The following is a 54863-nucleotide window of genomic DNA, read 5'->3' as shown; positions in this document are numbered from 1 at the left end:
GCTGCGGCTCGTGCTGGAGGTCATCCTGGTCATCGCGTTCGGCATCAAGGCGGCGGTGTTCCCGCTGTCGGCGTGGCTGCCCGACTCCTACCCGACCGCGCCCGTGCCGGTCACGGCGGTGTTCGCGGGCCTGCTGACCAAGGTGGGCGTGTACGCGATCATCCGCTCGGAGACCCTGATGTTCCCGGGGACGCGGATCGACACGTTCCTGCTGTGGGTCGCCCTGGCCACGATGATCATGGGCGCGCTGGGCGCGGTCGCCCAGAACGACATCAAGCGCCTGTTGTCCTTCACCCTGGTCAGCCATATCGGGTTCATGCTGTTCGGGGTGGCGCTCGGCAGCGAGCTGGGACTGTCCGGCGCGGTGTTCTACGTGGCCCACCACATCACCGTGCAGACCACGCTGTTCCTCATCACGGGGCTGATCGAACGCCGGGGCGGGTCCACGTCGCTGGACGACCTGGGCGGTCTGGGGCGGATCGCCCCGGTGCTGGCGGTGCTGTTCTTCATCCCGGCGATGAACCTGGGCGGCATCCCGCCGCTGTCGGGCTTCCTCGGCAAGCTCGGCCTGCTCCAGGCGGGTGTGGAGGCAGGGACGCCGATGGCCTACGCACTGGTCGTGGCGTCGGTCGTCACCAGCCTGCTCACGCTCTACGTCATGGCGCGGGTGTGGAACTACGCGTTCTGGCGCACGCCCGCCGAGGGGATGGTCGCCGAGCCGGGCACCGTCCTGGAGGAGAGCGAGGACGGCGAGGAGACGACCACCGCCGCCCTGGGGCCGGAGGAGGCGGTGGGGCCCACGTCCCGGCTGGAGGACACCGCGACCCGCGCCGCGACGCGGGTGGTCACCTCGGTGGTCCTGCCCAGGAGCATGGTCGGCGCCACCATGGCGCTGGTCGCGATGGGGCTGGCCCTGACCGTGCTCGCGGGGCCGCTCATCGCCTACTCGTCGGACGCCGGCGCCGAACTGCTCCAACGCACGCCGTACGTCACCGCGGTGCTGGGAGGCGACCGATGACCGTGAACGATGCCCGTGGCCGAGGGGGACGGCGCCTGCGGGCGGTGCGCCGCCGTCTGGGCAAGGTGCAGCTGCCCGTCGCGCTCGGGATGACCCTGGTGTGGATGCTGCTGTTCAACGGCTTCCAGTGGCGCGAGGAGTCGCTGGGCCTGGCCGTGCTGGGGTTCGGGGTGTCGGTGCTGGTCACGGTGGTGTTCCCGCTGCCGCCGATCGGCCCGGGGCTGCGGCTGCGCCCGCTGGCCACGCTGCGGCTGCTGGGGTTCGTCGCCAGCGAGATGGTCGTGTCGAGCCTCCAGGTCACCCGGCAGGTGTTCGCTCCCGGGCCGCCCGTGCGCAGCTCGGTGATCGCGGTGCCGCTGCGCACCGACTCGGACCTGATGCTCGTGTGCACGGCGATCGCCCTGTCCGCGATCCCGGGAAGCATGGTCGTGGAGGTCGGGCAGCCGGACCGCGTGCTGTACGTGCACGTCCTCGGCGCGGTCGACGAGACGGGGACCGCCCGCGCGCGGGCGGGGTCGCTGCTGCTGGAGGAGCGCATCGTGCGCGCCGTCGGCACCCGTCAGGACATCGCCGATCTGGAGGCCGCCCAGGCGGCCGGGAGGGAGGGCGCGTGACCGCGCTGTGGATCGCCATCTCCGTGCTGCTGGGGCTGGCCGCCCTGCTCAGCACGGCCCGCCTGATGCTCGGGCCCAGCATCCTGGACCGGGCGCTGTCCGTCGACGTGCTGGTGGCCTCCGCGCTCACCGGGATCGGCGCCTACGCGGCGTTCAACCGCGACCCGACCGTGCTGCCGATCCTCCTGGTGCTGTCGCTGATCGGGTTCGTGAGCTCGGTCAGCGTCTCCAAGTTCGTGGTCCGCCGCCACCTGGACGAGGCGGACAGCGCCGAGGGGAAGGGGTGGAACACGTGAGCGAGCCCCTGGTCACGGTCCTGGACTGGCTGGCGGCGGTGTGCCTGCTGGTGGGCGCGGCGCTGTCCCTCGTCGCGGGGGTGGGGCTGGTCCGGTTCCCCGACCTGCTGTCCCGGATGCACACCGCGGCCAAGCCCCAGGTGCTGGGGCTGCTGCTCGTGCTGGTGGGGATCGGTCTGCGCATCGCCCCGCAGGACACGGGCGTGTTCAACGTGGGGACGCTGATCCTGGTGGGGCTGTTCCAGGTCCTGACGGTGCCGGTGGCCGGGCACATCGCCGCGCGCGTGGCCTACCGGACCGGGCGGATCCGCGAGGACCTGCTGGCCACCGACGAGCTGGCCGACCGGATCGCCGAGCGCCGGGGAGGCGGGGCGGAGGGCCGGAGGGGGGACCGGGAGGGCTGAGGGCGGGGCGGCCCGGGCCCGCGTCCGGTGCGGTCCGCGTCCGCGACGGCCGAGCGTCCGGTGCGTACCCGTGCCGGGCCGGTCCACGGGTACGCGCTCGGGACGGTCGGGGTCGGGGCCCGCCGGTTCGGGGCCCCGTCCCCGGAACCGTGTCGGCCCGGTCAGGCCAGCCGTTCGGCCTCGTCGTCGGTCATGAGCCTCGACCGGACGAGGAAGCGCCGTCCCGTCGGCGCCTCCAGCGAGAACCCGGCGCCGCGCCCCGGAACGACGTCGATCGTCAGGTGGGTGTGCCGCCACAGCTCGAACTGGGCGCGGGACATCCACACCGGCACCGGCTCGGGCCCGCCCACGTCCAGGTCGCCCAGGTGGACGTCGGCCGCGCCGGTGCGGAACTCCCCCGCCGGATAGCACATCGGGGAGCTGCCGTCGCAGCACCCGCCGGACTGGTGGAACATGAGCGGCCCGTGCTCGGCGCGCAGGTCGCGGAGGAGGGCGGCGGCCGCGTCGGTGACCGCCACCCGCTCCGCCCCCGCGCCGCCCGCGGGGGCGGGCATCAGAACAGCCCCAGCGCCGAGTCGGAGTAGCTCACCAGCAGGTTCTTCGTCTGCTGGTAGTGGTCGAGCATCATGCGGTGGTTCTCCCGGCCGATCCCCGACTGCTTGTAACCGCCGAACGCCGCGTGGGCGGGGTAGGCGTGGTAGTTGTTCACCCACACGCGCCCGGCCTGGATGTCGCGGCCCGCCCGGTAGGCGGTGTTGCCGTCGCGGGACCACACGCCCGCGCCGAGGCCGTACAGCGTGTCGTTGGCGATCTTGACGGCGTCGGCGTAGTCGTCGAACCGGGTCACCGACACCACCGGGCCGAAGATCTCCTCCTGGAAGATCCGCATGTCGTTGCTGCCCTCGAAGACCGTCGGGGTGACGTAGTAGCCGCCGGACAGGTCGCCCCCGAGGTCGGCGCGCCCGCCCCCGGCGAGCACCTTCGCGCCCTCGCGGACCCCGATGTCGATGTAGGACAGGATCTTCTCCAGTTGGTCGTTGCTGGCCTGGGCGCCGACCATGGTCGCGGTGTCCAGCGGGTCCCCCTGGACGATGGCGCCGACCCGCTCCAGCGCGTCGCCGAGGAAGCGGTCGTAGACGGAGTCCTGCACGAGGGCCCGGGACGGGCAGGTGCAGACCTCGCCCTGGTTGAGCGCGAACAGCGTGAAGCCCTCCAGCGCCTTGTCGTAGAAGGCGTCCGCGCGGTCGGCGACGTCGGCGAAGAAGAGGTTCGGGCTCTTGCCGCCCAGCTCCAGGGTGACCGGGATGAGGTTCTCGGACGCGTACTGCATGATCAGGCGGCCGGTGGTGGTCTCGCCGGTGAAGGCGACCTTGCGTACGCGCGGGCTGGAGGCGAGCGGCTTGCCCGCCTCCACGCCGAAGCCGTTGACGACGTTGACGACGCCGGGCGGCAGGAGGTCGGCGATCAGCTCGACCAGGAGGAGGATCGACGCGGGGGTCTGCTCGGCGGGCTTGAGGACGACCGCGTTCCCGGCGGCCAGGGCGGGGGCCAGCTTCCAGGTGGCCATGAGCAGGGGGAAGTTCCAGGGGATGATCTGGGCGACCACGCCCAGCGGTTCCTGGAAGTGGTAGGCGACGGTGTCCTCGTCGATCTGGGAGGTGTGCCCCTCCTGGGCGCGGATCGCGCCCGCGAAGTAGCGGAAGTGGTCCACCGCCAGCGGCAGGTCGGCGGCCAGCGTCTCGCGGACGGGTTTGCCGTTCTCCCAGGCCTCGGCGACGGCGAGCCGCTCCAGGTTGGCCTCGATCCGGTCCGCGATCCGGTTGAGCACGAGCGCGCGCCCGGCGGCGGACGTGCGGCCCCAGGCGGACGCGGCGCCGTGGGCGGCGTCGAGGGCGAGTTCGACGTCCTCGGCGCCGCTGCGGGCGACCTCGGTGAAGGTCTGGCCGGTGACGGGGGTGGGGTTCTCGAAGTAGCGGCCCCTGACGGGCTTGACCCACTCGCCGCCGATCCAGTTCTCGTAGCGCGGGGCGTACTCCACGACGCTTCCGGGCTCGCCGGGGCGCGTGTAGACGGTCATGGCTGCCTCCTGGTGTCCGTCGGCGCCGAGGTTCCGGCGTCGCGGGCGTGACGCTAGTCACCGGGACGTTGCGAGCACGTTGCGGCGGTGCGGCGGGGCCGCGGGGCCGCGCGGTTCAGCCGCCGAGCCAGTGGAGCCGGCCGCGCAGGGCGGCGTGCCGGGGCGAGCCGGGGTCGACCGCGCCGAGCGCCGCCGCCACGGCTCGGGGATCCTCGCGCCACTCGGGGTGCTCCGCCCAGGCGAGCAGCACCTCGGGGGACGCGTGGTCGGCGAGGACGGCGCAGACCTCGGCCTGGAGGGAGTCGCGGACCTCCACCACACCCGGGGCCTCGGAGCGCGGCAGGACCGGGCCGGGGTAGGCGTCCAGGGCGCGGAGGTGGTCCCCGGCGGCGAGGTGGCGGCGGACGTCGTCCACGTCGGAGTCCACCGGACGGCACAGCCGGTAGGGACGGGAGGCGAGCGGCCCCGGCCCCAGGAGGCGGCGCAGGCGGGCCATCTCGGCGCGGACGGTGACCGGGGAGGCGTCGCGTTCGTGGAGGAGGGCCCCGAGGGCCGCGCCGGTCAGGCCGCGCGGGAAGCGCGACAGCAGCAGGAGGATCTCGGCGTGGCGCAGGCTCAGCGCCGTGGCCCCTCCGTCGTGGGAGAGTTCGGCCCCGTCCCGGCCGAGGACGCGCAGGCGGAGGCGGTCGTCCTCGCCGGGCGGACGCTGCGGGGGCACACGGCCGCCGAGCCGCAGGGCGCGCAGCTCCGCCTCGGCGGCGGCCGCGGCGGCACGGACGAGGGCGAGGGCGTGCGGTGAGGCGACGTGGTCCTCGCCGGTGAGGTCGAGGACGCCGAGCAGCGCGCCGGTGTCGGGGTCGTGCAGGGGCGCCGCCGAGCAGCTCCAGCGGTGGACGCTCCGGGCGAAGTGCTCGCTGGCGAAGACCTGGACCTCGTGGTCGAGGGTGAGCGCGACGCCGGGCGCGTTGGTGCCCGCCGAGCGCTCGTCCCAGTTGGCGCCCTCGACGAAGGCCATGGCCTCGGCGCGGTCGCGCAGGCGGTGGTCGCCCTCCACCCACAGGAGGCGGCCGGAGGCGTCGCCGACCGCGACGAGCTGGGGCCCGGGAGCGGTGTCGACGAGGAGGCGGCGCAGCAGCGGCATCACGGGGGCGAGCGGGTGGGCGGCGCGGTGGTCGCGCAGGACGTGACCGGAGAGTTCGACGCGCGGGGTGGTGCCGTCGGGGTCGACGCCGTGCCGGGCGCTGCGCCGCCAGGAGGCGCCGACGACGGCGCGGACGCGGTCGCTGATCTGCCCGGAGTCGGTGAAGCGCGCGTGCGCCACGGCGACGTCGCGCCGCACGGCGTCGGGGTCGGCGCCCCGCGGCCAGGCGATCCACCCGTCGGCCATCCGCAGACTCCCTTCGCCGGACCAGCGCCGGGCCACCGTGGCGGCCTGCCCCGTGACCACGAGTGAAGCCCCGCACGAGCCGCTTGGCAAGGGGGTGTACGCACGCGTGTCCCGGCGCGGCCGGACCGGCGCCGGTTCCGCCACGTCACCTTCGGTAACCGTGCCATGACAAGATGTCCGACATGTCCACACCACCCCCTCCGATCGCTCCCGCGGCGCCGCCCGCGGACGTCCGGCCGCGCAAGCTCTGGTACTGGGTGAGCGTCCTGGTGTTCGCGCTCTGCCTGGGGGCGGGGACCTGCATCCTCGTCTTCGGCACCAGCCCCGAGCGGCCCAACCCGAGCCCCGGCTTCCAGGCGGAGTTCGACGGTGACTCGTCCGCGACCTTCGAGATCGGGGAAGGCGAGTCCGGCGACTGGGCGCTCTACTCGGCGCGGGCGACCGACCTGGTTCCGTGCGAGCACCGGTCCCCCTCGGGCGAGAGCCTCCCGATCCGGCGGGAGCGGTACTCGTACGTGTCCGACGACGGGGAGTGGGCGTACGTCGCCACGCTCGACACGAGTGAACCGGGCACCCACCGCATCACCTGCGCGGAGAGCATGCTCTGGGGCGCCCTCCACACGCCCTACGCGGTGGGCGGGACCGACGTGGTCCGCGACGCCGACACCCGGCTCGCCCTGGGGGTCGTCTCCGGCATCCTCATCCCCATGGGCGGCTTCTTCGTCGGCCTGGCGGTCTTCCTCGTCACCCTGTTCGTACGTCTGTCGCGCAAGGCCGACCTCAGGCGGCGCGAACGGCGGGCGTGGGCGTACCCCGCCGCCCCGCCCCACCAGGGGTAGCCGGAGCCGCGCCCCGGCTCAGGTCGCGGCGGCCCTCCCGGGAGGCGTGCGGCCACAGCGCGGACCGGAGTCACGCGTGCGGGGGCTCGCCGGTGACCACGTGGTCCGCGTGGTTGAGCGCCTCCAGGACGAGTCTCCGCAGGTGGCCGTCGCGCATGCGGTAGATCGAGTGGCGCGACTCGCGCCGCGCCTCCACCAGGCCCGCCAGCCGGAGTTTGGCCAGGTGCTGGGAGACGGCCGTCCGCGAGGCGCCGCACGCCTCGGTGAGCTGACCGACGTCGGCCTCGCCCTGGGCCAGCGTCCACAGCAGGCACAGGCGCGTGGGGTCGGAGAGCAGCCGGAAGACGTCCGCGGCCACGGCGAGCCGCTCGGCGCCCGGGGGCTCCCCGTGGAACAGGCTCGGGGCGGACGGCGGCTCACGTTCGGGCATGGGCGCAGTCTAGGTGTTCCGCCCGGCGGGGTCGGCGCCACGGCCGCCGGACGGAACGCGCGGGCGAGCCGCCCCGCACATGACATGTGCACAGTTGCGCACATATACTGCTCGGGTCTGCCGCCGACCCCCGGGAGCCCGCCCATGCTCCGCGTCCTCGCCCACCCGACGTACCGCCGGCTGTTCACCGCGCAGGTCCTCGCCCTGCTCGGCACCGGGCTGGCGACCGTCGCCCTCGGCCTGCTCGCCTACGACCTCGCGGGCGCCGACGCCGGAAGCGTCCTGGGCACCGCCCTGACCATCAAGATGCTGGCCTACGTCGGTGTGTCACCGCTGGTCGGCGCGGTGGCCGCCAGGCTCCCCCGGCGCGCCTTCCTCGCGTCCGCCAGCGCACTGCGGGCGATCTGCGCCCTGGGACTGCCCCTGGTCGACGAGCTGTGGCAGGTCTACCTGCTGATCCTGCTGCTCCAGACGGCCTCGGCGGCGTTCACCCCCGTCTTCCAGGCCACGATCCCCGACGTCCTCACCGACGAGCGGGACTACACCCGGGCGCTGTCGCTGTCCCGGCTCGCCTACGACCTGGAGAGCCTTGCCAGCCCGCTCGTCGCGGCGGCCCTGCTCGCCGTGGTCGGCTACGGCACCCTGTTCCTCGGCACCGGAGCCGGGTTCCTCGCCGCGTCCGTACTCGTCCTCCTGACACGGCTGCCCGGATCGCGGGCGGACGCGGAGGCCGACCGGGCGGGCGCCGCGCTCGGGATCGCCCCCTTCCTGGCGGTGCCCCGGCTGCGCGCCCTCCTGGCCATGAACCTCGCGGTGGCGGCGGCGACCGCCGTCGCGCTCGTCGACACCGTCGTCATCGTCAGGGACCTGCTGGGGCGGGACCAGTCGGCGGTGGCGCTGGCCCTGGGAGCCTTCGGTGCCGGGTCGATGGCCGTGGCCCTGTCGCTGCCCAAGGCCCTGGACAGGATCCCCGACCGCGCGGTGATGCTGCCCGCGGGGTTCGTGCTCGCCCTCGGCCTGGCGGTCGCCGGGGCCACGCTGTCCGTGACGACGGGAGCCGTGGCGTGGGCGGGCGTCCTCGCATGCTGGTTCGTCCTGGGATCGGGCACGTCGCTCGTCCTCACCCCGACCGGCCGACTGCTGCGCAGGTCCGCCGCCTCCTCCCTCCCGTCGCTGTTCGCCGCCCAGTTCGCGCTCTCCCACGCCTGCTTCCTGGTCACCTACCCTCTGGCGGGTTGGCTGGGGGCACGGGCGGGGCACCCCTTCTCACTCGGGGTGTTCGCGCTCCTGGCACTGGCCGCGGCCGGGGCCGCCACCGTGCTGTGGCGGCGCCGCGCACCCGCCCGCGCGGAGGGATCGGGTCAGCGCTCCGGTGCGGACACCGGGTAGGGCGAGACGGTGCTGGAGTTCTCGTTGACCAGCAGCGACCGACCCGCCGGGGGGAAGGCGCGCTGGGGGCACGCGGGACGCTCGCACACCTTGCACCCCAGCCCGATCGGGGTCGCCGCGCGCGGGTCCCCGAGGTCGAATCCCGCCGAGTAGACGAGGCGCCGCGCGTTCCTCAGCTCGCAGCCCAGACCGACCGCGAAGGTCTTGCGGGCCGCCCCGTAGCCGCCGTAGCCGCGCCCGACGGTCCGCGCCACCCAGAAGTAGGCGCGGCCGTCGGGCATCTGCGCGATCTGGGTCTGGATGACGCCCGGCGCGGAGAAGGCGGCGTAGACGTTCCACAGGGGGCAGGTGCCGCCGGAGCGGGAGAAGTGGAATCCGGTCGCGGACTGGCGCTTGGACATGTTCCCCGCCCGGTCCACGCGCACGAACGAGAACGGGACTCCGCGCAGGCCGCGCCGCTGGAGCGTCGACAGGCGGTGGCAGACGGTCTCGAAGCCCACCCCGAACCGGTCGGCCAGCAGTTCGATGTCGTACCGCTCGGCCTCGGCGGCCGTGTGGAAGGCCCGGTAGGGCAGGACGAACGCCCCCGCGTAGTAGTTGGCCAGGCCGATCCGGGCGAGGCGCACGGCCTGCTCGGTGGCCAGCTCCTCCCCCCGGGCCAGCTCCTCCAGCAGGTCGCCGTGTTCGAGGAAGGCGAGCTGTGTGGCGAGCTGGAAGGCCCGCTGACCGGGGCGCAGGTGGGCGGCGAGGGTGAGGACGCGGCGGTCGGGGTCGAAGGCGCGGTGCCGGGATCCGGGATCGCCGCCCGGGGCCTCGGTCTCCACGCGCACGCCGTGGCGTTCGCCCAGGACGCGGGTCAGAACGGTGTGCGCCTGGCCCGGGGCCACGTCCTCGCGCCCGGCCAGCTCCTCGGCGCGTTCGTCGAGTTCACCGATGTAGTTCTGGCGGGCGTAGAAGAAGTCGCGGACCTGCTCGTAGGCCATGGGCGCGGGGGCCGGGCCGTCGCCGCGCCCCTCGGCCAGGGCGGCGGCCTGGGCGGAGGCGTCGCGGTAGCGGCGGTGGAGGTCGACCAGGGCGCGTGCGACCGAGGGGAGCGAGGTGGCGAGCTCGTCGAGTTCGTCGGGGCCGACGCGGTCGCCCGAGGGAGCGTCGACGAGCGCCTCACGGAGTTCGGCGATGAGGCGGGTGGTGTCGCCGGTGGCGAAGAAGCCGGGGTCGACGCCGAACACCTCGGTGACCCGCAGGAGCACGGGCACGCTGAGCGGTCGCTGGTTGTGTTCCATCTGGTTGAGATAGCCCGCCGAGATGCCCAGCTCCCGGGCGAGTTCGACCTGCGACAGCGAACGCTCGCGCCGCAGCCCGCGCAGTCGGGGCCCCGCGTAGACCTTGCGCACCGTGTCCCCCTCCGTCGGTGCTCAGGGTAGTCGCCGGGTTCGGGCGGGGCGGTCGCGGCGGGCAGGCGGGTCGTGGGCGGAAGACGGCCGGCGGTCACGTCCAGCGCAGCGCGAGCTCGTCGCCCTCCGGCACGACCCGGCAGCCGAGGTCGCGGCTGACGTCGTCGAGGGTCTCCTGGAGCCACCAGGCGTCCCTGCGGGAGGCCGGGCCCAGACGCATCCTGCGGGAGACCAGCGGGACCATCCGCAACGCGAGCAGTCGGCCGGTGCCCGCGTCGACCGAGGGCAGGAACATCAACCGAAGGTCGTCGCGGAAGTCCTCGTAGCCCTGGATGCCCTCGTAGTCGTTGACGAAGTCGCCGCAGCCGTACAGGATCAGCCGGTCGCGGTAGACCTCGATCGGCCGGGGATGGTGCGAGGAGTGGCCGTGCACGACGTCCACGCCCCCGTCGACCAGGGCGTGGGCCATCGCGCGCTGGTCGGAGACGCCGTAGCCCCAGTTGGAGCCCCAGTGGACCGAGGCGACCACCACGTCGCGGGGGCCGCGCGCCTCCGCGATCCGTGCGGCGACGCGCGCCGCGCCCACCCCGGCGTCCTCGGGCACCAGGTGGACCCCCGGCCCGTCGTCGCGCGCCGCCCAGCCGGGCGGGATGCCGGTCGAGGTGGTCCCGAACGCGGCGACCACGACCCGGCCGCCCCGTTCCAGGTCGACGACGGCCGGCGCGCCGGCCTCCTCGGCGTCGCGGCCCGCGCCCGCCGACCGGAGCCCGGCGGAGGCCAGGGCGTCGAGGGTGTCCTCCAGGCCGCGGACGCCGAAGTCCATGACGTGGTTGTTGGCGAGGGAGCACACGTCCGGCCGCGCCGCCGCGAGGCACGGGAGGTTGCCGGGATTCATGCGGTAGTGGATGCCCTTGCCCGGAGCGAACTCGCCGTCGTCGGTCACGCTGGTCTCCAGGTTCAGCACCCGGATGTCGGGGGAGGCGTCCTCCAGAACGGTGAGCGCCTCGCCCCACGGCCAGGCGAAACCGACGGGGCGCGGGATCGGGCCGTTCATCCGTTCGGCCAGTTCGACGTAGCCGCGCGCGTCCCGGACGTAGTACTCCTCCAGCGCCGGATCGCCGGGGCGCGGCAGAATCTGGTCCACGCCTCGCCCGAGCATCACGTCGCCGCAGAGGAACATCGTCACCGGCTCGGTGCGCATCTTCCCAGCGTACGCCGGACGAACCGGATGTCTCGACACACGGGCGCCGAGAGCACACCGAAGGCGGGTAAGGCGACGCGACAGCCATTGTTCGGCGTTATCGGCTTTTGTTCCGCGAGAGGGAATCTTTCCCCCTCACACCGCCTTTTCGCGCCGTTCTGATGCCCCGTTTTGATCAGGCAATACCTGAAAAATCAGAGAAAACCCTGCGGCCCGAACGTCCGGGCCCTATCGTCGTGGAATCCGCAGAGGCCGCCTGACCGCGTTCGCCCGCGGGCCGACCCGTGTCGCCCGCCGCCCACAGAGGAGCCGACGTGCCCACCATCGACCAGCAGATGCGGGAGATGCTCCAGACACCCGGAGTCCGCAGTGTCTGCCTCGTCGACTGGCGGGTCGGCGGCACCGTGTCCCACGTCGGCGACGACGACGGGGCCGAGGACTCGGCGTCGATCCTCCAGGCCATCGACAAGGGTCCTCTGTACACCGCGGACACGGTGGAGGACATGGTCGTCACCGATGTCGACCACCACCTGCTCCTCGCTGTCCTGAAGGGCTCCGACCTCTGCGTGCAGGTGCGGATGGAGCGGGATCGCGGGCATCTCGGCTTCGCTCTCAGACGACTACGCGGACTGGCCAGCACGGCCCGTGTACCGCTGGCCCGGCGCGCGGGCGGGCGCGGTCCGACGCCGCGCCCCGCCGTCGCGGTGGACCGCGCGGTACTCGAACGCGTGCTGGACGGGCTCCGTTCGCTGTCCGTCGACCGGCCGCGGACGGAACCGGTGGTCGCGTGACGGATCGCCGGTACCCCCTGCGGCGTGTTCCGTCCGTGCGCCGGTGGATCGCCCAGCGACCGAGACTGCGGCGGACCAACCCAAGGAGAGAGAAGGACATGCCGAACATCGAAACCGGGCTGAAGGACATGATGTCGATCGACGGCGCCGTCGGCGCCGCCGTGGTCGACTACGGCAGCGGGATGGCTCTGGGAACGCTCAGCGCCACGAGCACTCTCGACCTCAACGTCGCCGCGGCCGGGAACACGGAGGTCGTCCGGGCCAAGATGAGGACGATGGACCAACTGGGGCTCAACGACACGATCGAGGACATCCTCATCACGCTGTCCAACCAGTACCACGTCATCCGCCCCCTCAGGAACCGCCAGGGTCAGGGCCTGTTCCTGTACCTGGCGCTGGACCGGGCCCGGGGCAACCTCGCCCTGGCCCGGCACCGCCTCAAGGGCATCGAGGAGGGGCTGGAGGTCTGATCCGGGGCCGCGGGTGGAGGCGGGAAGCGGCCTCCACCCGCGACGGGCGGCGCCGTGCGGTAGGTTCGCGGCATGACGCCCGTGGATCCCGCCGCCCTGGTCGGCCTCCGTCTGGACGGCCTGTTCGCCGCGTGGGTGGTGCTGGACGGCCGGGCCCCGGAGGGTCCGATCGACGTGTGGCTGGTGGGTGAGCGGGGAGTGCCCACGCACCTGACGACCGCCGCGGACTGGCGGCTGGTCGTGGCGGAGGCGCATCCCTACGGGGACTACGGCATGGGAGGCCTCGGCCGCGTCGAGGTACGCGCGAGCGCGGCGGGCACGCCGTTCGAGCGGCATCTCGGGCAGACCGTGGAGGCCGTTCGCCAGGACTGGGATCCGGACACCGGGCTCGTCGGGCTGGCCGTGGAGTTCCCGCACGGGACCGTCCACGTCGACGGCTGGGACGGCGACCTGCGGCTGCGCGACTGACCGGGCGCGGACTCAGGCCCGGGAGAACGCTCCCCGGAAGGTGCGCCGGTAGGCGCCGGGGGACACGCCCAGCTCGGACTGCATGTGCTGGCGCAGCGACGCGCCCGTGCCGAACCCCGCCTCCGCCGCGACCCGGTCCACGGACAGGTCGGACTCCTCCAGGAGCTGGCGGGCCCGGTCGAGGCGCTGCTGGGCGATCCACCTCCCGGGCGACTGCCCCACCTCGTCCCGGAAGCGGCGCGTGAAGGTGCGCACGCTCATCGACTCCTGCTCGGCCATCTCCCTCAGCCCCGGCTGGAGGCGGAGGTGCTCCAGGGCCCAGGCGCGGGCACGGGCGGTGGCCGAACGCTCCGGCCGCGGCACCGGGTGCCGGATGAACTGGGCCTGGCCGCCGTCCCGGTGGGGCGGGACGACCGTGGTGCGGGCCACCTCGTTGGCGACGGCCGCGCCGTGGTCGGTGCGGATCATGTGCAGGCTCAGGTCGATGCCGGAGGCGACCCCGGCCGCGGTGAGCACGCGCCCGTTGTCGGTGTAGAGCACGTCGGGGTCCAGGTCGATGTGCGGGTACATGGCGCGGAAGTACCCGGCGGACATCCAGTGCGTGGTCACCCGGCAGCCGTCGAGCAACCCCGCGGCGGCGAGCACGAACGCGGCCGAGCAGATGGAGGCCACCCGCGCCGTCGGCGGTATGCGCGCGACGGCGGCGGCCAGCGCGGGGTCGAGGGGGTCGTGGGGGCGTTCCCCGTAGTCCGCCTCCGAGGCGGGGACGATCACCGTGTCGGCCTCGTCGATCGCTTCGGGGCCGCGCGCGACGTTGAGGGTGACGTCGGTGTCGGTGGTGATCTCACCGGGTTCGAGCGCACAGGTGAGGACCTCGTAGAGCGGCCGGTCGCCGGCGTCGCGGACCCGGCCGAACAGGCGGTGGACGATGCCGAACTCGATGGGCAGCAGACCGTGGCGCACGAGGACGACCACGCGGTGGACGGCGGGGCGCACGGAGTCGCACATGGCCTGATTCTTTCACATGTTGGCTTCCGGGACACTGTCAGCGGCGGTGGGTTCCGAAGGACTCTGGGGGCATGACGAACGACACCGCCTCCCGACACAGACCCGCCCTGTTCCACCGCGCCTGGGCGATCGCCGTCATCGCCTGTCTGACCATCGTGGCCGCGGCGGCGTTCGCCGCGGTGCCCGGCATCCTCGTCGATCCCCTGCACACCGAGTACGGGTGGTCGCGCGCCTCGATCGGCGCCGCCGTCTCGGTCAACATGACCGTCTACGGGCTCATCGCCCCGTTCGCGGCGGCGTTGATGGACCGGTTCGGCATCCGCCGCATCGCCGTGACCGCCCTGGCGACCGTCGTCGTCGGCGCAGGGCTGACCACGGTGATGACCGACGTGTGGCAGCTGACCCTCTACTGGGGGCTGCTCATCGGCGCGGGCACCGGATCGCTGTCGATGACGTTCGCCGCGACCGTCGCCGACAACTGGTTCGTGGAACGCCGGGGACTGGTCATCGGCGCGCTGACCGGGTCCAGCGCCTTCGGCCAGCTGGTCTTCCTGCCCGCGCTGGCGTGGATCGTCGACCACCAGGGATGGCGTCCCGCGCTCGTGACCCTGGCCCTGACGGCGGGCACGATGATCGTGCTCATCGCCCTGCTTCTGCGCGACCACCCCGCCGATCTGGGGCAGCGGCCCTACGGCGCGACGGCGTTCGTAAAGCGGCCGGAGGCCGACCCGGGCGCGGCGCGCCGAACCGTCCGGGTGCTGTTCGGATCGGTGCGCGACCGCCGGTTCTGGCTCCTGGCCGGGACGTTCGCGGTGTGCGGCGCGACCACCAACGGCATCATGTGGACGCACTTCGTGCCCGCCGCGCACGACGCGGGGATGGCCGTCACGGCCGCGGCCTCCCTGGTGTCGACGATCGGCGTCTTCGCCCTGGTGGGGACGGTGCTGTCCGGCTGGCTCACCGACCGCTTCGACCCGCGCCTGCTCCTGGTCGGCTACTACGCGGGCCGCGCGCTGTCGCTGGCCGCGCTGCCCGCGCTGCTCGGACCGGACGCCGGAGCGGTGATCGTGTCCTGGGTGGTGCTGTTCGGCCTGCTCGACGTCGCGACCGTGCCCCCGACCATCCTGCTGTGCCGCCGGGTGTTCGGCGCGGACGGCGCGATCGTCTTCGGCTGGGTCAACGCCGTGCACCAGGTCGGGGCCGGGGCGATGGCGGTCTTCGGCGGCCTCACCCGCGACGTGACCGGCGGCTACGGTCCGGTGTGGCTGCTGGCCGCCGCCCTGTGCGCCGTGGCCGCGGTGGCGGTGTACGGCCTCACGCCGACCGCCGCGCGCACCGGCCAAGCGGCGAAGGCGTGAGCGCGATGAGCGGCCACGAACCCCGCACGGCGCCGTCGCTCCCGTTCTCCCTCGTTCTGCTGCTTCTCGCGGTGGCCGTGGCCTACATCGGCTTCGCCGGGCTCGACCAGAACCTGCGGGCGGCCCGCGGTGAGGGTTCTCCGGGAACGTTCGCCGCGGTCAGCCTCTCCTGCGTCCAGCACCCGGGACACGAGTCGTGCGTCTGCAACGGCCACTTCACGCCCGACGGCGGCGGAGAGCCGCGCGGGGTGTACCTGCACGCCGCCGGGCGGGAGACATGCGTCGAGGGGGAGTCGGTGGCGGCCGTGGACGTGGGCGCGGACAACCGGGTGTACGGGCCCGACGGCTCCCGGGAGTGGATCCTGTCCGCCCTCCTCCTGCTGGGACCGCTGGCCGTCGCCGGAGGCATCGCGGCGTCGTGGGCGCGGCGTCGTCGGCGGTGGCTAGCATCGGGCCCGTGACGGAGCACAGATCATCGGCTCTGTGACGTCGGTGTTCTGGCACCTCGGGGAGTTCGGCGTGGGTGAAGAGTGGCAGCTCCTCTTCAAGGCGCGGACGGATGCCCTCCCGCCGACCACGACATGATCATCGACCGCGACCCGCGAGGAGACCAGCGAGGAGACCAGCGATGAGCCCACACACCCGACTCACGTTCCCCTCCGGCTGGGAGGGACACCCCGACTACGAACGCGCCAAGTGGTGCGCGGCCCTGTCGGACCTGGTCTACGACGAGCGCAGCAAGCGGGAGTGGACCGAAGCGGAGTTCGCCGAGCGCGCCGGGGTCAGCCTGGACTACGTCGAGGAGCTAGAGGGCAGCGCGGTCTACCCCGACCCGGACGTCTTGGTGATGCTCGCCACCGTGTTCGGTGGTCGCGTCGCGGTCGGCGGCCGCGATGAGCCCTACTCCCTCGCGTTCGTCGCCTGACGCGACCCCGAACACCCGCCACCCCGCCCAGCGGAAGGACCCCGGTTGCCCCTGTCCCCGTCGCTGCGGTCACCGAGGGGCGGATCGAGGACCGATGGGACCGGTCCGCCACCGAGGACGAACGCGCCCTCTTGCGCGGCGATGCCCTGACTCACGTGGGCATCCACGTCTGCAACGTTCTCGTTGGTGATGGTGACGGGGCCATCCCCGCGTGCGCGGGGAGCAGGTGAGGTTCCCGTTCACCGTGGTCTGAGGGCGGGGACCATCCCCGCGTGCGCGGGGAGAAGTCCTGGCCTACGCTTCTGTCCGGCCAGCACCACCAAATCTGCAAGTTCCTGAGAAACAGACATCCGCCCCATCCACCTCAGATGGCCACACAGGCACCAGCTAGGACGCCTACGGCTTCAACACAGCAAGCAGACCAGCCCACTCCGCGCTCGGATACGCCCAGTGCCCGAGGTCCCGGTTCCGCGTGTCACGAACCAGCGTCCGCCCCACGTCCTCCTGGCGGAACCGACCCCGGGTGAGTTCGACGAACTTGCCGGGCTCGTCCGGTGCTGCCCCGACGGACCGGGCTGACCCGCGACGCTTGTGACCCGCAGTCTTAGCAGACTTAGCAAGAACACCCCTCCGGCTTAGCTGAACCCAGCTGATTTAGCCCCTTCCACCTGGGGAATCCCTTTGGCACGCTCGTTCGCACCACACGCAGAACGCCGAGGGGACGAATATGCAGCAGCACCGCGTCCGGGTTCACCGCAGTTCCGAGGGCCCGCCCAAGGAGCAGCAGCTCGCGCACCGGATCGCGACCGTGGCGGCCGACCCGGTGGCGGTGGAGGCCACCGTCGTCGAGATGATCGGCAACCGCGTCATCGACAACGCCGCCGTCGCCGCCGCGGCCCTGCGCCGCCGCCCCGTCCGCGGCGCCCGCGCCCAGGCCGCCCGGCACCCGCTGGACCCCGGTGCGACGATCATGGGCGCCCCGCCGTCGGCCCGCGTCTCCCCCGAGTGGGCCGCCTGGGCCAACGGCGTGGCGGTGCGCGAACTGGACTTCCACGACACGTACCTGGCCGCCGACTACTCCCACCCCGGCGACAACATCCCCCCGATCCTCGCCGTCGCCCAGCACACCGGGCGCGACGGCCGCGACCTGGTCCGGGGCATCGCCACCGGGTACGAGATCCAGGTCGCCCTGGTCCGGGGCATCTGCCTGCACGAGCACAAGATCGACCACATCGCCCACCTGGGCCCGTCGGCGGCCGCGGGCATCGGCACCCTGGTGGACCTTCCGGTCGAGGTCGTCTACCAGGCCGTGCAGCAGGCGCTGCACGTCACCACCACGACGCGCCAGTCCCGCAAGGGCGAGATCTCCAGCTGGAAGGCCTACGCCCCGGCCTTCGCCGGGAAGATGGCCGTGGAGTCGGTGGACCGCGCGATGCGCGGCGAGGGCGCCCCGTCGCCCGCGTACGAGGGCGAGGACGGCTTCATCGCCTACCTGCTGGGCGGACCGGGCGTCGAGTACACCGTGTCCCTGCCGGGCGCGGGCGAGGCCAAGCGCGGCATCCTCGACACCTACACCAAGGAGCACTCGGCCGAGTACCAGAGCCAGGCCCTCATCGACCTCGCCCGGCGCTTGGGCCCGCGGATCGGCGACACCTCGCGGGTCCGCTCGATCACCGTCCACACCAGCCACCACACGCACTACGTGATCGGCACCGGGTCGGGCGACCCGCAGAAGATGGACCCGTACGCGAGCCGGGAGACCCTGGACCACAGCATCCCCTACATCTTCGCCGTGGCCCTCCAGGACGGCGAGTGGCACCACGAGCGCTCCTACGCCCCCGAGCGCGCCCGGCGCCCGGACACGGTCGAGCTGTGGCGCCGGATCCGCACGGTCGAGGACCCCGCCTGGACCAGGCGCTACCACGCGACGGACCCGGCGGAGAAGGCGTTCGGCGGCCGTGTGGTGGTCGAGCTGGACGACGGCACGGTGATCGAGGACGAGATCGCCATGGCCGACGCCCACCCGCTCGGGGCGCGCCCGTTCACACGGCCGGACTACGTCGCCAAGTTCCGCACACTGGCCGAGGGCGTCGTCGCCGCGGAGGAGCAGGACCGCTTCCTGGAGCTGGTCGACCGCCTGCCGGAGCTGACCGCCGAGGAGGTCGGTCGGCTGACGTTCACCGAGGACCAGGCGACCGCGCCGCGGGGTCTGTCCGTGTCGAAGGGGATCTTCTGATGCTGCACTCCAGGACGCTCGCCCAGGACAAGCGCCGCCGCCTGCGCGAGGACCTCGCCTCCGGGCGCCTGCTGCGGGTCCCCGGGGCGTTCAACCCGCTGACGGCGGTCCTGATCCAGGAGCTCGGCTTCGACGGGACCTACGTGTCCGGCGCGGTCGTCGCCGCGGACCTGGCCCTGCCCGACATCGGCCTGACCACGCTTCCCGAGGTGGCCGCGCGCGGCGGCCAGATCGCCCGGGTGACGGACCTGCCGACGATCATCGACGCCGACACCGGTTTCGGCGAGCCGATGAACGCCGCCCGCACCGTGCAGACCCTGGAGGACGCGGGGCTGGCCGGGTGCCATCTGGAGGACCAGGTCAACCCGAAGCGCTGCGGCCATCTGGACGGCAAGGCGGTGGTGGAGACGGAGGAGATGGTGCGCCGGATCCGAGCGGCCGTCACCGCGCGGCGCGACGACGGCTTCGTCGTCTGCGCGCGCACGGACGCGGCGGCCGTCGAGGGTCTGGACGCGGCGATCGCGCGGGCGAAGGCGTACGTGGACGCGGGCGCCGACATGGTCTTCCCCGAGGCGATGCGCGGCCCGGCCGACTTCGAGGCGTTCCGCGCGGCCGTGGACGTGCCGCTGCTGGCCAACATGACCGAGTTCGGCAAGAGCGAGCTGCTCGGCGCCGGGCAGCTGGAGTCGCTCGGCGTGAACATGGTCATCTACCCGGTCACCGCCCTGCGGCTGGCCATGGGCGCCGTGGAGGACGGCCTGCGCACCATCCGCGACGAGGGCACCCAGACGGGGATCGTCGACCGGATGCAGACCCGTGCCCGCCTGTACGAACTGCTCGACTACCCCGCCTACAACGCCTTCGACGGCGATGTCTACAACTTCACGATCTGAACGGATGTGGTGAACATGGCCGACACGGCGATCCACAAGGGTCTGGCCGGGGTGGTGGTCGACACCACCGAGATCTCCATGGTCGACGAGGCCTCCAACTCGCTGACCTACCGCGGCTACCCGGTACAGGACCTGGCCGCCTCGTGCACCTTCGAGGAGGTCGCCTACCTGCTGTGGAACGGCGAGCTGCCCGACGCCGCGCAGCTGCGCGCGTTCCGGGCCCGGGAGAGCGCCCGCCGGTCACTGGACCGGCACACCCTCGACCTGCTGCGGTACCTCCCCGGGACCGCGCACCCCATGGACGTGCTGCGCACCGCCGTCAGCTACCTGGGCGCGGACGACCCCACGGAGGACGACGGCTCGCCGGAGGCCGACCGGATCAAGGCCGAGAGCATGATGGCGAAGCTGCCCGCGGTGGTCGCCGCCGACCACCGGCGGCGCCGGGGCCTGGACCCGATCCCGCCGGACCCCGGCCTTGACCTGGCCGAGAACTTCTTCCACATGTGCTTCGGCGAGGTGCCCGCCACCGAGGTGGTCCGCTGCTTCGAGACGTCGATGATCCTGTACGCGGAGCACAGCTTCAACGCGTCGACGTTCACGGCGCGCGTGGTGGCGTCCACGCTGTCCGACATCTACAGCTCGGTGACCGCCGCGGTCGGCGCGCTCAAGGGCCCCCTGCACGGGGGCGCCAACGAGGCCGTGATGCACACGTTCGAGGAGATCGGCGGCGCGGCGCGGGTCGAGGCGTGGCTGGACCGGGCGCTGGCGGACAAGCGCAGGATCATGGGCTTCGGGCACCGCGTGTACAAGCACGGGGACTCCCGGGTGCCGACCATGCGGGCCGCGTTGGAGGAGATGGCCGCGCTCAAGGGCGCCGACGACCTCATGGAGCTGTACCGGACGCTGGAGCGGGCGATGTTCGAGCGCACGGGCATCCACCCGAACCTCGACTACCCGGCGGGGCCCGCCTACCACCTGATGGGATTCGACATCCCGACCTTCACTCCGCTGTTCGTCATGGCCCGGATCACCGGGTGGACGGCGCACATCCTGGAGCAGCGGGAGGCCAACGCGCTGATCCGCCCGCTGAGCGACTACACGGGTCACGGCCGCCGTCCGGTCCCGCTCCCGGCGCAGCGACTGGCGGGCTGACCGACGGCGCCCGGCGTCGCGCGCGCAGCGCGCCCGCACCGGGGCGGGCGCGGCACGCGGGGGGTGTCGGCGCCCGCGGCTAGGCTGGTGCCATGGTGTCCAGCCAGGCCGCGACGGTCGACGAGTACCTGTCCGAACTCCCCGAGGACCGGGCCGAGGTCGTGCGCGCGATCCGCCGGATCATCCTCGACCGGCTGCCGACCGGCTACGAGGAGGGCATGCTCTACGGGATGATCGGCTACTACGTCCCGTTGGAGCGCTTCCCCGACACCTACAACGGCCAGCCGCTGTCCTACGTGGCCCTCGCGGCGCAGAAGCGGAACTACTCCCTGTACCTGATGGGCGTGTACTGCGAGGAGCGCCAGGACGAGTTCGCCGAACAGTGGCGGGCCACCGGCAAGAGGTTGGACATGGGCAAGTCGTGCGTCCGGTTCAGGAAGCTGGACGACGTCCCCGTGGACGTGGTGGGCGACTGGGTGGCGCGCTACCCGGTGGACGACTTCGTCGCCGCACACCACCGCACGTGAGAGCGCCGACCGCCTCCGCGCCCGGCGTGCGCGGAGGCGGTCGGCCCGGCGGTCAGGAGCCGTCGCCCGGTGACCCGTCCGCCCCCGCGCCGTCCGGCTTGGCGGAGCGCTCGCGGATGGCGTTGACGATCGCGGAGAAGTCGCGCTCGGTGTCGAGTTCCCCGGCGAAGGCCGTGTAGATCCGGGCGGCGTGCAGCCCGATCTCCGCCTCCACCCCCGTGTCGCGCAGCGCGTTGGCCGCCAGTCCCAGGTCCTTGGCCATGAGCGACGCGGCGAACCCCGGCCTGTAGTCCCGGTTGGCCGGACTCGTCGGCACCGGTCCCGGCACAGGGCAGTTGGTGGTGAGCGACCAGCACTGCCCCGACGCCGTCGACACGACGTCGTACAACGCCTGGTGGGTCAGGCCGAGCCGCTCGCCGAGCACGAACGCCTCGCTGACTGCGATCATCGACGCCCCGAGCACCATGTTGTTGCAGATCTTCGCGGCCTGACCGCCTCCGGGCCCGCCGCAGCGCACGACCTTGCGCCCCATCGACGACAGGAGCGGCTCCACGTCGGTGAAGTCGGCGGCCTCCGCTCCCACCATGAAGGTCAGCGTCGCGGCGGTCGCTCCCACGACACCGCCCGAGACCGGTGCGTCCACTGCGCGGTGACCAGCGGCGACGGCCGCCGCGTTGGCGGTGCGGGCGTCGGCCACGTCCACCGTGGAGCAGTCGACGAAGAGCGTTCCCGGGCGGGCCGCGGCCAGGAGGCCGGTGCCCTTCCGCCCGTTCCCCTCGGCGTCGGCGCCGTTGTACGCGGTGAGCAGGTGCCGCCCGCTCGGCAGCATCGTGATGACGACCTCGGCGTCGGCGACGGCCTCGGCCGCGCTCCCGGCCGCGCGCACCCCGGCCTCGGCGGCCTTGGCGAGGGCCTCGGGCACGAGGTCGAATCCGGTGACCCGGTGCCCGGCGGTCACGAGGTTGGCGGCCATGGGAGCTCCCATGTTGCCCAGTCCGACGAACGCGACGGCGGTCATGCGCGGCTCCTCTCGTCGACGAGTCCCAGCGGCCCGTCCGGTGCGGGTTCGAAGAAGCGTGCGACGTGCGTGTCCGACACGGCGGACAGCCTGTCCGGCACCCACTTCGGGCTCCGGTCCTTGTCGATGACCTGGGCCCGGATGCCCTCGACCAGGTCGGGCGAGGACAGTGTGGCGCAGGACACGCGGTACTCCTGCTCCAGGACCGCCTCCAGGGTGGGCAGTCTCCGGGCACGGCGGAGGGCGGCCAGGATGACCTTGACCGACGTGGGCGACTTGCCCTCGATCACGTCGGCGGCGCGCGCGGCGTCGCGGTCGCCGTGGGAGCGCAGCCGTTCGACGATCTCCTCGGCGGTGTCGGCCGAGTAGCACGCGTCGATCCAGTGGCGGGCGCCCGCGAGGTCTCCGGCCGGGGCGGTCTCGGCGAACCGGCCGACCGCGTCGGAGACGTCGGCGGAGGAGGACGCCTTGGTGAGTGCGTCGGTCAGGTCCACCAGCCGTTCGGACGGGACGTAGTGGTCGGCGAGGCCGGTGTACACCGCGTCCCCGGGGCCGACGGGCGCGGCGGTCAGGGCCAGGTGCGTCCCCGTCTCGCCCGGAGCCCGGGAGAGGAGGTAGGTTCCGCCGACGTCGGGAACGAAGCCGATCGTGGCCTCCGGCATGCCGACGGTCGAACGCTCGGTGACGACGCGGACGTCCCCGTGCGCGGAGACGCCCACGCCCCCGCCCATGACCACACCGTCCATCAGGGCGATGTAGGGCTTGGCGAAGCGGGCGATATGGGCGTTGAGGAGGTACTCGTCGCGCCAGAAGGCGGCGGCCTCGCGCCCGGCTTCCCTGGCGCTGGCGTGGATGGAGCGGATGTCTCCGCCCGCGCAGAGGCCGCGCTCACCGGCCCCGTCGATGAGCACGGCGAAGACGGCGTCGTCGCGCTCCCACGCGGTGAGAGCGGCGTCCATGTCCCGCACCATGGCGTGGTTGAGGGCGTTGATCGCGCGCGGCCGGTTGAGCGTCACGCGGCCGAGGGCGCCCTCGACCCGGAGCAGGACCTCGGCGTCGGTGTCGGCGGAGGCGGTCACGGGCCCGTTCGTGGCCGGCGTCGCCGGTGTCTCGGACATCAGGCGGCCCCGGTGAGTCCGCGAGCGATGATCAGGCTCATGATCTCGTTGGTCCCTTCCAGGATTCGATGCACCCGCAGGTCGCGGACGATCTTCTCAATGCCGTACTCGGTGAGGTACCCGTACCCCCCGTGCAGCTGGAGGGCACTGTCGGCGACGTCGTACCCGGCGTCGGTGGCGTACCGCTTGGCCATGGCGCACAGGCGCTGGGCCTCGGGGGACCCGGCGTCGAGCGCCGCGGCGGCGCGCCACAGCAGGGACCGGGCGGCCTCCAGCTCGGTGGCCATCTCCGCGAGGCGGAAGCGGAGCGCCTGCGCGTTGATCAGCGGGCCGCCGAAGGCCTCACGGTCGGTGAGGTAGGCGGTGCTGGCCTCCAGGGCGGCCTGGGCGCCGCCGAGCGAGCACGCGGCGATGCCGAGGCGCCCGCCGTTGAGCCCGTTCATCGCGATGCGGAAGCCGTCCCCCTCGCCGCCGAGGAGGCGGTCGGCGGGGACGCGGACCCCGTCGAGGAGGACCTGGCGGGTGGGCTGGGCGTTCCAGCCCATCTTGGTCTCGTTGGCCCCGAACGACAGGCCGGGGTCGTCGCGGTGGACGAGGAACGCGGAGACGCCGGAGGCCCCGTTGTCCGCCGTCCGGGCCATGACGAGGTAGACCGACGAGGCGCCCGCGCCGGAGATGAACTGTTTGGTGCCGGTGAGGACGTAGTGGTCGCCGTCGCGGACCGCGCGTGTGCCGAGCGCGGCGGCGTCGGAGCCCGCGCCCGGTTCGGTGAGGCAGTAGCTGCCGAGGGTCTCGGCGGAGCAGAGGCCGGGCAGCCAGCGGGCGCGCTGGTCGTCGTCGCCGTAGCGGTCGACCATCCACGCGACCATGTTGTGGATGGACAGGTACCCGGCGATGGACGGGCAGCCGGTGGCGAGCGCCTCGAAGACGACGACGCCGTCGAGCCGGGTCAGCCCGGAGCCGCCGGAGTCCTCGGCGACGTAGACGCCGCCCAGGCCCAGGTCGGCCGCCTTGCGCAGGACGTCGACCGGGAAGTGCTTGGCCTGGTCCCACTCGACGGCGTGCGGTGCGAGGTGTTCCCGGGCGAAGTCGCGGACGGTCTCGGCCAGGATGACCTGGTCGGAGGTGAGCGCTGTCATGGTGGCGGCTCCGCTCACTTCATGACCGGGATCGTGAAGCTCGCGCCCTCCTTGGCCCCGGACGGCCAGCGGGAGGTGACGGTCTTGGTGCGGGTGTGGAAGCGGATCGAGTCGGGCCCGTGCTGGTTGAGATCGCCGAAGCCCGACCGCTTCCAGCCGCCGAAGGTGTGGTAGGCGACGGGCACCGGGATGGGCACGTTGACGCCGACCATGCCGGTGTCCACACGCTGGGAGAAGTCACGGGCGGTGTCGCCGTCACGGGTGAAGATCGCGACGCCGTTGCCGTACTCGTGCTCGCTGGGCAGGCGCAGGGCGTCCTCGTAGGCGTCCGCGCGCACGACCGAGAGCACCGGGCCGAAGATCTCCTCGCGGTAGATCCGCATGTCGGGCGTGACGCGGTCGAAGAGGCTGGGGCCGGTGAAGAACCCGTTCTCGTGGCCCGGCACGGTGTGGCCGCGGCCGTCGACGACCAGGTCGGCCCCCTCGGTGACGCCGAGGTCGACGTAGCCCTCCACGCGCTCCAGGGCCTCGCGGGTGACGAGTGGTCCGAAGTCGGCGTCGGGGTCGTGCGACGGGCCGACGCGGAGGCCGGTGATGCGCTCCTTCAGACGGGAGACCAGGGCGTCTGCGGTCTCCTCGCCGACCGGGACCGCGACGGACACGGCCATGCAGCGCTCGCCCGCGGACCCGTAGCCCGCGCCGATCAGTGCGTCGACGGCCTGGTCGAGGTCGGCGTCGGGCATGACGATCATGTGGTTCTTCGCCCCGCCGAAGCACTGGGCTCGCTTACCGTGCGCGGTGGCGGTCGTGTAGACGTACTCGGCGACGGGCGTGGAGCCGACGAAGCCGACGGCCGCCACGCGCGGGTCGGTGAGGAGCGTGTCGACGCTCTCCTTCCCGCCGTTGACGACGTTGAGCACGCCCGGGGGCAGTCCCGCCTCCAGGAAGAGTTCGGCCAGGCGCAGGGGGACGGAGGGGTCGCGCTCGGACGGCTTGAGGATGAAGGCGTTTCCGCAGGCGAGTGAGGGCGCCGCCTTCCAGAGCGGGATCATCGCCGGGAAGTTGAAGGGCGTGATGCCCGCGACGACGCCCAGGGGCTGGCGGAGGGAGTGGACGTCGATGCCGGTGCCGGCGTTGTCGGTGAACTCGCCCTTGAGCAGGTGCGGGATCCCGACGGCGAACTCGACCACCTCGAGGCCGCGCTGGATGTCGCCGTGGGCGTCGGGAACGGTCTTGCCGTGCTCGGAGGAGAGCATGCGGGCGAGACTCTCGCGCTCGTCCTCCACGAGTTGGAGGAAGCGGAGGAGGACGCGGGCCCGGCGCTGCGGGTTCCAGGCGGCCCACCCGGGCTGGGCGCGCTCGGCGTCGGCGATGGCCGCCTCGGTCTCCGCGCGGTCCGCGAGCGGTACGCGGGCCTGGACGGCGCCGGTGTTGGGGTCGTGGACGTCGCCGAAGGAGTCGGATCGGCCGGGGACGTGCTTTCCGTGGATGAAGTGCGTCAGCTCGCGGGGCGCGTCGGCCGGGTCGGGGTCGCGGGGCGCGCTGTGGTCGGTCACCATGGCAAACCAGCTCTCGTCTGGAGGCGGAGCGATGCGCGGAGCATGGCGGAACAGGGCCGCGGGGGTGTGCGGCCTGCCGGACTCCCGGGATGCCGGGAGGCCGGGAGGCCGGGTTCACGGTGCGCGGTCCCGGACGGCTCGCCCAGGCGGCTCTGCGTGCCTGAGGCGGATCGCGCGTACCGGTGCCATGCGTGCTCGCTCCCTCCTCGTGGATCACACGGACGTCGAACCGCGGCCGGTGTCCTGGCTCCGGGAACGCTCCCCGGTCACATGGGTGGGACCGTGCCGGACTCGCACCGGCCTGCCCGTACCGCGGCTCTGTGGCGCCCACCATATAGTTGGACGTCCAAGTAAATCCAGAACCGGACGAACGTGAGCTGAATCACACGAAAAGTGCGGCGAGGACCACCCCGCGACGACCGGGGCGGAGCCGCCGGATGGGCGGCGAGGGAGGCCGGGGACACGAACCCCCCTGCGGGACCCCTCGGGGCAGGGTGACGCCGTCAGTGGCCGGCGAGGAGTTTGTGGGCCTCGTCCAGGCGGGCGGACAGGGACTCGGGGGTGCCCGACAGGCGCGCCGCGGTGATCTCACAGGCCATCGCGAGCTGGGCGGCGAGGACCGCCACGGTCTCCGAGGTGCCGGTCTCCACCAGAGCGTTGGCCAGCTTGTCGGCCCTGCACTGCTGCATCAGGAGGTAGCGCGAACGGAGGTCGTCGCTCTCGCGCAGGAGGCGGGACAGCACGCGCGCGTGCTCGGGGGACTGGGTGGTGTGCGGGCCCGCCTCGCGGAGCAGCTGGACGGCGGCGCGCAGGTCGTCCCCCACGGACGCCCTCTCGCGGACGTACGCGCACATGCGGTCGGCCTCGGCCGCGTCGTCGGCGAACAGCACTTGTTGTTTGTCGCCGAAGTACCTGAAGAAGGTAGTTCGTCCCACTTCGGCACGTTCGGCGATCGCCGCGACCGTGACGTTGTCGAATCCGTGCTCGGCGAACAGCTGGAAGGCGGCCGACACGATCAACGCACGGGCCTTGCGCCGTTTACGAGCGTGGAGCGTGTCCGGGGGGTGGTGCATGAGTCGACCCTATCGAGTGGGAACCCGGTTCTCCATGAGACGCCGGACCATTAGGACTGTGGTCCTGAAACGCTCAGTGAGTACTCGGGTAGCGGGAAGTCGTCTGGCCGAAGTCGTTGTGGACACGGGCGTCGGGCACGGCCAGAGGGCCCAACGCACATGTTCCGGCTGGCCCGGAATTTTATTGCAGAACCAGCGCCGAGTGACAACCGTCTTGACGCGGACGGAGCTGATCGGCATCGAATGTGGTTCCCCTCTCACGGAGGTTATGCCACCGGCTTTTCCGGCGGGACCAGAATTCTGCCCCAAGTGAATAGTTAGGCTTCTTAACTGTAGTACGGCGTGTTGCCTGCCGCCCAATGTCGGACCCGTGTGCCACAGTGGGAGACCTGAATCACACCCCTGGAGTTGGTTATGACGTATCTCCTGGTCATCGGCACGCGCAAGGGGCTCTTCACCGCGCAGAGCGAGGATCGTCGCGCGTGGGAGGTGGCCGGACCGCACCGGCTGGACGCGGCGGACTACGCGAGCATGGACGCGGTGTACGCGGTCGGGATCGACCCGCACACCGGCCGGATCCTGGCGGGCGCCGAGAGCTCGCACTACGGCCCCAGCGTCTGGTACAGCGACGACCACGGCTCGACCTGGCACGAGCCCGACGCTGCGCCGATCGCCTTCCCCGAGGACACCGACGGCTCGTTGACCCGGGTCTGGCAGATCGCCTTCGGGGAGGAGCCGGGGGTGGTGTACGCGGGCGTCGAGCCGCACGCACTGTTCCGGTCGACCGACGGCGGGCTGAGCTTCCGGCTGGTACGCGCCCTGTGGGACCACCCGCACCGCGCGGAGTGGTTCCCCGGCGCGGGCGGCGGCGCGATCCACACGGTCCTCCCGGGCCTGCTGGCCTCGGGCGACCGGTCGCCGGACGGCATGACCGTGGCCATGTCCACGGGCGGTGTGTACCAGACCCGGGACGCCGGGGCCAGCTGGGCGCCCGCCAACCGGGGCGTCTCGGCGGTCTTCCTGCCCGACGAGGAACCCGAGTTCGGGCAGTGCGTCCACAAGGTCACGGCGGCCCCGAACGGGGTCATGTACCTGCAGAACCACCACGGGGTCTACCGCAGCGCCGATCCGGCGGGCGAGGGCTGGACCGCGATCGAGAAGGGGCTGCCCTCGAACTTCGGGTTCGCGGTGGTCGCCCACCCTCGGCGGCCGGAGACGGCGTTGAACTTCCCCGTGCTCAGCCAGGAGGTGCACCTCCCGCCGGGGAACAGGCTGGGCGCGTACCGGACGGACGACGGCGGCGACAGCTGGCGGGCCGTGACCGAGGGACTGCCTCAAGGGCCCTACTTCGGCATCGTCCTGCGCGACGCCGCGTGCACGGACGGGGCGGACGTCCCCGGATTCTACTTCGGGACCCGTACCGGCGACGTGTACGCCGCCACGGACGACGGGGGGCGCTGGCACCAGGTGGCCGCACACCTGCCCGACGTCCTGTGCGTGCGCGCGGTGGAGGTCTGAGATGCGGGTGACCGTCCACCTGCCCGGGCTGCTGCGGGCGGACGCCGACGGCGCCGCCCACGTACCGGTCGAGGTCGACGACGGTGCCAGGCTGAGGGGTGTCATCGACGCACTGACGCGGCAGTACCCGGGACTGGACCGCCGGATCCGCGACGACCAGGGCGCCCTGCGCAGATACGTGAACGTGTTCGTCGGCGAGGACGAGTGCCGGGGCATCGGCGGACTCGACGCCCCGGTCCCGGACGGCGCCGACGTGCGGCTGCTGCCCTCCGTGGCCGGGGGCTGAGCCGCCTCAGCGACGCATCGGCATCGGCCGCAGGTAGGTGAGGCTCCGCCACACCCACTCCAACGGGCCCAGGCGGAAGCGGGCCGTCCACAGGCGGGCGCCGACCGCCATGAGGACGAAGTAGGCCGTGGCGACGGCGTACTGGCCGAGGACGGTGATCTCGCCCTGGAAGGGGCTCATGGTCAGAAGGAACACGGCGGTGCTGCCCAGGTAGACGGTGAGCGTCATGCGGCCGAGCGGGGCGAGCACGCCCAGGACCCGGGAGGCGGCGCGCCCGCGGTCGACCAGCCACCAGACCAGGCCCAGATAGAACAGGGCGCCGCCCAGCCCCGAGAGCGAACCGCCGAACGAGACGAGCGCGTCGGAGACCGGACGGGTCACCGGCAGGCCGTCGGCGCCCAGGTGGACGGGCACGCCGTCGGCGTCCACCTGGATCGGGAAGAGCAGGTCGGACGCGAGCATGAGGGCCAGGCCGACGGCCTGGCCGACGAGGCCCGTCCAGACGAGGCGGACCGGCAGACGGGAGGGCGCCCCCGCGAACGCGGGCGTGCGCGCCAGCCACACGCCGACGCAGAAGAACGCGAGCGTCTGCGGGACGAGCGACACCAGGATCCACACGCCGCCCGCCGGCATCAGGAGCTCGAAGCCCGGGGCGAGGGCGAACAGGGCCGCGGCGGCGACGGCCGGGCGGTGGCGGGAGCCGGACAGCAGCACCGGCATGAGCGGGGCCAGGACGACAGCGGTGATCGCGTAGTGGGTGAGGATGTCGCCGTCGAAGACCAGAAGGTGCGGAACGCCGAAGAGCAGACCGAGCGCCACGTAGCGCCGGACCATCACCGCCATGGGGCGTTGACCGCGCCCGACCGCGCCCCGCCAGGCGAGGACGGCGCCGACGCCGAGCAGCACCATCAGCATGGCGCGGGCCTTGCCGGACATCAGGAGGGAGGCGCCGGTGTCGACGACGGAGGTCAGCGTGCTCGGAGCGAGCTCCCCGGCGCGTTCGGCGGCGAACACGACGACGGTCACGTTCATCATGACGACGCCGATCATCGCGAGTGCCCGCGCGACGTCGAGGAAGGCCACGCGGGGCGCGGGCGCGGACGGTGCTCGGGCCGCTCTGGCGTCTCGGGCCTGGACTTCGGTCACGGGGTACTCCTCGTTCGTCGGTACCCGACCACGATCCCTCGCGGCCTCCTCCCCGCGCATCGGCCGAAGCGCCGACCCGGCGCCTCGTCCTTTCGGTGGAGGCCCGTGGAGCGATCGCGCTCTAGCCTGAGGAGCATGGCGTTGAACAGGGCCTTCGCCCGGATCTCCGGACACCTCGCCGCCACGGAGTCGGGCCTGCCGATGCTGGTCGTGTGGTCGGCGAACCTGCTGCTCGCCCTCGCCTGGTTCGTCGACCTCGGCACCACGGTGCGCGTCCTCGGCGAGGAGGACTGGGTCGGGCCTCCGGAGCGGTCCCTGTACTTCCTGACCCTGGTCTCCGGGACCGTGCTCGTCGTGCTCGGGTGGATCGCGCTCTGGCCGCGGACCCGGGCGGCGACGACCACGGTCCTCGGGGTGTGCGGCGCGCTCGTGGCGGCGGCGACCTCGGCGGTGCTGTGGGCCCCGCCCAAGGGGATGTTCGGGTACTCGTTCGCGCTGTCCGAGGCGGTGGGGCTGCTGCTCCTGCTCACACTCGCGGCGCTGCGGTGCCGGGTGTGGCAGATCGGCCTGGTCTCCGCGCTGGCCTTCGGGGCGTTCCTCACCGACTACCTGCGCGAACCGTACTGGCCGGGTCAACTGTCGGGGGCGCTGGTGGCCGTCGGGGTGGGGTTGGCGCCCGGCCTGTTCCTGCGCTGGCGGGCCGCCCAGCACCGCGAGCACATGGCGACCGTGCGGGCGCAGGAGCGGCTGTCGCTGGCGAGGGACCTGCACGACGTGGTCGCCCACGAGGTCACGGGGATCGTGGTGCAGGTCCAGGCGCTGCGGTACATCGCGGAGAGGGATCCGGAGGCGGTCCGCGCGGCCCTGCCCGGGATCGAGGCGGCGGGCGGCAGGGCCCTGGAGTCGATGCGCGGCATGGTCTCGCGGCTGAGGGACCCGGCCGACGCGCCGCTGGCGGCCAACGTCGCGCAGGGACTGGAGCGGCTGGCCGCGCCCGCGCGGGGCGGTCGGCCCGAGGTCTGCGTGCACGCGGGCGAGGCGGTCGCGGACCTTCCCACGGACGTGGGCACGGCGGTGCTGCGGATCGCCCAGGAGTCCGTCACGAACGCCCTGCGGTACGCGCGCGGCGCGGAGCGCGTGAGCGTCGTGGTGGAGGTCCTCGACGACGGCGTGCGGCTGCGCGTCTACGATGACGGGCGCGGCGGCGCGGTCGCTGTCGGCGGCGGATACGGGCTGCTCGGCATGGCCGAGCGGGCCAGACTGGTCGGTGGCGAGCTGACCGCCGGTCCGCTGGGGCCGGCACAGGGGTGGGTCGTGCGGGCGTGGCTGCCGCTCGACGGCGACGGAGACGGAGACGAGGACGCTTGACGATTCGGGTACTGCTCGCCGACGACCAGGAGATGGTCCGGACCGGTTTCCGCTACATGCTGGACGCCGAGGACGGCATCGAGGTCGTGGGCGAGGCCGGAGACGGCTTGACGGCGGTCCGCCTGGCGCGGGAGCTGCGGCCCGACGTGACGCTCATGGACATCCGCATGCCCGGGTTGGACGGCCTGGAGGCGACGCGCCGACTGGCCGGACCCGGGGTGGCCGACCCGCTGAGGGTGGTCGTGGTGACCACGTTCGATCTGGACGAGTACGTGCACGCCGCGTTGGCGGGCGGCGCGGTCGGCTTCCTGCTCAAGGACGCGGGTCCCGCGCTGCTGATCGAGGCGGTCCGGGCGGCGGCGCGGGGCGACGCGATGGTCTCCCCGCGGATCACCGTCCGGCTGCTCAGACACTTCGCCGCGGCGGGGCCGCGCCCGGAGGCGGACGCGGCAGGGCTGACCGAGCGCGAGTTGGAGATCGCGCGCGCGGTGGCCCGGGGCCTGACCAACACGGAGGTGGCGGCGGAGCTGTACGTCACCGTGAGCACGGTCAAGACCCATCTGGCGAGCATCCAGAACAAGCTGGGCGCGCGGAACCGGGTGGAGATCGCCGCCTGGGCCCACCGCGGCGGCCACGTGAGCTGAGCGCCTACCAGGCCGCGGGCGCGTAGTCCTTGAGGAAGCAGCCGTACACGTCCTCGCCGCGCTCGCCCCGGACGATGGGGTCGTACACGCGCGCGGCCCCGTCCTCCAGGTCCAGCGGAGCGTGGAACCCCGCGGCGGCGATGCGCTCCTTGTCCGGGTGCGGCCGTTCGTCGGTGATCCAGCCCGTGTCCACGCTGGTCATGAGGATGCCGTCGGTCTCCAGCAGTTCCTGGGCGCTGGTGCGGGTGAGCATGTTGAGCGCGGCCTTGGCCATGTTGGTGTGGGGGTGGCCGGCGCCCTTGTAGCCGCGTCCGAAGACCCCCTCCATGGCGGACACGTTGACGACGTAGGCGCGCCGGGCCGGGGAGGCGGCCAGGGCGGGGCGCAGCCGGTCGACGAGGAGGAACGGCGCGCTCACGTTGCACAGCTGCACCTCCAGCATCTCGACGGGGTCGACCTCGCCGACCGTGCGCGACCAGCTGTTGACGGGAGCGAGGTCGGGGACGAGGCCTCCGGCGTCGATGGCGGTGCCCTCGCGGACCCGCTCCATCGAGGCGGAGCCGGTGGTCAGGGCCAGGGAGGTGAGCATCTCCGGGGTGAAGGCGCTCGGCTCGCCGGAGTCCAGCGAGCGCGGAGCCGCGCCTCCGAGGACGAGCGGTTCGGGGGCGTCGCCGGTGAGCGGTTCGGCCTCGGCGGCGATCAGCGGCCCGTAGGAGCCCGGAGCGCGCCGGACGGTCTGCGCGGCGTTGTTGATGAGGATGTCGAGGTGCCCCCGCTCGGCGACGGCGTCGGCCAGCCGCACGACCTGCCCGGGGTCGCGCAGGTCGATCCCCACCACACGCAGCCGGTGCAGCCACCGGTCGCTGTCGGGCATGGCGGCGAACCGGCGGACGGCGTCCTTGGGGAAACGCGTGGTGACCGTGGTGTGCGCGCCGTCGCGCAGGAGGCGCAGCGCGATGTACATGCCGATCTTGGCGCGCCCGCCGGTGAGCAGGGCACGTCGTCCGGTCAGGTCGGTGCGCGCGTTGCGGCGCTCCCGGTTGACCCGTGCGCAGCTCGGGCAGAGCTGGTGGTAGAACGCGTCGACCTCCGCGTACTTCTCCTTGCACACGTAACAGGGCCGGGGCTTGCGGAGCACGCCCGCGAGCTTCCCGGCGGTCCCGCTGGTCAGGGCGCGGCCGTTGGTCTCGTCGTCGATCCGGTCGGGCGCGGCGGTGGCCGTCGCCGCCAGGACGGCGTCGTCGTGGGCCTTGCGCTCGGTCCGTCGGACGCGCCGGCGGTGCTCCTTCACGGCCTTGAACAGCTTGGCGGTGGCGCGCTGCAGGGTGACCGAGTCCGGGTGGTCGCCGGGCAGCTCCACGGCGCGTTCGAGCACCTCCAGGCACACACGCAGGTGCTCCGGGTCGACCCCGGCCGTCTGTTCTTCCGTCACCGCTGGCTCCACCGCCGTCCTCCGTGGCCCCCGTGTCGGACCACCAGGAACCCTATGCGCATCCGGGGACCAACCGGGGCGCGGCTGGGTAGGAGGAGGGACAGAGCCCCCTCGCCCCCGGTAGGAGCTGAGATGCCGACCCGCCCCCTCGCCCTGGCCTTCGACGTCCTCGACACCCTGTTCCCGCTGGGCCCGCTGGAGTGGCGGTTCCGTGAGGCGGGGATCCCGCGGATCCTCATGACCCGGTGGAGCGACCACCTGTTGCGCGACGCCTTCGCGCTGGCCTTGGTGGGCGGCGACCGCACGTTCGAGGACGTGGCCCGGGGCTCGCTTCGGGACATCACCGGCCACCAGATCGCCCCGGCGGCGGAGGACGCCATCATCGAGGGCCTGTCCCGGCTCGCCCCCCGGCGCGAGGCCGTGTCCGCCGTGACCGCCGCGCGGGACGCGGGTCTGGGGGTGGTGGCGCTCGCGATGGGAGGCGAGGACGCGACACGGGAGCTGTTGTCGGGGGCGGGACTGCTCGACCTGGTCGACGGGGTGTGCGCCGGCCGGTGGAGACCGGCCGGGGAGGCGTATCTGGCGGCGGCCGGGACCCTGGAGGTCGAGCCGCACCGGTTGGGACTGGTCACCGCGCACGGTTGGGACGTGGGCGGCGCGGGTCGGGCGGGCCTGGTGACGGGGTGGTCGGCCCATCTGGAGGGCCGCTTCCCGGCGGTCTTCCCCGAACCGGACGTGCGGGGGCGGGACCTCGGCGAGGTGGTCGAGGCCCTGCTGGACCTGCGGGCCGCACCGGCGTGACGCCGCGCCCGCCGGAAGACCGCGCGGCGTCCGGACGTTGCCCCCGGGTATGAGAATCGGCGAAGCCTCCAGGGCGAGCGGCGTGAGCACCCGGTCACTGCGGCACTACGAGGACCAGGGTCTGATCGTTCCCGGCCGCCGTGGAAACGGATACCGGGACTACTGCCCGTCCACCATCGACCGGGTCCACGCCATCCGCTCGCTGTTGGCGTCGGGGCTGCCGCTGCGGCTGGTCAAGGAGGTGCTGCCGCACCTGAACGGCGGACCCGGGACGGAGGCGTCGTGCGCGGAGTTCCTGCACGAGGTGGAGCTGCACCGCGACCGGCTCGCCGCACGCATAGCCGTTCTCAGCGATCAGCGGGCCGCCCTCGACGCCTACCTGCGTGAGGCGCGCCGCGCCCGCCCGTGACTCGGCCGCTTGACGTTGACGCAAGTGTGAGGGTCCTAGGTTCCGGGGTATGGAGCAGCGACACACGAGTGAGCAGACGGGGCGGGCCCTGGTCCAGACGTCCCACGGGGGGCCGGGGGACCTGGTCCTCACCACCGATCGTCCACGCCCCGTCCCGGGCCCCGGAGAGTACCTGGTCCGGGTCGGCGCCGCCGGGGTCAACTTCGCGGACGTCATGCAGACCCGCGGAACCTACGGCGGGGGCCCGCGAGCGCCCTACGTGGCGGGCTTCGAGGCCGCCGGCGAGATCCTGGGCTCCGGTCCGGGAGTCCGGGCCCCGCTCCCCCTGGGGACGCACGTCGTGGGAGTCGGCCCGGGCGCCTTCGCGCAGTACATGACGATGCCCGCCGCGGGTGTCCTCCCGGTCCCTCCCGGGTGGACCGACGCCGAGGCCCTCGGCATGGTGCTGAACTGGGCGACCGCGTTGGCGGCGCTGAAGCCGCTGGGCGAGGTCCGGGCGGGTGACACGGTGCTCGTCCACGCCGCGGCCGGGGGCGTGGGGCAGGCCGCCGTACGTCTCGCCCGACACTACGGAGCGCGCGTGGTCGCCACGGCATCACCGGCCAAACACGACACCGTCCGGTCCCTCGGCGCGGACGAGGTCCTGGACGGCGCACGCCCCGACCTGGCCCGGGAGATCACCCGTCTGACCGGAGGCGTCGACCTGGTCCTGGAGTCCGTCGGCCGGGCCACCTTCGAGGCCAGCCTGTCGGTCGCCAGGCCGTTCAGCGGTCGGGTCGTCGTGTTCGGCGCCGCCTCCGGAGACGCCACGCTGTCCACGCACGATCTGGTGTTCACCCACCGCGTCCAGATCAAGGGCCTCCACATCGGCGCGCTGGCGGAGCAGGCCCCGTCCGTCTACCGGTCGCTGATCGCCGAGATCGAGGCGCTCATCGCCCGGGGAGTGTACCCGCCCGGGACTCCCCGGATGCGTCCCCTGTCCGAGGGACCGGAGGCGCTGTTGGAGCTCGAGGCGGGCCGGACCAGCGGCAAGCTGGCCCTCGACCCGTGGCGTGAGGGCTGACCGCCGGGCGGACCGGCCGTCCGCCCGGTCAGTCCTCCCAGGACCGGTCGTACTGGGGGTGGCCCCGGTACACGGTCGCCAGGTACTTCACCGCGCGCCGCCAGGCGAGGAGTTCCGCCCACGGGTCGCCGTCGGCGGGCGCGGAGGGCGCCGGCCCGAGCACGCGCATGCTCGCGGAGTGCGCCTGGGTGTACCCCTGGACGATCATCCGCTTGGCCGCCACCTCCGCCAGAGCCCGATCCCGACCACGGGCGCCCACGGGAACCGCCCTCGACGCGCGCTCGTCCTCGTCCAACCGCGCGTTGAGGAACTCGACGATGGTCAACGAAAGCAGCTCCCTCCGGATCCCCCGACCTGTCCGGTCAAGTATCCGTGATCCGACCGCGACGGGCCACCACCGTCACGGGCACCCCTCGAACTGGGGAACGCTCGTGACGAGGTCCAGGCCGGTCTCCCCGAACCACTCGTCCAACAGTTCCGCGGCGGTTCCGTCCTGGTACATCTCGCTGATCGCCTTGTTGACCGCCTCGCACGCGCGCACGTCGCCGTGCGGCAGCCCGACCCCGTACTTCTCCTCGGTGAACGGGTTGTTCACCAGTCGGAAGGCGTGCGGGGACTGCGCGAGGAAGCCCGCGAGGATCAGGTTGTCCGTGGACATCGCGTCCACCTCCCCGTCGCGCAGGGCGTCGACGCAGTCGCCGTAGCTGGGGGCGTCCGTCTGCTCGACCTCGATCCCGAGCCCCTCGGTGATCCGCCGCGCCGAGTTGGACCCGCGCCCCTGGCAGAGCCTGCGCCCCTCCAGGTCGCGCACGTCGTCGATGTCGGTGTCCTCCGCACGGACGAGCAGATCCTGTTGGGCCACGTAGTACGGACCGGCGAAGGTCACCTCGGTCTTGCGGGCCTGGGTGATCGAGTAGGTCGCCACGATGATGTCCACCTCACCGCTGATCAGCAGGTCCTCACGCTCGGCGGAGGTCACCCCGACCAGTTCGACCTGGTCGGGGGAGTAGCCCAGGCGCTCGGCGATGTCGTGGGCGACGTCGACGTCGAATCCGGTCAGCTCTCCGTCGGGCCCCCGCAGACCGGTGCCGGGCTGGTCGTACTTGACCCCCACGGTGATCGTCTCCAGGTCGAGCACCGAGGCCTCGTCGCCCAGCGCGACGGCGCAGCCGCTCATCCCCAGCACGACGGCGGCCGCCGCGGCGGGGCCGGTGGTCAGCCTCATTCCCGTTCCTCTCTCAGCGGTACTCGGCCAGCCGCGGACGGACCCCGAGCCCGACCAGGGCGAGCAGGGCCAGGGTGAACGCGGGGAGCCCCCACCGCCACGGGTCCAGCACCCTGTCACCGCGGGCGATGCCCTCGGTGAACGCGCCGCGGTGCAGGTCGCTCAGCCCGTCCAGGGCCGCGACGTAGGCGGGGAAGGCGCCGTCCCGGGAGTCGGCGATGGCCATGCGCGTGCCGATGGCGGCGGCCAGGTCGCCCTCACTGGCGGACGCACGGAGTTCGCGGTCCTGCGCGTGCAGCCGGCCGTAGGTCCGGAGCACCTCGGCGAGGGCGTCCTCCTGGCCGGGCAGCAGTGATTCCTGCGCCTGTTCGCCCAGGTAGCCGAGCGTGCCCGGATCGTCGTCGTCCGGACCGTCCGCCCCCGGCAGGTCGGGGTAGGCGGCGGCGACCTCGTCGACCGCCGTGTAGTACTGGCCGAGGTTCTCGGCGGGCCGGAAGAGCACCTGCTGGGCGCGTTCCAGGTACACCTGCTGGTAGCTGTCCGCGAGTTCGGGGTCGCCGAGGTAGCGGCTCTGGTCGGCCTGCATGTCGGTGGCGATCGCACCGGCGCGGGCGAGCGCCATCGTGGCGTCCAGCCCCTGCTCCTTGGCGTCGTGCTGGTGGCCGATGCTGACCTCCAGGGTGAGGACCACGCCGACGGTGAGCGCCACGACCCCCAGGGTCGCGCACAGGAGGGGGAGGTTGAACCGGCGGCGGAACCGCACGCGCAGGTAGAGCTGGAGCGCCACCAGCGCCGCGGTGGCGGCGACACCGACGGCTCCGACCGACAGCAGTCCCCGCACGACCGCCAGTTGCCCCTCCTCGTGGTTCTGCCGGACGATCGCCGAGGAGTCCAGGCCGAGGTTGAACGCCTTGGGCAGCAGTTCGGTGTGCATCAGCTGTGTGGCGTGCCGGTACTCCTCCAGTGCGTCCCCGTCCAGTCGGCCGGGCGGGGCATCGGCCCGGTCGTTGAGCAGGAGGGCGCGGGAGGCGAGCCGCTCGTAGGCGCCCATCCCGTCGAGCACCGCCTCGACGTTGCGCTCCTCCACGCTGTCGCCCTCGGTGAGCGAGGCGGCCTGGAGCAGCGCCTCGTTGGCCCGCAGGCGGCTGGCCTCGAACCGCTCCAAGGCGTCCGCGCGCCCCGACCCCAGGTCGTGGTCGGTCCCCATGAGCAGGACGTCGGCCATGCGCGCGTCCATGTCGGCCAGGTCCAGGTACAGCTCGGTGGTGGCCATGGCACGCGGACCGGCGTCGCGGCCGAGTACGTCGAGACCGTCGCGGGCCTCGGTCAGGGCGGCGTGCGACGACGCGAACAGACCCGCGATCGCCGCGGCGCACAGCACGGTCATCGCCCACACCCGGGCCGGAGTGGAGTTCAGGAGACGGCGGGCGCCCGCCCTGGCGGCGGTCACCGCGCCTCACCCCTTCTGGACGATGATGACGGTCCACGCGCCGACGTAGATCCGATCGCTGTCATTCAGGGGAACCTCCACGTTACGGGGGATGGGGTTGGTGGCTCCGTTGATCGTGGTCCCGTTGGTCGACCCCGGGTCGAGGAGGGACCAGGAACCGCCGGAGGCGGGCACCAGGATCGCGTGGAGCTGGGAGATCGCGGGGTCTCCCTCCGGCCCGCCGAGGTCGATCTCGGGGGTGAAGCCGCGGCTGACGCTGCGTCGGCCGATGTGCATCCGCTCGCCCTGGAGCATGACGCGGCGCTGCTGGTACCGCGACGGGAACGGGAGCCGCTCGGCGTCGAGCCTGCCCTCGTTCACCAGGTACTGGTAGTAGGCGGGGTCGGCGGTCACGACCGCCCGCCACGGCACGCCGTGGACCGGACCGTGCGGGCCGGAGCGCCGACGGTCGCCGCCGGTGCGCGAGGCGAAGTCGAACCCGCACTCCTCGCAGAACCGGCCGGTGCGGGACGTGCCGCAGTCGGGGCACGGGCCGCCCCGGGGTTCGCTACGACCGTGCGGGTAGGGGTTCAGGAGGCGGTGCTGCGGCCTGTCGGGGTGGTCAGGCCTGTCCCGCACGAGGGCCACCACCTCCGGGCACGGGTATGACGACGACGGTGATGTTGTCCTTGCCGCCCGCCTCGAGGGCGAGGTCGACGTAGCGGCGGGCGGCCTCCCGTGGCGCCGTACCCGCGCCGGGGACAGCGGCCGCCAGGTCGACGGCCTCCGGGTAGTAGTTCCACAGGCCGTCCGTGCACAGGACGACGGCGCCGGGCCCGGTCGGGGTGACGGTGGACACGTGCGCGTCGATCTGTCCGGAGTCGGCTCCCATCCAGGCGACGAGGGCGTGCGCGTTCGCCGAGCGCATCGCCTCCTCCCTGGAGAGCATCCCCATCTGCACCATGGCCTCGCTCCAGGAGTCGTCCCTGGTGAGGAGGGCGGAGGCACTGGCGGAGGGGCCTCCGGAGAGCCAGTAGGCGCGGCTGTCCCCGACCCAGCCGACGGTGACGGCGCCGGTGTCGGGGCGCACGACGGCGGAGACGAACGTGCAGGCCGGCGCGGAGCGCGGCGAGTCGGCGATCGCCGCGACGGCACGGGCGGCCTCGGTCATCGCCGCACCGGTCGCCCTGCGCGGGTCCTCGCCCCGGAGCACCTGTTCGGCGAGTACCGCCACGCCGGCCTCGGCGGTGACCCGGGAGGCCTCGTCGGAGCGGGGTGAGCTGGACACGCCGTCGCAGACCACGGCCACGACCGCGCCGGGGGCGTGGGGGGCGTCGGCGGGCAGGACCCGGACGCCCAGGGCGTCCTCGTTGCGTCTGTGCCGCAGCCCCCGGTCGCTGACGCCGACCGCTCCTGGCGCGCACACCTCGACGTGGTCGCGTCCCCTGGGCTGGAGCCTGCCGCACGATGCGCAGAAGCCGGTGCGGACCCGCCCCGGGCACCACGAGCACAGCTCGGGGTTGGTGGGCTTGACCGGCACGCTGCCGGTGGCCGGCGGCGGCCAGGCCGGGACGGTCGGGGCGGACGTCGCGGTCCGGCTCCCGGACCGGGCGGGGCCGGCCGACCTGGCGGGCTCGGAGGACAGGCTCGGCCCTCCGGATCCGGAGGGGACGGAGTCCCGCCGCATCGGCTGGGTGGCCAGCGCGTCGGGCACCGGGGGCGTGGCCCCGGACAGGCTGACCTGCGGGGCGGTGGGGGGGCCGTCCTCGGGGACCAGACCGGGCCGTCCGTCGTGCTCGGGTCCGGGGGTCGCTCCCGACAGGCTCACCTGGGGGGCGGTGGGCACCGAGTCGGGGTTCTCGACGGACGTGTCCCCGATGCCGCCCGGAAGGGTGCGTCCGCACCCCTCGCAGAAGCTGTCACCGGCGGCCGCTCCGTCGGCGCAGGCAGGGCAGGTCCGTACCTTGGACATCGCTGTTCCTTCGATCCTCACAGCAGGGTCACCGGTCGTAGGGAGTTGGCCTTGTCGACGAGTTCACGGCGTTCGCGCGCCGATGCGGCGCGGTAGGCCATCGCACGGTAGCGGCGCTCCAGGTTGGCGCGGACGCCGTTCTCCGAGAGCGGCGCGCCGAGCAGCACCCGGTCGGCGGGCGCGCGACCGCCCCCGCCGAGCCAGACCAGGACGTTCTCCAGGACCCGGACCGCCAGCCGGTCGGTGGACTCGCCGTCCAGGCCGAGCCGGTCCAGACGCTGTCCGGCCTCCAGGAAGTCCTTCGCGTCCGCGGATCCGTGGCGCGCGGACAGCACGGACACCAGTGCGGTCTGGGCGTGGACGTACTGGCTGGAGAGTTCGGGCACGGAGTCCAGGACCCGGATCGCCTCCGCCCGGTCGTCCTGGGCCAGGCGGATCCGCGCCAGGCCGAACGCCGCGCTGACGAAGGAGTGGTCGGTGTTCCAGACCGTCCGGTACTGGCGGGCGGCGGTCGCGTGGTCGCCGATCCGCTCGCTGGCGATGGCCAGGCCGAGCTTGGGCGCGCTCTCCCCCGGAAGGTGGTCGTAGATCCGGTCGAAGAGGTCGCGGGCCCCCTCGAAGCGGCCGGTGCTCAGCTCGGCGACCGCGAGGTACCAGTCGGTGCGCCAGTCGTCCGGGGCCGCCTCGCTGAACCGGTGCAGCGCGTCCATCGCCTCGGCGTGTCGGCCCGCCGTGATGAGCGCGCGGCACAGCAGGAGCTGCGTCGCCGGGGAGGGCGCGGCCATGCCCTGGAGGATGGGGACCAACTCGTCCGCGGACAGGGCGGAGAACCCGCGCAGGTGCTGCGCGGCCGGGTCCGCGGGGTCGATCTGGGGCTTGGGCAGGAGCGCGGCGGCCTCGGTCGGCGAGGGCGGGGTGAGCAGCCGGTCGGCGTCGATCGCGCCGACGTCGGTGGCGCCGAGCGTGTTCTCCCCGCCGAACTGGGAGGAGGGCGCCGGGTGCGGTGTGCCGTCGAGCTCGGACAGCACCTCGCGCAGGACGCCGGTGAGCTGGTCGGACATGTCCTCGGCGTGGTGGAAGCGCTTCCTGGGCTCGGCGTGCGTGCTGCGGCGCAGCAGGCGGTCGAAGGACTCGTGCCGCACGAGCAGCGGCACCGTCGCCCTGGGCGGGAGCGTGTGCTGGTGCTCGCGCTTGGCGTCGAACCGGAAGCTGAGCACGGCCAGCGTCCGGCCGACGGAGTAGAGGTCGGAGCTGACGGAGGGACCCGGCGAACGCAGCTCGTCCTCCGGGACCCGGTAGCCGGGGGTGGAGTAGACGTGGCTGGAGGTGTCGTCCATGCGCCGGACGCCGCCGAGGTCGATGAGCTTGATCTGCTCCTCGCTCTGCATGACGTTGTCGGGCTTGAAGTCGCAGTAGAGCAGGCCCTTGCCGTGCAGGTGGCTCAGGGCGCGCAGGCTCTCCAGCCCGAAGGCGATGACCTGGTCGACCGGTAGGACCTCGTCCCCGGCGCCCCGTTCGCGGCGCTCCATGAGCAGCTGCCGCAGCGACTTGCCGCCGACGTACTCCATGACGATGTGGCCGGACGGGATCCCGCTGTCCGGGTCGGGGTGCTGGGAGAAGTTGATGATCTTGACGATGTTGGGGTGCTCGACCTCCGACAGGAACGCGCGTTCCGCGGCGGCGGCCCTGTGCGCCGCGGCGTCCCCCGCGTTGAGCAGCCCCTTGAGCACGACCCAGCGGTCGTTGACGTTGCGGTCCCGGGCGAGGTAGATCCACCCGAGCCCGCCGTGGGCGATGCAGCCGAGCACCTCGTACTGCCCGCCGACCAGATCGCCCGGGGAGAGCTTGGGGGTGAAGGAGAAGCGCGTGCCGCAGCTCCTGCAGTACCCCTCGGTGCGGCCGGGCCGCCCGTCCCTGGAGCGGCCGACCCGATCGCCGCAGGACCCGCACAGGCGGTTGTGCTCGGCGACGACGGGGCGGGACAGGACCGCCTCGGTGGGATCGCGGTAGGGGACGAGGGGCACCTGGACCATGCCCATCCCGAGCATGCCGCGCGCGGAACGACGGCTCGTCCGCGCCGACCCCGGGCCGGTGCCGCGCACACGGTTGATGCCGACGGTGCCACTGGGTCGGTAGCGACCGGAGATGCGGACGTTGTCGAAGAGCGGGTGGGACTCCACGGGGTTGTCGTCGGTCCGGTCCGCGTCGGAGGAACCGGAGGTGAGCCACCGTTCGACGACGCCGTCGGGGGGTTCGGAGTGCGCCCCGGTGCGCGGCGCCGGAACCCCGGGCGCCGGAACCCCGGGCTGCGGAGCCCCGGGCTGCGAAGCGTCGGGCGGCGGAGCGTCGACGGGACCGTCTTGGGGAGGGGGCGCGTCGGCGACCGACCGCGCCTCGGGCGGGGGTACGCGCGGCACCGGCTGGGTCGCGGGGGACGGCTCCAGGGGGACCATCCGCGTCCGGGCGTGGAGCGCGTCGTCGCCCCGGGTCCGTCCGCACACGCCGCACCGGCCGTCCTGGATCCCGCCGTCGCAGCTGGGTTCCGCGCACATGGTCATCTCGTCACACCACCATCGCTCCCGCCCTCCGGCGCCCAGGCGCCGGAGGCGGTTCCGTCGTCGGGGAAGTCGGCGCCGGACGTCTCCTGGAGCGCCCTGAGGTAGGCGGCCAGGGAGACGGTCGCGGCACGCAGGTCACAGGGCACCCGCCACAGTTCCCAGTGCGCCGCGCCGTGCAGCTCGGTGAGCCGGCGGTCCCCGGTCAGCCCGAGGCGGACGGCGCGGGCGCGGTAGGCGTCCAGGCGGCCGCGCAGCTCGGCGCGGCGCTCCAGCAGGCGGGTGAGGTTGACCTCGCGCTCGCGGGCGTCGTCGGTGGCGTCGTGGATCGCGCGTTGGAGCACGCCCAACCGGGCGCCGAGATCGCGCCAGCGCTCCTGGGCGCGCAGGGTGTCCAGGTCCGCGACGGCGGCGCTGAGCGCGGGAACCGGGTCGTGGACGTCGACCGGGGCGGGCGCGGAGACCTTGGCGAGGACCTGCTCGCGCAGGATCCGGGTGCGCTGGACGATGCGCCCGACGTCGTCGACGGCGAAGCGGAGGCGTTCGACGTTCTCGTGGTAGGAGTCGCGCATGCGCAGGGCGTCGCGGAGTTCGCCCCGGGTGCCGTCCAGCAGAACGCGCAGTCGCTCGATCTCGCTGGTGACCACGTGGCCGTCCACGACCAGGGACAGCGGGTCGCGGTGGATGGTCTCCTCCACCCCGGACAGCTCGGCCCGCAGGTCCTCGTGCGCCTCCTCGGGGATTCCGACCATGTCGGAGTAGGTGCCGATGTCGCGCCACATGGACTCCAACTCGGCGAGCCGGGGCCGGAGCGCGTCCCCGGCGGTCTCGACGGCGGAGACCGCCTCGGTGACCTCCTCGTAGTCGGCCGTCGCCCGGGCGATCGCCTCGGCGAGGGTGATCCGCTCGCCGGGAGCGTCGCCGCCGGGCAGGACCACCGACGGTCCGTCGAGGAGCCGGGTCAGCGTGCACGGGGTGTCCGGATCCGCGGAGGCGCGCAGGTCGGCGGCGCGGTCGACCACGGCCCGGAGGGCGGCGTACACCGTCCACAGGCTGTGGACGCGGACCTCCGCCTCCTCCCAGCGCCGCCGGGTGCGCCCGACCAGGTCCGCCGACCCCACCGTCCGGTGGCGGCCGTCGCGGTCGAGGTCCCTGCACTGGAGTGCGATCCGGTCGGCCTCACCGCGCACGCGGTCGAGCGCGTGGTCGATGCCCTCCCAGCTCATCGGAGGCATCCGTGCCCCTGGTGCGCTCCCCACCTTCCGTACCACTCCCCATGTCACCCGCCCACGCTCCACGCAGGCGTGAACGGCCCAGTGCTCCCGGTGTCTGGGTACGAGTCTGGCGGGAGGGCTCCCGAACCACAAGGGCGTCCGGGCGTTCGGCCGCCAGCGGTCACCGCGGGACGTAGTCTCGCATGCACCACCGCCGCCCCGCGAACATCGGAGGAAGCGTGACCGACCGCGCCGTGTCCCTGGTCGTCTCCGTCCGCGTCCGCCCTGGCCGCCGCGACGCCTTCGTCGCCGGGATCACCCGCAACGCCACAGCCGCGGTACGCGACGAGGCGGGGTGCCTGCGGTTCGAGGTCGCCCAGGACGCGGGGGACCCCGACCTGTTCTGGGTCTACGAGGTGTTCGCCGACGAGGAGGCGCTCCGGGCGCACCGACGCGCACCGCACTTCCTCGCCTGGCGGGAGGAGAAGGCCGACCTCGTCGTCCCCGGCAGCCAGGTCGACCGTCTCGGCACGCGTGTCGTGACCGGCGGCTGACGGGGACCGTCGCCACACACCGTGCCGCGCGACGTCCCGACGCCTCGCTGCGTTGTCAGCGGTCGCGAGGACCTCGCCCGGTCGTCCGCTGTGCGGCACCGCGAAGCTCGCGGAGCCGGGCACGGTAGGGGCGCTCCTCCTTCGGCCCCGCGAACGCCGGACCGGACCCCCCGCCCGCGGCGGGCGGCATCCCCGGAAGACGTCCTACGGATTCGCGACCGGGCCGGGCGGTTCGTCGCCCTCGTCGGGCCCCGGCCCCTCGGAGTCGGGCTCCTCCCGCACGCGGTTCCCGGGCGGGGCGAAGGCCTCGGCGACACCGCGCAGCCGGAACCCGGCCACCGCGAGCACCACGCCGAAGATGATCGCGTAGACACCCACGACCAGCACGATCACCTGTGCGCCCTCCAGGGGCCAGAACCACAGCAGCAGACCGAAGATGACCGACAGGGCGCCCACGAAGATGAGCAGCCACTCGGAACTGATGTGCGCCCGCAGACGGACGGCGGTCACGATCTCGGCGACGCCCGTCACCACCGCCCACACGCCGATCACGAACACCAGCGCGATCACCGCGACCATCGGCCAGATCAGCGCGATCAGACCCATGATGACGCTCAGCACCGCCTGGATGACCAGCGAGGCACGGGTGCCGGGCGACGCGCGGAACGCGGCGTACCCGAGGGCACAGCCGTCGACGAGCGCGAAGGCACCGAAGACCACCGCCAGGGCGATCAGGGTCAGCCCCGGCCACAGCAGCGCGACCAGACCGAAGATCACGGCGGCGACGCCGCGCAGGACCACCACCCACCAGTTCCGGCTCATCTCGCCGAGCATGTCGCCGGCCAACGCGTACCGGACCATCGCTGCCTCCCGAGTCCCTCGCGGTCGCCCGTGGTCACGGGACCTTCAGGATGCAACTTCCCCGGGGCGCGCGCCCCGACGACAGATGACGGGCAAAATGCCTGGCAAGGGACGGTACGGGCCGGACACGACGACGCCCGCCCCCGGCGTCGGGAGCGGGCGCGGCGGTCGCGGGATCAGCCCTGGCCGGGGTAGCGGCGCTCGCTGGAACCGATGTAGTGCTGACGCGGGCGCGCGATCCGGAAGGCCGGGTCGTGCAGCTGCTCGCGGTAGTGGGCGACCCACCCGGGCAGGCGGCCCAGGGCGAACAGCACGGTGAACATGTTGGTCGGGAAGCCCATCGCCCGGTAGATGACGCCGGTGTAGAAGTCGACGTTCGGGTAGAGCTTGCGCTCGGTGAAGTAGGAGTCGGCGAGCGCGGCGGCCTCCAGCTTGAGGGCCAGCGAGAAGAGCTCGTCGGGGTTCTCGTGGTTGTCGAGGATCTGGCTGGCCAGACCCTTGATCTCCTTGCTCCGCGGGTCGAAGTTCTTGTACACGCGGTGCCCGAAGCCCATCAGGCGGACCTCGCGGGCCTTCACGCGCTCCAGGAAGTCCTCGATGCTGGTGCCCGAGTCGCGGATCTCCTCGAGCATCTCCAGCACGGCCTGGTTGGCGCCGCCGTGGGACGGGCCGGACAGGGCGTTGATGCCCGCCGCGACGCTGGCGAAGATGTCGGCCTGGGAGGATCCGACCACGCGCACGGTCGCGGTCGAGCAGTTGAGCTCGTGGTCCGCGTGCAGGATGAGCAGGAGGTCGACGGCCTTGCCGAACAGGTCGCCCAGCTCGCCGTCGGCGGAGTCGTCGCCGAAGGTCATCCGGATGAAGTTCTCGACGTAATCGAGGGAGGCGTCCGGGGCGATCGGCTTCTCGCCGATGGAGTTGCGGTAGATGCGGGCCGCGATCGTCGGCAGCTTGGCCAACAGCCGGATCGTGGCGAGCTCCACCTGGTTCTCGTCGGACGGGTCGACGCTGTCGGCGTAGTAGGCCGCGAGCGTGTTGACGGCGCTGGCCATCAGCGACATCGGGTGGCCGTTGCGGGGCATCGCGTCGATGAACGTGCCCATCTCGGCCGGGATGTCCGCGTTCTCGCGCAGCTTGTCGGAGAACTCCTTGAGCTGGCCGGGCTCGGGCAGCTCGCCGTAGATCACCAGGAAGGCGACCTCGAGGAAGCTGCTGCCCACGGCCAGGTCCTGGATCGGGTAGCCGCGGTAGCGCAGGATGCCCGCGGCCCCGTCGATGTAGGTGATCTTCGAGCTACACGAAGCGGTGTTGCCGAACCCCGGATCCAGGGTGGTCATACCGGTCGACCCCAGCAGGGTCTTCAGCTCGATGGTGCGCTCACCCTCGGAGCCGGTGAACACCGGCAGCTTCAGCACGCCGCCCTCGTAGTGGAGCTCCACCGTGCGCTCTTTGTCGTCTTCGCTCATGCCCGAGGTCAACCTTTCCAGGCGGGGGATACGTGAGGTGCGTCAGACGCGGGGCGGTCCGCCGCCGCGTTCTTGATTCACTCGTTATTGTTCTGTTTTGTTAAACGACGGTTAAGCAAAATCATATAAGTTTCACCGATTCACGAACAGGTGACATGCAACACATACCCACATGTGGGCAGAATTACCGCACGGTGAAGATTTCCAAACTTTGCCGAACGTCGATTACTCCGTGATCGCCCTGAGGCGTCGCGGACGGCACCGGGGGTTCCCCGATGGCGCCCAGCCTCCTGTGCCGGTCCCCTGAGCACTCCGCCACCCACCCCGAACCGGGGCCGTCCGGGCACCCTTCACAGATGTGGACAGGTCCCCCGAAGCCCGGTGCGACGGGGTGTCCGTTCGCGCCCTAGTGGCCTTCCCTCAGAGTACCTTCGCCCTGATCACGGGCGTTGAGGAGGGGTGCCGACAGCGCGGTGATCTTGACCTCTGTGCGGTTCCGCGCAACCCCGTCCATCACTCTGGCCACACGAGAGCGCGCCCACCGTGTTCGGCGGTGGTACGGGCGGCACGTGAGTTCACACCTTCCCCGGCGGGCACACGGCGACGCGGTAAACGGCGTGCCGCCCGGGAGCCCGAGCCGGAATCCACCGGAAGTCGACGCGCCGTCAACGGCATTCACCGGGAGTCAACGGAAGGGACAGGAGTTCCCACAATGGCCGCGACGAAACCCGCCCGTGACACAGTTCTTGTCACAGAAGGGTTACTCTTCCTCGACGCCTCCGGCCAGCAGCGGCTCCATGAACAGACCGGGATGATCGCGCTCGATCACCCGCAGCCGCCACTTGTTGTGCACCAGCACCAGCAGTTCCCCGTCACCCCGCCGGCGCAGCACCTCCGCCCCGGACAGGGCGTGCAGCTCCGGCGCGGACTCGGCGTCCGTGCGGCGCGCCACCGAGTAGTCCAGCGGCGAGGTCTCGATCGGCGACCGGAACTCCTGCTCCATCCGGTGCTTGACCACGTCGAACTGCAGCGGGCCCACCGCCGCCAGCACGGGGGCCTGCTCGCCGCGCACGTCCGAGGTGAGCACCTGGACCACGCCCTCGGCGTCCAGCTGGGCGATCCCGCGTTGGAACTGCTTGTACTTGCCCGCGTCCACGGCCCGCGCGACCACGAAGTGCTCCGGGGCGAAGCTCGGGATCGCCGGGTAGGTCACCTTCGGCCCGTCGTAGAGGGTGTCCCCCACCGCCAGCGCCTGGGCGTTGACCAGCGCGATCACGTCGCCCGGGAAGGCCACGTCGATCGTGGACCGGTCAGCGCCGAAGACCGCCTGGGTGTACTTGGTGGCAAACGGGCGCCCGGTGGGCGCGTGGGTGAGCACCATCCCCCGCTCGAAGCGGCCCGAGGAAACCCGCACGAACGCCATCCGGTCCCGGTGGTTCTTGTCCATGTTGGCCTGCATCTTGAACACCTGGCCCGAGAACGGCGCCTCCACCGGACGCGGCTCGTCCTTGGCGTCGGACTTGGGCGCGGGAGCGGGCGCCAGGCGCACGACCGTGTCCAGCAGCTGGCCCACGCCGAAGTTGGGCAGGGCCGCACCGAACAGCACCGGGGAGGACTCCCCGGCCAGGAAGGACGCCTCGTCGTAGTCGGCGCCGAGGGCCTGGAGGAGTTCGATCTCCTCCCGCGCGCGCTCCCACTCCGCGCCCTCGGTCCGCGCCGCCGCGTCGGCGTCGAGGACCTCCTCGATCGCCTTGTGCGCGCCGCCGGGCGTGCGGGTCATCTTGGTGTAGGACCCGCTGGAGCGGTCGATCAGGCCGCGGAAGTCACCGGCGATGCCGACCGGCCAGTTCAGCGGGGTCGGCCGCAGCCCGATCCGCTGCTCGATCTCGTCCAGCAGCTCCAACGGCTCGCGGCCCGGGCGGTCCCACTTGTTGACGAACGTGATGACCGGCATCCTCCGCGCCCGGCACACGTCGAACAGCTTCAGCGTCTGCGGCTCCAGGCCCTTGGCCGAGTCCAGCAGCATGATCGCGCAGTCCACCGCGGACAGGACGCGGTAGGTGTCCTCGGAGAAGTCGGCGTGGCCGGGGGTGTCCAGGAGGTTGAGGACCCGGTCGGAGTAGTCGATGCGCAGCGCGGCGGAGGTGATGGAGATCCCGCGGTCCTGCTCCATCTGCATCCAGTCGGAGGTGACGCCCCTGCGGTCGCCCTTGCCGTGGACGGCGCCGGCGGAGGAGATCGCGGCCGCGTGCAGGGCGAGCGCCTCGGTGAGCGTGGACTTGCCGGCGTCGGGGTGCGAGATCACCGCGAAGGTGCGACGGCGTCCCGCCTCGCGCCCGACCTCGGCCTCCTGCCGTGTCGTGTTCGCCTGATCTACGCTCATTCCCGCTGCCCGTCCCGCGTCCGTCCTACATCTCGGCCCCGTCCAGAGTACGCCCGCCGGAGGAGCTTCCGGTCCGCCCTGTGGACGACCCGCGCGCCGCCCGGGGAATCGCCCCGCTTCGTCCGGTGGGCGGGCGCGTCACGTCGTCCGTCGCGGGTCCCGCACCGCCGCCGTGATCCGGCGCAGGAGCTCGTCGCGGCCGGTGTCACTCGGGTAGACCGCGACCAGCACGCTCTCCCCCGCGGCCCCCTCCCCCGGATCCCCGGTCTCCCGCCGTTCCGGCGTGTCGAGCACGCTCTCGGCCGTGCGCCGCACCAGCTCCGTCGCGGCGTCGAACCGCGCCCACACCTCCCGGGGGTCCTGGTCGGGAGCGCGCAGCCAGGACCGCAGCACGTGGTTGTGCGCGGCGATGAGGGACGCGGCCACCACACCGGCCTCCAGGGACTGGCGCTCCCCCCGGTCGGCGGCCAGGTACCGGCTGAACGCCGCCTGGTAGCGGGCGGTCATGGCCACCTCCCGGTCGCGCAGCCTGGGGTGGGCGCGCACGAGCCGGTAGCGGGGCACGGTGATCTCCGGGTCGCGCAGGTAGCCCTGGAGGACCAGCCGGGCGGCCGCGCAGACCGAGCTGAGCGGGTCGTCGGGGGAGGCGTCCAGGTAGCAGACGACGGTGGAGAAGAGCTCGTCGTGCTCGGCGAAGAGGATGTCCTCCTTGGAGCCGAAACGGCGGAACAGGCTGCGGCGGCTGACCCCCGTGGCGGCGGCGATGCCCTCCATGGTGGTGGCGTCGAAGCCGTCGTCGGTGAAGAGCCGGACCGCTGCGAGCACCACCTCGCGTGTGTCCGTGCGCGACGCGCCACCGCGCGCCTCGGCACGCTCCCGCGCCCCCGCCCCCGCCATGCGTCCACCCCCTCCGCCTCTCGACCTGGTCCGTCCCGTCCGGAGGACATCCAGAAGGTATCCGACCTCGGCGGTGTACTTCGCCCCGTTCACCCCCTACCCTGGCACTGGATGCCATACACCGGCACGCGGTGCCAAGGGCCGGGACGTCGGGACGCCACCGGAGAGGGAACGTGACATGAGCGACTTCGACCTGTTCAAGACCACCGAGGAGCACGAGGAGCTGCGCGCGGCCGTGCGCGCGGTCGCCGAGGACAAGATCGCCCCGCACGCCGCGGAGGTCGACGAGACCAGCTCCTTCCCCCAGGCGGCGCACGACGCCCTGGTCGCCACCGACTTCCACGCCCCGCACATCGCGGAGGAGTACGACGGCGTGGGCGCCGACGCGCTGGCGACCTGCATCGTCATCGAGGAGGTCGCCCGCGCGTGCGCCTCCTCCTCGCTCATCCCCGCGGTCAACAAGCTCGGCACGATGCCGCTGATCCTCGGCGCGTCCGAGGAGGTCAAGCGGCGCTACCTGCCCGAGGTGGCCAGCGGCGAGGCGATGTTCTCCTACGGCCTGTCCGAGCGCGAGGCCGGTTCCGACACCGCGAGCATGCGCACCCAGGCCGTGGCCGACGGCGACGACTGGATCCTCAACGGCCAGAAGTCGTGGATCACCAACGCCGGGGTGAGCCGGTACTACACGGTCCTGGCCGTGACCGACCCCGAGGGCCAGCGCGGCCGCAACATCTCGGCCTTCGTCGTGCACACCGACGACGAGGGCTTCACCCTGGGCGAGCCGGAGCGCAAGCTCGGCATCAAGGGCTCCCCCACGCGTGAGCTGTTCTTCGACAACGTCCGCCTCCCCGGCGACCGCATCGTCGGCGCCCCCGGCGAGGGCCTCAAGATCGCCCTGCGCACCCTCGACCACACCCGTGTCACCATCGGCGCACAGGCCGTCGGCATCGCCCAGGGCGCCCTGGACCACGCCGTGGCCTACGTCAAGGAGCGCAGGCAGTTCGGCAAGGCCGTCGCCGACTTCCAGGGCGTGCAGTTCATGCTGGCCGACATGGCGATGAAGTTGGAGACCGCCCGCCAGATGGTCTACGTCGCGGCGGCCAAGTCCGAGCGCGGCGACGACGACCTCGCCTTCTACGGCGCCGCCGCCAAGTGCTTCGCCTCCGACGCCGCCATGGAGATCACCACCGACGCCGTGCAGCTGCTGGGCGGCGCGGGCTACGTGAAGGACTTCCCGCTGGAGCGCATGATGCGCGATGCCAAGATCACCCAGATCTACGAGGGCACCAACCAGATCCAGCGCCTGGTGATGGCCCGCCAGCTGCTCAAGTAGGCCGCAGGAACGACGAAGGCCCCGGGCGTCGCGTCACCTCGGGTGGAGGAAGCGGAGCGCCCGGGCTCCGGTCACACCGTGGACTCGCGGACGAAGCGCTCCATCGGGATGGGGTCGCGGCCCAGCACGGCGCGCACGTCCTCGGTGACCTCGGCGGCTCCGCCCGCGACGGCGGCGGCGAACCGCTCGTTGAGCGTGTCGACGTAGCGCTCGCCCCAGCCCCGGTCGGTCGCCCGGAAGTAGAACCGCGACTCGTCCACCGTCTTGAACCGCCACACCGGGCTGTCGGTGCCCTTCGTCATGCGCACCACCTCGCGGAACGTGAGCGCCTGCGGCCCGGTCAGCGTGTACTCCTTGCCGTGGTGGTCCTCCAGCAGGGCTGTGACCGCCGCGTTGGCGACGTCCCGCGCGTCCACGAAACTGACCGCCGTCCGCTTCGTGACCGGCAGTTCGAGCCTGCCGTTCCGGGCCCGCGCCATGCGGGCGAAGTCCCCCTCGGTGAGGTCCTGGTCGAGCCAGTTGGAGCGGAGCACGGTCCACCGCGGGAACCGCCGCTTCGCCCTCTCCTCGACCACTCCCTGGTCGGACGCGGCTCCGGCGCCCATGCAGGACAGGACGACGGCGTTGCCCACCCCCGCCTCTGCGGCCCGGTCCAGGAACCCCGCAACGCGGTTCCCCAGTCCGCTGCCCGTCGGCGTCACCACGAAGACGCTGTCCACTCCGTCGAGGACGTCGTCCCAGCCGGACGTGTCCGTCCAGTCCAGGCGGGTCTCGGCGGTCCGCGAAGCCCCCGCCGCGGCCAGCCCGCGGCGGCGCAGCTCGGACAGAACGCGTCTGCCCACCATCCCGGTGGCTCCGGTGACGAGTGTGCTCATCGGGTCGACCCCCACGATCGGTTCGCTCCGGGGGCGCCCCCGTCGGTGTCCGCGCCCCCGCGTGGGCCCCACGGTACCGACCGGTCCGCGCCACGCGTAACGTCCCAGTTCCGCGGGGTGTCCCTCAGTGACGGCGGTGCGGGGCGAGCGCCTCCGCGGCCAGGACCGTGACAGCGCCGACGACCGCCACCGCGAGGTTGGCGAAGAGGGCGTACTCGCTGAGCAGCGCGACGTTCGGGATCACGAACCGGTTGAACGAGTTCAGGACGACCCCGAAGAACGGCTGGTACCACAGGTGGTCGATCGCACCGCTCACGCCGATGAGGAGGACGAGCACGCCGGTGCCCTGGAGGATCTTGCGCATGGGACCGACGCTAGGCGCCGCGGCCCCGCATGCGCATCGGCCGTCCGTGCCGTGCGGCACCCGCGGAAGGCGGTTCCCGGCGGGACCGCCGCGCGACCAAAGTATGGCGTCCGCCGACGGAGGTCCCCGGCTCACGCGCGTCGCGCCCCCGCCGCCCCGGCGAACCGTAGACTCCGGGGCGATGGACGCTTCCACCACCCCCGGACGGCGACGACGGCGTAGAGCGCGCGACTGGTTCGTCGATCTGACGATGTTCCTGTTCGCCGTCGGGTTCGGGCTGATGGTCGCCGTCGGCTTCGGCGAGTCCCCGCACGCGCCGAGCTTCCGGGAGTACGGACCCGACCTGCCCGTCTGGTTGTCGGTCACCGAACAGCTCGTCGCGTTCGCGGGCTGTGTGACGCTGTGGTGGCGGCGCCGGTGGCCGGTGGAGCTGACGGTGGTCCTGGTCGCGGTCGCGGCGCTGACCCCGCTCGCCGCCGGGGCGATGCTCGTCGCCCTGTTCTCCCTGGCCGTGCACCGACCGCCGCGGGTCAGCCTGTCGGTGTTCGGGCTCGCCGTGGTGTCCTCCCTCGTCAACGCGTGGATCTGGCCCGACCCGACCGTGCCGCTGTTCGTCAACTTCCTGCTGGGGGTTGCGATCCAGGGCGCCGTCACCGGGTGGGGGCTGACCGTCCACCACCGGCGCAAGCTCGTGGAGTCGCTGCGCGACCGGGCGGTGCACGCGGAGGCCGAGGCGCGGCTGCGGGCGGAGCAGGCGCAGCACCAGGTCCGCGAGGCCATCGCCAGGGAGATCCACGACGTTCTGGGCCACCGCCTGTCCATGCTCAGCGTGCACGCCGGCGCCCTGGAGTACCGACCCGACGCCTCCCCCGAGGAGGTCGCCCGCTCGGCGTCGGTGATCCGCGAGAGCGCCCACCAGGCGCTCCAGGACCTGCGGGAGGTCATCGGCGTGCTGCGTGCGCCGGTGGGCGAGCTGCCCCAGCCCACCATGGCCGACCTGCCCCAACTCGTCGAGGAGGCCGACGACGTCGGCGCCCGGGTGGAGCTGGTGCGCGAGTACGACGGCACGGTCCCCGAACGGGTGGGCCGGACCGCCTACCGGGTGGTCCAGGAGGCCCTGACCAACGTCCGCAAGCACGCGCCCGGCGCCGACACCCGGGTGCGCGTGGCGGGCGGCCCCGGCCGGGGGCTGACGGTGCAGGTGCGCAACGGCCCCGCGACCGCCGCCCGCCCGCCCCGACTGGTCGGCGGCGCGGGGCAGGGGCTCGTCGGGCTGACCGAACGCGTGTCGCTCGCGTCGGGCCGTCTGGAGTACGGGCCGGCCGACGACGGTGGCTGGCTCCTGTCGGTGTGGCTACCGTGGCCAGCATGAGCGAGACGGAGCAGGGCGCCCGGGAGATCGGCGTGGTCATCGTCGACGACGACGCGTTGGTGCGGGTGGGCCTGGTGATGATGCTGGGCGGCGCACCCGACATCCGGGTCCTGGCGGAGGCCGAGGACGGCGGGCAGGTGCTCGACCTGGTCGACGAACACGCCCCGGACGTGGTGCTGATGGACATCCGCATGCCGACGGTGGACGGCCTCACCGCCACCGAACGCCTGCGGGCCCGCCCGGACCCGCCGGAGGTGCTCGTCCTCACCACCTTCGACGCCGACGAGCACGTGCTGCGCGCCCTGCGCGCGGGGGCCGCCGGGTTCCTGCTCAAGGACACACCGCCCGCGCAGATCGTCGAGTCCGTCCGCCAGGTGGCGCGCGGGCTGCCCGTCCTGTCCCCCGCCGTGACGCGCCGCCTGATCGACCGGGTGGCCGCCAGCGACCACGACGAGCGCGCCGAGCGGGCGCGGGAGCGGCTCTCCGCGCTCAACGCCCGTGAACTGGAGGTGGCGGTGGCGGTGGGCCAGGGGCGGTCCAACGCCGACATCGCGGCGCGGCTGTTCCTCAGCGTGCCGACGGTCAAGACGCACGTGTCCAGCATCCTCACCAAGCTCGACCTCAACAACCGCGTCCAGGTCGCCCTGCTCGTCCACGACGCCCAGCTGCTCGACGGGTCGGAGTGAGCCCGGCCCGAACCCCGCACGACGACGTCTGCGCGCCGGGGCCGATGCGCCACGACGCGGCCGCTCCGGTCACGCCCGGTCACACTACCGGCGATGACAGCCCCATCCTGGGACCACGGTCACGAGGCGGGCACGAACGACTCGGCCATGCGGTCCAGGAGCGCGTGGTTGGCGTCGGGATCGTCGTTGCTGGCGACGAGGAACAGCGCGTAGCCGAAGTCCTCGG

The 54863-nt window shown here is 72.8% G+C and carries 54 protein-coding genes, 1 pseudogene and 1 riboswitch (2 of these 56 running past the window's edge); of the genes and pseudogenes, 27 read left to right on the top strand and 28 right to left on the bottom strand.

Annotated features, from left to right (window positions below; genetic code table 11):
* The 4 genes in view from ACIBFB_RS22105 to mnhG are tightly spaced (at most 2 nt apart) and all read left to right on the top strand, a layout consistent with a single transcriptional unit that may run on beyond the window.
* Positions 1-1018: the 3' portion of a Na+/H+ antiporter subunit D gene (locus ACIBFB_RS22105; protein ID WP_397233021.1), read on the top strand. 650 nt of this gene lie to the left of the window's left edge; the window shows 1018 of its 1668 coding nt (coding positions 651-1668); its start codon lies beyond the left edge, outside the window; its stop codon occupies positions 1016-1018.
* 2 nt (positions 1019-1020) lie between these two features.
* Complete coding sequence (locus ACIBFB_RS22100; protein ID WP_397233073.1) at positions 1021-1632, top strand: Na+/H+ antiporter subunit E; 612 nt, start codon at positions 1021-1023, stop codon at positions 1630-1632.
* The gene (locus ACIBFB_RS22095) at positions 1629-1928 is read left to right on the top strand and encodes a monovalent cation/H+ antiporter complex subunit F (RefSeq protein WP_397233019.1); all 300 of its coding nucleotides are present in this window, start codon (positions 1629-1631) and stop codon (positions 1926-1928) included. Before ACIBFB_RS22100 ends, ACIBFB_RS22095 begins: the two co-directional genes overlap by 4 nt.
* Entirely contained in the window at positions 1925-2332 is a 408-nt protein-coding gene (gene mnhG, locus ACIBFB_RS22090) for a monovalent cation/H(+) antiporter subunit G (RefSeq protein WP_397233017.1), read from the top strand. The genes ACIBFB_RS22095 and mnhG overlap by 4 nt, the downstream gene beginning before the upstream one ends.
* 161 nt (positions 2333-2493) lie before the next feature.
* Here mnhG and ACIBFB_RS22085 read toward each other — a convergent pair whose 3' ends face one another.
* The 3 genes from ACIBFB_RS22085 to ACIBFB_RS22075 all read right to left on the bottom strand — a co-directional run bounded on the left by ACIBFB_RS22085 (position 2494) and on the right by ACIBFB_RS22075 (position 5796).
* Positions 2494-2886, bottom strand: coding sequence for a DUF779 domain-containing protein (locus tag ACIBFB_RS22085; RefSeq protein ID WP_397233015.1), 393 nt, complete (start codon positions 2884-2886; stop codon positions 2494-2496).
* Complete coding sequence (locus ACIBFB_RS22080) at positions 2886-4409, bottom strand: aldehyde dehydrogenase family protein (protein ID WP_397233013.1); 1524 nt, start codon at positions 4407-4409, stop codon at positions 2886-2888. Before ACIBFB_RS22080 ends, ACIBFB_RS22085 begins: the two co-directional genes overlap by 1 nt.
* 115 nt (positions 4410-4524) lie before the next feature.
* Positions 4525-5796, bottom strand: a complete 1272-nt coding sequence (locus ACIBFB_RS22075) for a GAF domain-containing protein (protein WP_397233011.1) — start codon at positions 5794-5796, stop codon at positions 4525-4527.
* A 182-nt stretch (positions 5797-5978) separates the two neighbouring features.
* Here ACIBFB_RS22075 and ACIBFB_RS22070 point away from each other — a divergent pair, with 182 nt between their 5' ends.
* Complete coding sequence (locus tag ACIBFB_RS22070) at positions 5979-6635, top strand: hypothetical protein (protein ID WP_397233009.1); 657 nt, start codon at positions 5979-5981, stop codon at positions 6633-6635.
* A 70-nt stretch (positions 6636-6705) separates the two neighbouring features.
* Here ACIBFB_RS22070 and ACIBFB_RS22065 read toward each other — a convergent pair whose 3' ends face one another.
* The gene (locus ACIBFB_RS22065; protein WP_397233007.1) at positions 6706-7065 is read right to left on the bottom strand and encodes an ArsR/SmtB family transcription factor; all 360 of its coding nucleotides are present in this window, start codon (positions 7063-7065) and stop codon (positions 6706-6708) included.
* 144 nt (positions 7066-7209) lie between these two features.
* Between ACIBFB_RS22065 and ACIBFB_RS22060 the strand changes: the two genes are divergently transcribed.
* Positions 7210-8454: an MFS transporter gene (locus ACIBFB_RS22060; protein WP_397233005.1), complete on the top strand. Its 1245-nt coding sequence runs from the start codon at positions 7210-7212 to the stop codon at positions 8452-8454.
* On the opposite strand, the gene ACIBFB_RS22055 is transcribed toward ACIBFB_RS22060, so the two are convergent.
* On the bottom strand, positions 8427-9848 hold the full coding sequence (locus ACIBFB_RS22055) for a short-chain fatty acyl-CoA regulator family protein (RefSeq protein WP_397233003.1): 1422 nt from the start codon (positions 9846-9848) through the stop codon (positions 8427-8429). The two genes, ACIBFB_RS22060 and ACIBFB_RS22055, sit on opposite strands and share 28 nt — an antisense overlap.
* A 94-nt stretch (positions 9849-9942) precedes the next feature.
* Complete coding sequence (locus tag ACIBFB_RS22050; protein WP_397233001.1) at positions 9943-11049, bottom strand: CapA family protein; 1107 nt, start codon at positions 11047-11049, stop codon at positions 9943-9945.
* A gap of 314 nt (positions 11050-11363) precedes the next feature.
* Between ACIBFB_RS22050 and ACIBFB_RS22045 the strand changes: the two genes are divergently transcribed.
* The 3 genes from ACIBFB_RS22045 (at position 11364) to ACIBFB_RS22035 (ending at position 12778) form a co-directional block, all read left to right on the top strand.
* On the top strand, positions 11364-11840 hold the full coding sequence (locus ACIBFB_RS22045) for a hypothetical protein (protein ID WP_397232999.1): 477 nt from the start codon (positions 11364-11366) through the stop codon (positions 11838-11840).
* A gap of 98 nt (positions 11841-11938) precedes the next feature.
* Complete coding sequence (locus ACIBFB_RS22040; protein WP_397232997.1) at positions 11939-12310, top strand: hypothetical protein; 372 nt, start codon at positions 11939-11941, stop codon at positions 12308-12310.
* A gap of 72 nt (positions 12311-12382) precedes the next feature.
* Positions 12383-12778 carry a hypothetical protein gene (locus ACIBFB_RS22035; RefSeq protein WP_397232995.1) on the top strand — a complete coding sequence of 132 codons (396 nt, stop codon included), beginning with the start codon at positions 12383-12385 and terminating at the stop codon, positions 12776-12778.
* Between the two features lie 12 nt (positions 12779-12790).
* Here ACIBFB_RS22035 and ACIBFB_RS22030 read toward each other — a convergent pair whose 3' ends face one another.
* Positions 12791-13786 (bottom strand): GlxA family transcriptional regulator, encoded by a 996-nt coding sequence (locus ACIBFB_RS22030; protein WP_397232993.1) that lies wholly within the window; start codon positions 13784-13786, stop codon positions 12791-12793.
* A 71-nt stretch (positions 13787-13857) separates the two neighbouring features.
* Between ACIBFB_RS22030 and ACIBFB_RS22025 the strand changes: the two genes are divergently transcribed.
* The 7 genes from ACIBFB_RS22025 to ACIBFB_RS21995 all read left to right on the top strand — a co-directional run bounded on the left by ACIBFB_RS22025 (position 13858) and on the right by ACIBFB_RS21995 (position 20877).
* Entirely contained in the window at positions 13858-15144 is a 1287-nt protein-coding gene (locus ACIBFB_RS22025; RefSeq protein ID WP_397232991.1) for an MFS transporter, read from the top strand.
* Positions 15145-15149: 5 nt separating this feature from the next.
* Positions 15150-15605: a hypothetical protein gene (locus tag ACIBFB_RS22020; RefSeq protein ID WP_397232989.1), complete on the top strand. Its 456-nt coding sequence runs from the start codon at positions 15150-15152 to the stop codon at positions 15603-15605.
* 167 nt (positions 15606-15772) lie between these two features.
* Complete coding sequence (locus ACIBFB_RS22015; RefSeq protein WP_397232987.1) at positions 15773-16069, top strand: multiprotein-bridging factor 1 family protein; 297 nt, start codon at positions 15773-15775, stop codon at positions 16067-16069.
* Between the two features lie 727 nt (positions 16070-16796).
* Complete coding sequence (locus ACIBFB_RS22010) at positions 16797-18305, top strand: MmgE/PrpD family protein (protein ID WP_397232985.1); 1509 nt, start codon at positions 16797-16799, stop codon at positions 18303-18305.
* The gene (gene prpB / locus ACIBFB_RS22005) at positions 18305-19198 is read left to right on the top strand and encodes a methylisocitrate lyase (protein ID WP_397232983.1); all 894 of its coding nucleotides are present in this window, start codon (positions 18305-18307) and stop codon (positions 19196-19198) included. The genes ACIBFB_RS22010 and prpB overlap by 1 nt, the downstream gene beginning before the upstream one ends.
* A gap of 15 nt (positions 19199-19213) precedes the next feature.
* Entirely contained in the window at positions 19214-20350 is a 1137-nt protein-coding gene (locus ACIBFB_RS22000) for a bifunctional 2-methylcitrate synthase/citrate synthase (RefSeq protein WP_397232981.1), read from the top strand.
* Between the two features lie 92 nt (positions 20351-20442).
* The gene (locus ACIBFB_RS21995) at positions 20443-20877 is read left to right on the top strand and encodes a DUF1801 domain-containing protein (protein WP_397232979.1); all 435 of its coding nucleotides are present in this window, start codon (positions 20443-20445) and stop codon (positions 20875-20877) included.
* Positions 20878-20929: 52 nt separating this feature from the next.
* Here ACIBFB_RS21995 and mmsB read toward each other — a convergent pair whose 3' ends face one another.
* From mmsB to ACIBFB_RS21970, 5 genes are all read right to left on the bottom strand, one after another.
* Positions 20930-21895, bottom strand: a complete 966-nt coding sequence (gene mmsB, locus ACIBFB_RS21990; protein WP_397232977.1) for a 3-hydroxyisobutyrate dehydrogenase — start codon at positions 21893-21895, stop codon at positions 20930-20932.
* Positions 21892-23013: an enoyl-CoA hydratase/isomerase family protein gene (locus ACIBFB_RS21985; protein WP_397232975.1), complete on the bottom strand. Its 1122-nt coding sequence runs from the start codon at positions 23011-23013 to the stop codon at positions 21892-21894. The genes mmsB and ACIBFB_RS21985 overlap by 4 nt, the downstream gene beginning before the upstream one ends.
* A complete protein-coding gene (locus tag ACIBFB_RS21980) occupies positions 23013-24152 on the bottom strand; it encodes an acyl-CoA dehydrogenase family protein (RefSeq protein ID WP_397232973.1) in 1140 nt (379 codons plus the stop codon). The genes ACIBFB_RS21985 and ACIBFB_RS21980 overlap by 1 nt, the downstream gene beginning before the upstream one ends.
* A 14-nt stretch (positions 24153-24166) precedes the next feature.
* The gene (locus ACIBFB_RS21975) at positions 24167-25711 is read right to left on the bottom strand and encodes a CoA-acylating methylmalonate-semialdehyde dehydrogenase (RefSeq protein WP_397232971.1); all 1545 of its coding nucleotides are present in this window, start codon (positions 25709-25711) and stop codon (positions 24167-24169) included.
* A gap of 215 nt (positions 25712-25926) precedes the next feature.
* A riboswitch (cobalamin riboswitch) is annotated at positions 25927-26061 on the bottom strand.
* A gap of 153 nt (positions 26062-26214) precedes the next feature.
* Positions 26215-26784 (bottom strand): TetR/AcrR family transcriptional regulator, encoded by a 570-nt coding sequence (locus ACIBFB_RS21970; RefSeq protein WP_397232969.1) that lies wholly within the window; start codon positions 26782-26784, stop codon positions 26215-26217.
* Positions 26785-27198: 414 nt separating this feature from the next.
* Here ACIBFB_RS21970 and ACIBFB_RS21965 point away from each other — a divergent pair, with 414 nt between their 5' ends.
* Complete coding sequence (locus ACIBFB_RS21965; RefSeq protein WP_397232967.1) at positions 27199-28302, top strand: WD40/YVTN/BNR-like repeat-containing protein; 1104 nt, start codon at positions 27199-27201, stop codon at positions 28300-28302.
* 1 nt (position 28303) lies between these two features.
* Positions 28304-28588: a MoaD/ThiS family protein gene (locus ACIBFB_RS21960; RefSeq protein WP_397232965.1), complete on the top strand. Its 285-nt coding sequence runs from the start codon at positions 28304-28306 to the stop codon at positions 28586-28588.
* Positions 28589-28594: 6 nt separating this feature from the next.
* Here ACIBFB_RS21960 and ACIBFB_RS21955 read toward each other — a convergent pair whose 3' ends face one another.
* The gene (locus ACIBFB_RS21955; protein ID WP_397232963.1) at positions 28595-29734 is read right to left on the bottom strand and encodes a DUF418 domain-containing protein; all 1140 of its coding nucleotides are present in this window, start codon (positions 29732-29734) and stop codon (positions 28595-28597) included.
* 135 nt (positions 29735-29869) lie between these two features.
* On the opposite strand from ACIBFB_RS21955, the gene ACIBFB_RS21950 reads away from it, so the two are divergent.
* Positions 29870-31102, top strand: a complete 1233-nt coding sequence (locus ACIBFB_RS21950; protein ID WP_397232961.1) for a sensor histidine kinase — start codon at positions 29870-29872, stop codon at positions 31100-31102.
* Positions 31099-31746, top strand: a complete 648-nt coding sequence (locus tag ACIBFB_RS21945) for a response regulator (protein ID WP_397232959.1) — start codon at positions 31099-31101, stop codon at positions 31744-31746. The genes ACIBFB_RS21950 and ACIBFB_RS21945 overlap by 4 nt, the downstream gene beginning before the upstream one ends.
* A gap of 4 nt (positions 31747-31750) precedes the next feature.
* On the opposite strand, the gene ACIBFB_RS21940 is transcribed toward ACIBFB_RS21945, so the two are convergent.
* Positions 31751-33178, bottom strand: a complete 1428-nt coding sequence (locus tag ACIBFB_RS21940; protein ID WP_397232957.1) for an SDR family NAD(P)-dependent oxidoreductase — start codon at positions 33176-33178, stop codon at positions 31751-31753.
* Between the two features lie 132 nt (positions 33179-33310).
* Between ACIBFB_RS21940 and ACIBFB_RS21935 the strand changes: the two genes are divergently transcribed.
* The 3 genes from ACIBFB_RS21935 to ACIBFB_RS21925 are packed head-to-tail and all read left to right on the top strand — an operon-like array spanning position 33311 to position 35451.
* Positions 33311-33979: a haloacid dehalogenase gene (locus tag ACIBFB_RS21935; RefSeq protein ID WP_397232955.1), complete on the top strand. Its 669-nt coding sequence runs from the start codon at positions 33311-33313 to the stop codon at positions 33977-33979.
* A gap of 49 nt (positions 33980-34028) precedes the next feature.
* Positions 34029-34388 carry a MerR family transcriptional regulator gene (locus ACIBFB_RS21930; RefSeq protein ID WP_397232953.1) on the top strand — a complete coding sequence of 120 codons (360 nt, stop codon included), beginning with the start codon at positions 34029-34031 and terminating at the stop codon, positions 34386-34388.
* A gap of 49 nt (positions 34389-34437) precedes the next feature.
* A complete protein-coding gene (locus ACIBFB_RS21925) occupies positions 34438-35451 on the top strand; it encodes an NADPH:quinone oxidoreductase family protein (RefSeq protein WP_397232951.1) in 1014 nt (337 codons plus the stop codon).
* A gap of 28 nt (positions 35452-35479) precedes the next feature.
* On the opposite strand, the gene ACIBFB_RS21920 is transcribed toward ACIBFB_RS21925, so the two are convergent.
* From ACIBFB_RS21920 to ACIBFB_RS21890, 7 genes are all read right to left on the bottom strand, one after another.
* On the bottom strand, positions 35480-35776 hold the full coding sequence (locus ACIBFB_RS21920; RefSeq protein ID WP_397232949.1) for a DUF6221 family protein: 297 nt from the start codon (positions 35774-35776) through the stop codon (positions 35480-35482).
* A 75-nt stretch (positions 35777-35851) separates the two neighbouring features.
* Positions 35852-36676: a glutamate ABC transporter substrate-binding protein gene (locus tag ACIBFB_RS21915; protein WP_397232947.1), complete on the bottom strand. Its 825-nt coding sequence runs from the start codon at positions 36674-36676 to the stop codon at positions 35852-35854.
* 13 nt (positions 36677-36689) lie between these two features.
* Positions 36690-38126, bottom strand: coding sequence for a hypothetical protein (locus ACIBFB_RS21910; RefSeq protein WP_397232945.1), 1437 nt, complete (start codon positions 38124-38126; stop codon positions 36690-36692).
* A 6-nt stretch (positions 38127-38132) separates the two neighbouring features.
* Positions 38133-38744: an FHA domain-containing protein gene (locus tag ACIBFB_RS21905; RefSeq protein ID WP_397232943.1), complete on the bottom strand. Its 612-nt coding sequence runs from the start codon at positions 38742-38744 to the stop codon at positions 38133-38135.
* A complete protein-coding gene (locus ACIBFB_RS21900; protein WP_397232941.1) occupies positions 38728-40077 on the bottom strand; it encodes a protein phosphatase 2C domain-containing protein in 1350 nt (449 codons plus the stop codon). The genes ACIBFB_RS21905 and ACIBFB_RS21900 overlap by 17 nt, the downstream gene beginning before the upstream one ends.
* A 17-nt stretch (positions 40078-40094) precedes the next feature.
* Positions 40095-42635, bottom strand: a complete 2541-nt coding sequence (locus tag ACIBFB_RS21895) for a tetratricopeptide repeat protein (protein WP_397232939.1) — start codon at positions 42633-42635, stop codon at positions 40095-40097.
* Positions 42632-43858 carry a hypothetical protein gene (locus ACIBFB_RS21890; protein WP_397233071.1) on the bottom strand — a complete coding sequence of 409 codons (1227 nt, stop codon included), beginning with the start codon at positions 43856-43858 and terminating at the stop codon, positions 42632-42634. Before ACIBFB_RS21890 ends, ACIBFB_RS21895 begins: the two co-directional genes overlap by 4 nt.
* Positions 43859-44085: 227 nt before the next feature.
* Between ACIBFB_RS21890 and ACIBFB_RS21885 the strand changes: the two genes are divergently transcribed.
* Positions 44086-44400 (top strand): putative quinol monooxygenase, encoded by a 315-nt coding sequence (locus tag ACIBFB_RS21885; RefSeq protein ID WP_397232936.1) that lies wholly within the window; start codon positions 44086-44088, stop codon positions 44398-44400.
* A 228-nt stretch (positions 44401-44628) separates the two neighbouring features.
* Here the strand turns inward: ACIBFB_RS21885 and ACIBFB_RS21880 are convergent.
* The 4 genes and pseudogenes from ACIBFB_RS21880 to ACIBFB_RS21865 all read right to left on the bottom strand — a co-directional run.
* Positions 44629-45261 (bottom strand): annotated as a pseudogene (locus ACIBFB_RS21880) (HdeD family acid-resistance protein); the annotation flags it as partial.
* A gap of 176 nt (positions 45262-45437) precedes the next feature.
* Positions 45438-46727 (bottom strand): citrate synthase, encoded by a 1290-nt coding sequence (locus ACIBFB_RS21875; RefSeq protein ID WP_397232934.1) that lies wholly within the window; start codon positions 46725-46727, stop codon positions 45438-45440.
* Between the two features lie 760 nt (positions 46728-47487).
* A complete protein-coding gene (locus ACIBFB_RS21870) occupies positions 47488-49110 on the bottom strand; it encodes a peptide chain release factor 3 (protein ID WP_397232932.1) in 1623 nt (540 codons plus the stop codon).
* A gap of 138 nt (positions 49111-49248) precedes the next feature.
* Positions 49249-50007 (bottom strand): TetR/AcrR family transcriptional regulator, encoded by a 759-nt coding sequence (locus ACIBFB_RS21865; protein ID WP_397232929.1) that lies wholly within the window; start codon positions 50005-50007, stop codon positions 49249-49251.
* A 178-nt stretch (positions 50008-50185) separates the two neighbouring features.
* Between ACIBFB_RS21865 and ACIBFB_RS21860 the strand changes: the two genes are divergently transcribed.
* Positions 50186-51340 carry an acyl-CoA dehydrogenase family protein gene (locus ACIBFB_RS21860; protein ID WP_397232927.1) on the top strand — a complete coding sequence of 385 codons (1155 nt, stop codon included), beginning with the start codon at positions 50186-50188 and terminating at the stop codon, positions 51338-51340.
* A gap of 71 nt (positions 51341-51411) precedes the next feature.
* Here ACIBFB_RS21860 and ACIBFB_RS21855 read toward each other — a convergent pair whose 3' ends face one another.
* On the bottom strand, positions 51412-52215 hold the full coding sequence (locus tag ACIBFB_RS21855) for an NAD-dependent epimerase/dehydratase family protein (RefSeq protein WP_397232925.1): 804 nt from the start codon (positions 52213-52215) through the stop codon (positions 51412-51414).
* A 124-nt stretch (positions 52216-52339) separates the two neighbouring features.
* Positions 52340-52579 (bottom strand): hypothetical protein, encoded by a 240-nt coding sequence (locus ACIBFB_RS21850; protein WP_397232923.1) that lies wholly within the window; start codon positions 52577-52579, stop codon positions 52340-52342.
* A 181-nt stretch (positions 52580-52760) separates the two neighbouring features.
* Between ACIBFB_RS21850 and ACIBFB_RS21845 the strand changes: the two genes are divergently transcribed.
* Both ACIBFB_RS21845 and ACIBFB_RS21840 read left to right on the top strand, forming a co-directional pair.
* Positions 52761-53951 (top strand): sensor histidine kinase, encoded by a 1191-nt coding sequence (locus ACIBFB_RS21845; RefSeq protein WP_397232921.1) that lies wholly within the window; start codon positions 52761-52763, stop codon positions 53949-53951.
* Positions 53948-54637, top strand: a complete 690-nt coding sequence (locus ACIBFB_RS21840) for a response regulator (protein WP_397232919.1) — start codon at positions 53948-53950, stop codon at positions 54635-54637. The genes ACIBFB_RS21845 and ACIBFB_RS21840 overlap by 4 nt, the downstream gene beginning before the upstream one ends.
* A 119-nt stretch (positions 54638-54756) precedes the next feature.
* Here the strand turns inward: ACIBFB_RS21840 and ACIBFB_RS21835 are convergent, their stop codons facing one another.
* A protein-coding gene (locus tag ACIBFB_RS21835) for a serine/threonine-protein kinase (RefSeq protein WP_397232917.1) crosses the window boundary here: on the bottom strand, positions 54757-54863 show its end. Its footprint extends 1642 nt past the window's final position; the window shows 107 of its 1749 coding nt (coding positions 1643-1749); its start codon lies off the right edge, out of view; the stop codon is at positions 54757-54759.

Source organism: Nocardiopsis sp. NPDC050513 (assembly GCF_044457925.1).
Taxonomy (GTDB): Bacteria; Actinomycetota; Actinomycetes; order Streptosporangiales; family Streptosporangiaceae; genus Nocardiopsis.
Note: the sequence above shows the minus strand (reverse complement) of the source record. Positions and strands in the feature narration are given on the sequence as shown.

Bases quoted from the DNA above. Each gene is read 5' to 3' on its own strand.
- ACIBFB_RS22010 (WP_397232985.1), top strand. From the start codon at position 16,797: ATGCAGCAGCACCGCGTCCGGGTTCACCGCAGTTCCGAGGGCCCGCCC.
- ACIBFB_RS21915 (WP_397232947.1), bottom strand. From the start codon at position 36,676: ATGAGGCTGACCACCGGCCCCGCCGCGGCGGCCGCCGTCGTGCTGGGG.
- ACIBFB_RS22000 (WP_397232981.1), top strand. From the start codon at position 19,214: ATGGCCGACACGGCGATCCACAAGGGTCTGGCCGGGGTGGTGGTCGAC.
- ACIBFB_RS22025 (WP_397232991.1), top strand. From the start codon at position 13,858: ATGACGAACGACACCGCCTCCCGACACAGACCCGCCCTGTTCCACCGC.
- ACIBFB_RS22040 (WP_397232997.1), top strand. From the start codon at position 11,939: ATGCCGAACATCGAAACCGGGCTGAAGGACATGATGTCGATCGACGGC.
- ACIBFB_RS21930 (WP_397232953.1), top strand. From the start codon at position 34,029: ATGAGAATCGGCGAAGCCTCCAGGGCGAGCGGCGTGAGCACCCGGTCA.
- ACIBFB_RS21890 (WP_397233071.1), bottom strand. From the start codon at position 43,858: ATGAGCTGGGAGGGCATCGACCACGCGCTCGACCGCGTGCGCGGTGAG.
- ACIBFB_RS21875 (WP_397232934.1), bottom strand. From the start codon at position 46,727: ATGAGCGAAGACGACAAAGAGCGCACGGTGGAGCTCCACTACGAGGGC.
- ACIBFB_RS21970 (WP_397232969.1), bottom strand. From the start codon at position 26,784: ATGCACCACCCCCCGGACACGCTCCACGCTCGTAAACGGCGCAAGGCC.
- ACIBFB_RS21965 (WP_397232967.1), top strand. From the start codon at position 27,199: ATGACGTATCTCCTGGTCATCGGCACGCGCAAGGGGCTCTTCACCGCG.
- ACIBFB_RS21950 (WP_397232961.1), top strand. From the start codon at position 29,870: ATGGCGTTGAACAGGGCCTTCGCCCGGATCTCCGGACACCTCGCCGCC.
- mmsB (WP_397232977.1), bottom strand. From the start codon at position 21,895: ATGACCGCCGTCGCGTTCGTCGGACTGGGCAACATGGGAGCTCCCATG.
- ACIBFB_RS22080 (WP_397233013.1), bottom strand. From the start codon at position 4,409: ATGACCGTCTACACGCGCCCCGGCGAGCCCGGAAGCGTCGTGGAGTAC.
- ACIBFB_RS21845 (WP_397232921.1), top strand. From the start codon at position 52,761: ATGGACGCTTCCACCACCCCCGGACGGCGACGACGGCGTAGAGCGCGC.
- ACIBFB_RS21900 (WP_397232941.1), bottom strand. From the start codon at position 40,077: ATGTCCAAGGTACGGACCTGCCCTGCCTGCGCCGACGGAGCGGCCGCC.
- ACIBFB_RS21935 (WP_397232955.1), top strand. From the start codon at position 33,311: ATGCCGACCCGCCCCCTCGCCCTGGCCTTCGACGTCCTCGACACCCTG.
- ACIBFB_RS22020 (WP_397232989.1), top strand. From the start codon at position 15,150: ATGAGCGGCCACGAACCCCGCACGGCGCCGTCGCTCCCGTTCTCCCTC.
- ACIBFB_RS21840 (WP_397232919.1), top strand. From the start codon at position 53,948: ATGAGCGAGACGGAGCAGGGCGCCCGGGAGATCGGCGTGGTCATCGTC.
- ACIBFB_RS22015 (WP_397232987.1), top strand. From the start codon at position 15,773: ATGAGCCCACACACCCGACTCACGTTCCCCTCCGGCTGGGAGGGACAC.
- ACIBFB_RS21895 (WP_397232939.1), bottom strand. From the start codon at position 42,635: ATGACCATGTGCGCGGAACCCAGCTGCGACGGCGGGATCCAGGACGGC.
- ACIBFB_RS21855 (WP_397232925.1), bottom strand. From the start codon at position 52,215: ATGAGCACACTCGTCACCGGAGCCACCGGGATGGTGGGCAGACGCGTT.
- ACIBFB_RS22050 (WP_397233001.1), bottom strand. From the start codon at position 11,049: ATGCGCACCGAGCCGGTGACGATGTTCCTCTGCGGCGACGTGATGCTC.
- ACIBFB_RS22070 (WP_397233009.1), top strand. From the start codon at position 5,979: ATGTCCACACCACCCCCTCCGATCGCTCCCGCGGCGCCGCCCGCGGAC.
- ACIBFB_RS21860 (WP_397232927.1), top strand. From the start codon at position 50,186: ATGAGCGACTTCGACCTGTTCAAGACCACCGAGGAGCACGAGGAGCTG.
- ACIBFB_RS22085 (WP_397233015.1), bottom strand. From the start codon at position 2,886: ATGCCCGCCCCCGCGGGCGGCGCGGGGGCGGAGCGGGTGGCGGTCACC.
- ACIBFB_RS21975 (WP_397232971.1), bottom strand. From the start codon at position 25,711: ATGGTGACCGACCACAGCGCGCCCCGCGACCCCGACCCGGCCGACGCG.
- ACIBFB_RS22075 (WP_397233011.1), bottom strand. From the start codon at position 5,796: ATGGCCGACGGGTGGATCGCCTGGCCGCGGGGCGCCGACCCCGACGCC.
- ACIBFB_RS21995 (WP_397232979.1), top strand. From the start codon at position 20,443: ATGGTGTCCAGCCAGGCCGCGACGGTCGACGAGTACCTGTCCGAACTC.
- prpB (WP_397232983.1), top strand. From the start codon at position 18,305: ATGCTGCACTCCAGGACGCTCGCCCAGGACAAGCGCCGCCGCCTGCGC.
- ACIBFB_RS22035 (WP_397232995.1), top strand. From the start codon at position 12,383: ATGACGCCCGTGGATCCCGCCGCCCTGGTCGGCCTCCGTCTGGACGGC.
- ACIBFB_RS22060 (WP_397233005.1), top strand. From the start codon at position 7,210: ATGCTCCGCGTCCTCGCCCACCCGACGTACCGCCGGCTGTTCACCGCG.
- ACIBFB_RS21980 (WP_397232973.1), bottom strand. From the start codon at position 24,152: ATGACAGCGCTCACCTCCGACCAGGTCATCCTGGCCGAGACCGTCCGC.
- ACIBFB_RS21850 (WP_397232923.1), bottom strand. From the start codon at position 52,579: ATGCGCAAGATCCTCCAGGGCACCGGCGTGCTCGTCCTCCTCATCGGC.
- ACIBFB_RS22030 (WP_397232993.1), bottom strand. From the start codon at position 13,786: ATGTGCGACTCCGTGCGCCCCGCCGTCCACCGCGTGGTCGTCCTCGTG.
- ACIBFB_RS21865 (WP_397232929.1), bottom strand. From the start codon at position 50,007: ATGGCGGGGGCGGGGGCGCGGGAGCGTGCCGAGGCGCGCGGTGGCGCG.
- ACIBFB_RS21925 (WP_397232951.1), top strand. From the start codon at position 34,438: ATGGAGCAGCGACACACGAGTGAGCAGACGGGGCGGGCCCTGGTCCAG.
- ACIBFB_RS21960 (WP_397232965.1), top strand. From the start codon at position 28,304: ATGCGGGTGACCGTCCACCTGCCCGGGCTGCTGCGGGCGGACGCCGAC.
- ACIBFB_RS21985 (WP_397232975.1), bottom strand. From the start codon at position 23,013: ATGTCCGAGACACCGGCGACGCCGGCCACGAACGGGCCCGTGACCGCC.
- ACIBFB_RS22065 (WP_397233007.1), bottom strand. From the start codon at position 7,065: ATGCCCGAACGTGAGCCGCCGTCCGCCCCGAGCCTGTTCCACGGGGAG.
- ACIBFB_RS21870 (WP_397232932.1), bottom strand. From the start codon at position 49,110: ATGAGCGTAGATCAGGCGAACACGACACGGCAGGAGGCCGAGGTCGGG.